General features: G+C 60.9%; 47 protein-coding genes and 1 pseudogene (2 of these 48 cut by a window edge). 25 read left to right on the top strand and 23 right to left on the bottom strand.

Annotated elements, in window-relative coordinates:
- The 4 genes and pseudogenes from AB4N33_RS08295 to gloB all read right to left on the bottom strand — a co-directional run.
- Nucleotides 1-737: pseudogene (locus AB4N33_RS08295) on the bottom strand (extracellular solute-binding protein); it reaches 1,104 nt to the left of the window's first position.
- Nucleotides 734-2,548 carry an extracellular solute-binding protein gene (locus AB4N33_RS08290; RefSeq protein WP_476458796.1) on the bottom strand — a complete coding sequence of 605 codons (1,815 nt, stop codon included), beginning with the start codon at nucleotides 2,546-2,548 and terminating at the stop codon, nucleotides 734-736. The pseudogene AB4N33_RS08295 and the gene AB4N33_RS08290 overlap by 4 nt, the downstream one beginning before the upstream one ends.
- A 214-nt stretch (nucleotides 2,549-2,762) precedes the next feature.
- The gene (locus AB4N33_RS08285) at nucleotides 2,763-4,205 is read right to left on the bottom strand and encodes a transglycosylase SLT domain-containing protein (RefSeq protein ID WP_476456962.1); all 1,443 of its coding nucleotides are present in this window, start codon (nucleotides 4,203-4,205) and stop codon (nucleotides 2,763-2,765) included.
- A 99-nt stretch (nucleotides 4,206-4,304) separates the two neighbouring features.
- Entirely contained in the window at nucleotides 4,305-5,072 is a 768-nt protein-coding gene (gene gloB / locus AB4N33_RS08280) for a hydroxyacylglutathione hydrolase (RefSeq protein WP_476458795.1), read from the bottom strand.
- A 65-nt stretch (nucleotides 5,073-5,137) separates the two neighbouring features.
- Here gloB and AB4N33_RS08275 point away from each other — a divergent pair, with 65 nt between their 5' ends.
- The 5 genes from AB4N33_RS08275 (at nucleotide 5,138) to AB4N33_RS08255 (ending at nucleotide 10,336) form a co-directional block, all read left to right on the top strand.
- Nucleotides 5,138-5,896: a class I SAM-dependent methyltransferase gene (locus tag AB4N33_RS08275; RefSeq protein ID WP_460125531.1), complete on the top strand. Its 759-nt coding sequence runs from the start codon at nucleotides 5,138-5,140 to the stop codon at nucleotides 5,894-5,896.
- A gap of 90 nt (nucleotides 5,897-5,986) precedes the next feature.
- Nucleotides 5,987-6,439: a ribonuclease HI gene (gene rnhA, locus AB4N33_RS08270; protein ID WP_460125529.1), complete on the top strand. Its 453-nt coding sequence runs from the start codon at nucleotides 5,987-5,989 to the stop codon at nucleotides 6,437-6,439.
- A 138-nt stretch (nucleotides 6,440-6,577) separates the two neighbouring features.
- Entirely contained in the window at nucleotides 6,578-7,324 is a 747-nt protein-coding gene (gene dnaQ, locus AB4N33_RS08265; RefSeq protein ID WP_476456961.1) for a DNA polymerase III subunit epsilon, read from the top strand.
- A gap of 127 nt (nucleotides 7,325-7,451) precedes the next feature.
- Entirely contained in the window at nucleotides 7,452-9,707 is a 2,256-nt protein-coding gene (locus AB4N33_RS08260) for an Orn/Lys/Arg family decarboxylase (RefSeq protein ID WP_460125525.1), read from the top strand.
- A gap of 14 nt (nucleotides 9,708-9,721) precedes the next feature.
- Nucleotides 9,722-10,336, top strand: a complete 615-nt coding sequence (locus tag AB4N33_RS08255; protein ID WP_460125523.1) for a GNAT family N-acetyltransferase — start codon at nucleotides 9,722-9,724, stop codon at nucleotides 10,334-10,336.
- Here the strand turns inward: AB4N33_RS08255 and AB4N33_RS08250 are convergent.
- Entirely contained in the window at nucleotides 10,302-11,195 is an 894-nt protein-coding gene (locus AB4N33_RS08250) for a LysR substrate-binding domain-containing protein (protein ID WP_460141899.1), read from the bottom strand. The two genes, AB4N33_RS08255 and AB4N33_RS08250, sit on opposite strands and share 35 nt — an antisense overlap.
- Nucleotides 11,196-11,280: 85 nt before the next feature.
- The gene (locus tag AB4N33_RS08245) at nucleotides 11,281-11,532 is read right to left on the bottom strand and encodes a hypothetical protein (RefSeq protein WP_476456960.1); all 252 of its coding nucleotides are present in this window, start codon (nucleotides 11,530-11,532) and stop codon (nucleotides 11,281-11,283) included.
- 175 nt (nucleotides 11,533-11,707) lie between these two features.
- On the opposite strand from AB4N33_RS08245, the gene AB4N33_RS08240 reads away from it, so the two are divergent.
- Entirely contained in the window at nucleotides 11,708-12,265 is a 558-nt protein-coding gene (locus tag AB4N33_RS08240) for an NADPH-dependent FMN reductase (protein WP_460125517.1), read from the top strand.
- A gap of 69 nt (nucleotides 12,266-12,334) precedes the next feature.
- The gene (locus AB4N33_RS08235; RefSeq protein WP_476456959.1) at nucleotides 12,335-13,618 is read left to right on the top strand and encodes an arsenic transporter; all 1,284 of its coding nucleotides are present in this window, start codon (nucleotides 12,335-12,337) and stop codon (nucleotides 13,616-13,618) included.
- Nucleotides 13,619-13,792: 174 nt separating this feature from the next.
- Here the strand turns inward: AB4N33_RS08235 and AB4N33_RS08230 are convergent, their stop codons facing one another.
- A complete protein-coding gene (locus AB4N33_RS08230; protein ID WP_476456958.1) occupies nucleotides 13,793-14,743 on the bottom strand; it encodes a DUF1853 family protein in 951 nt (316 codons plus the stop codon).
- 137 nt (nucleotides 14,744-14,880) lie between these two features.
- Between AB4N33_RS08230 and AB4N33_RS08225 the strand changes: the two genes are divergently transcribed.
- The 8 genes from AB4N33_RS08225 (at nucleotide 14,881) to AB4N33_RS08190 (ending at nucleotide 25,350) form a co-directional block, all read left to right on the top strand.
- On the top strand, nucleotides 14,881-15,771 hold the full coding sequence (locus tag AB4N33_RS08225; protein WP_460125511.1) for an NAD(+) kinase: 891 nt from the start codon (nucleotides 14,881-14,883) through the stop codon (nucleotides 15,769-15,771).
- A complete protein-coding gene (locus AB4N33_RS08220; RefSeq protein ID WP_460126709.1) occupies nucleotides 15,768-16,748 on the top strand; it encodes a metallophosphoesterase in 981 nt (326 codons plus the stop codon). Before AB4N33_RS08225 ends, AB4N33_RS08220 begins: the two co-directional genes overlap by 4 nt.
- Nucleotides 16,745-17,614 carry a rhomboid family intramembrane serine protease gene (locus AB4N33_RS08215; protein ID WP_460125509.1) on the top strand — a complete coding sequence of 290 codons (870 nt, stop codon included), beginning with the start codon at nucleotides 16,745-16,747 and terminating at the stop codon, nucleotides 17,612-17,614. The genes AB4N33_RS08220 and AB4N33_RS08215 overlap by 4 nt, the downstream gene beginning before the upstream one ends.
- A gap of 35 nt (nucleotides 17,615-17,649) precedes the next feature.
- Nucleotides 17,650-17,910, top strand: coding sequence for a YeaC family protein (locus AB4N33_RS08210; protein WP_460125507.1), 261 nt, complete (start codon nucleotides 17,650-17,652; stop codon nucleotides 17,908-17,910).
- Nucleotides 17,907-18,737, top strand: coding sequence for a DUF2797 domain-containing protein (locus AB4N33_RS08205; protein ID WP_460125505.1), 831 nt, complete (start codon nucleotides 17,907-17,909; stop codon nucleotides 18,735-18,737). The genes AB4N33_RS08210 and AB4N33_RS08205 overlap by 4 nt, the downstream gene beginning before the upstream one ends.
- Before the next feature lie 10 nt (nucleotides 18,738-18,747).
- On the top strand, nucleotides 18,748-21,405 hold the full coding sequence (pepN, locus tag AB4N33_RS08200; protein ID WP_476456957.1) for an aminopeptidase N: 2,658 nt from the start codon (nucleotides 18,748-18,750) through the stop codon (nucleotides 21,403-21,405).
- Between the two features lie 491 nt (nucleotides 21,406-21,896).
- Nucleotides 21,897-22,949: a WD40/YVTN/BNR-like repeat-containing protein gene (locus tag AB4N33_RS08195; RefSeq protein WP_476456956.1), complete on the top strand. Its 1,053-nt coding sequence runs from the start codon at nucleotides 21,897-21,899 to the stop codon at nucleotides 22,947-22,949.
- 25 nt (nucleotides 22,950-22,974) lie between these two features.
- The gene (locus AB4N33_RS08190) at nucleotides 22,975-25,350 is read left to right on the top strand and encodes an efflux RND transporter permease subunit (RefSeq protein ID WP_476456955.1); all 2,376 of its coding nucleotides are present in this window, start codon (nucleotides 22,975-22,977) and stop codon (nucleotides 25,348-25,350) included.
- A gap of 169 nt (nucleotides 25,351-25,519) precedes the next feature.
- Here AB4N33_RS08190 and AB4N33_RS08185 read toward each other — a convergent pair whose 3' ends face one another.
- Nucleotides 25,520-26,239, bottom strand: coding sequence for a FadR/GntR family transcriptional regulator (locus AB4N33_RS08185; RefSeq protein ID WP_460125497.1), 720 nt, complete (start codon nucleotides 26,237-26,239; stop codon nucleotides 25,520-25,522).
- A 149-nt stretch (nucleotides 26,240-26,388) separates the two neighbouring features.
- A complete protein-coding gene (locus tag AB4N33_RS08180; RefSeq protein ID WP_460141892.1) occupies nucleotides 26,389-28,125 on the bottom strand; it encodes an IlvD/Edd family dehydratase in 1,737 nt (578 codons plus the stop codon).
- A 195-nt stretch (nucleotides 28,126-28,320) separates the two neighbouring features.
- On the opposite strand from AB4N33_RS08180, the gene AB4N33_RS08175 reads away from it, so the two are divergent.
- From AB4N33_RS08175 to AB4N33_RS08140, 8 genes are all read left to right on the top strand, one after another.
- Complete coding sequence (locus AB4N33_RS08175) at nucleotides 28,321-29,643, top strand: MFS transporter (RefSeq protein ID WP_476456954.1); 1,323 nt, start codon at nucleotides 28,321-28,323, stop codon at nucleotides 29,641-29,643.
- 146 nt (nucleotides 29,644-29,789) lie between these two features.
- Nucleotides 29,790-30,782 carry an AraD1 family protein gene (gene araD1, locus AB4N33_RS08170; RefSeq protein WP_476456953.1) on the top strand — a complete coding sequence of 331 codons (993 nt, stop codon included), beginning with the start codon at nucleotides 29,790-29,792 and terminating at the stop codon, nucleotides 30,780-30,782.
- Nucleotides 30,783-30,792: 10 nt separating this feature from the next.
- Nucleotides 30,793-32,373 carry an aldehyde dehydrogenase (NADP(+)) gene (locus tag AB4N33_RS08165; protein WP_460141889.1) on the top strand — a complete coding sequence of 527 codons (1,581 nt, stop codon included), beginning with the start codon at nucleotides 30,793-30,795 and terminating at the stop codon, nucleotides 32,371-32,373.
- A 191-nt stretch (nucleotides 32,374-32,564) separates the two neighbouring features.
- Nucleotides 32,565-32,858: a DUF5629 family protein gene (locus AB4N33_RS08160; protein WP_476456952.1), complete on the top strand. Its 294-nt coding sequence runs from the start codon at nucleotides 32,565-32,567 to the stop codon at nucleotides 32,856-32,858.
- The gene (locus tag AB4N33_RS08155; protein ID WP_476458794.1) at nucleotides 32,851-34,020 is read left to right on the top strand and encodes a lactonase family protein; all 1,170 of its coding nucleotides are present in this window, start codon (nucleotides 32,851-32,853) and stop codon (nucleotides 34,018-34,020) included. The genes AB4N33_RS08160 and AB4N33_RS08155 overlap by 8 nt, the downstream gene beginning before the upstream one ends.
- Before the next feature lie 154 nt (nucleotides 34,021-34,174).
- Nucleotides 34,175-34,354, top strand: a complete 180-nt coding sequence (locus AB4N33_RS08150) for a hypothetical protein (RefSeq protein ID WP_460125483.1) — start codon at nucleotides 34,175-34,177, stop codon at nucleotides 34,352-34,354.
- Nucleotides 34,355-34,796: 442 nt separating this feature from the next.
- Nucleotides 34,797-35,009, top strand: a complete 213-nt coding sequence (locus tag AB4N33_RS08145; RefSeq protein WP_460141886.1) for a hypothetical protein — start codon at nucleotides 34,797-34,799, stop codon at nucleotides 35,007-35,009.
- Nucleotides 35,006-35,263: a hypothetical protein gene (locus AB4N33_RS08140; protein WP_476456951.1), complete on the top strand. Its 258-nt coding sequence runs from the start codon at nucleotides 35,006-35,008 to the stop codon at nucleotides 35,261-35,263. Before AB4N33_RS08145 ends, AB4N33_RS08140 begins: the two co-directional genes overlap by 4 nt.
- 149 nt (nucleotides 35,264-35,412) lie before the next feature.
- On the opposite strand, the gene AB4N33_RS08135 is transcribed toward AB4N33_RS08140, so the two are convergent.
- The 10 genes from AB4N33_RS08135 to AB4N33_RS08090 all read right to left on the bottom strand — a co-directional run bounded on the left by AB4N33_RS08135 (nucleotide 35,413) and on the right by AB4N33_RS08090 (nucleotide 48,476).
- Nucleotides 35,413-36,009: a glutathione S-transferase gene (locus tag AB4N33_RS08135; protein WP_476456950.1), complete on the bottom strand. Its 597-nt coding sequence runs from the start codon at nucleotides 36,007-36,009 to the stop codon at nucleotides 35,413-35,415.
- Nucleotides 36,006-39,647 carry an AAA family ATPase gene (locus AB4N33_RS08130; protein ID WP_476456949.1) on the bottom strand — a complete coding sequence of 1,214 codons (3,642 nt, stop codon included), beginning with the start codon at nucleotides 39,645-39,647 and terminating at the stop codon, nucleotides 36,006-36,008. The genes AB4N33_RS08135 and AB4N33_RS08130 overlap by 4 nt, the downstream gene beginning before the upstream one ends.
- Nucleotides 39,644-40,888 carry an exonuclease SbcCD subunit D C-terminal domain-containing protein gene (locus AB4N33_RS08125; protein ID WP_476456948.1) on the bottom strand — a complete coding sequence of 415 codons (1,245 nt, stop codon included), beginning with the start codon at nucleotides 40,886-40,888 and terminating at the stop codon, nucleotides 39,644-39,646. The genes AB4N33_RS08130 and AB4N33_RS08125 overlap by 4 nt, the downstream gene beginning before the upstream one ends.
- A gap of 140 nt (nucleotides 40,889-41,028) precedes the next feature.
- Nucleotides 41,029-42,669: a BatD family protein gene (locus AB4N33_RS08120; protein ID WP_476456947.1), complete on the bottom strand. Its 1,641-nt coding sequence runs from the start codon at nucleotides 42,667-42,669 to the stop codon at nucleotides 41,029-41,031.
- Nucleotides 42,666-44,402, bottom strand: coding sequence for a tetratricopeptide repeat protein (locus AB4N33_RS08115; RefSeq protein WP_476456946.1), 1,737 nt, complete (start codon nucleotides 44,400-44,402; stop codon nucleotides 42,666-42,668). The genes AB4N33_RS08120 and AB4N33_RS08115 overlap by 4 nt, the downstream gene beginning before the upstream one ends.
- Complete coding sequence (locus AB4N33_RS08110; protein WP_460125466.1) at nucleotides 44,399-45,478, bottom strand: vWA domain-containing protein; 1,080 nt, start codon at nucleotides 45,476-45,478, stop codon at nucleotides 44,399-44,401. The genes AB4N33_RS08115 and AB4N33_RS08110 overlap by 4 nt, the downstream gene beginning before the upstream one ends.
- Complete coding sequence (locus tag AB4N33_RS08105; protein ID WP_460125463.1) at nucleotides 45,471-45,965, bottom strand: DUF4381 domain-containing protein; 495 nt, start codon at nucleotides 45,963-45,965, stop codon at nucleotides 45,471-45,473. Before AB4N33_RS08105 ends, AB4N33_RS08110 begins: the two co-directional genes overlap by 8 nt.
- On the bottom strand, nucleotides 45,962-46,846 hold the full coding sequence (locus AB4N33_RS08100) for a DUF58 domain-containing protein (RefSeq protein ID WP_476458793.1): 885 nt from the start codon (nucleotides 46,844-46,846) through the stop codon (nucleotides 45,962-45,964). Before AB4N33_RS08100 ends, AB4N33_RS08105 begins: the two co-directional genes overlap by 4 nt.
- 64 nt (nucleotides 46,847-46,910) lie before the next feature.
- Nucleotides 46,911-47,870, bottom strand: a complete 960-nt coding sequence (locus tag AB4N33_RS08095) for an AAA family ATPase (RefSeq protein ID WP_460125458.1) — start codon at nucleotides 47,868-47,870, stop codon at nucleotides 46,911-46,913.
- A 252-nt stretch (nucleotides 47,871-48,122) separates the two neighbouring features.
- A complete protein-coding gene (locus AB4N33_RS08090; RefSeq protein ID WP_460141879.1) occupies nucleotides 48,123-48,476 on the bottom strand; it encodes a hypothetical protein in 354 nt (117 codons plus the stop codon).
- Nucleotides 48,477-48,993: 517 nt separating this feature from the next.
- On the opposite strand from AB4N33_RS08090, the gene AB4N33_RS08085 reads away from it, so the two are divergent.
- Nucleotides 48,994-53,889, top strand: coding sequence for an NAD-glutamate dehydrogenase (locus AB4N33_RS08085; RefSeq protein ID WP_476456945.1), 4,896 nt, complete (start codon nucleotides 48,994-48,996; stop codon nucleotides 53,887-53,889).
- A gap of 161 nt (nucleotides 53,890-54,050) precedes the next feature.
- Here AB4N33_RS08085 and AB4N33_RS08080 read toward each other — a convergent pair whose 3' ends face one another.
- The 4 genes from AB4N33_RS08080 to pdxR all read right to left on the bottom strand — a co-directional run bounded on the left by AB4N33_RS08080 (nucleotide 54,051) and on the right by pdxR (nucleotide 57,314).
- Complete coding sequence (locus AB4N33_RS08080; RefSeq protein ID WP_476456944.1) at nucleotides 54,051-54,653, bottom strand: hypothetical protein; 603 nt, start codon at nucleotides 54,651-54,653, stop codon at nucleotides 54,051-54,053.
- A 211-nt stretch (nucleotides 54,654-54,864) separates the two neighbouring features.
- Nucleotides 54,865-55,275 carry a cupin domain-containing protein gene (locus tag AB4N33_RS08075; RefSeq protein WP_460125447.1) on the bottom strand — a complete coding sequence of 137 codons (411 nt, stop codon included), beginning with the start codon at nucleotides 55,273-55,275 and terminating at the stop codon, nucleotides 54,865-54,867.
- 194 nt (nucleotides 55,276-55,469) lie between these two features.
- Nucleotides 55,470-55,763: a putative quinol monooxygenase gene (locus AB4N33_RS08070; RefSeq protein ID WP_460125444.1), complete on the bottom strand. Its 294-nt coding sequence runs from the start codon at nucleotides 55,761-55,763 to the stop codon at nucleotides 55,470-55,472.
- A gap of 117 nt (nucleotides 55,764-55,880) precedes the next feature.
- Nucleotides 55,881-57,314: a MocR-like pyridoxine biosynthesis transcription factor PdxR gene (pdxR, locus tag AB4N33_RS08065; protein WP_460125441.1), complete on the bottom strand. Its 1,434-nt coding sequence runs from the start codon at nucleotides 57,312-57,314 to the stop codon at nucleotides 55,881-55,883.
- Between the two features lie 207 nt (nucleotides 57,315-57,521).
- Here pdxR and AB4N33_RS08060 point away from each other — a divergent pair, with 207 nt between their 5' ends.
- On the top strand, nucleotides 57,522-57,671 hold the 5' end (the start) of the coding sequence (locus AB4N33_RS08060; RefSeq protein ID WP_460125438.1) for a carboxymuconolactone decarboxylase family protein. 291 nt of this gene lie beyond the right edge of the window; only the first 150 of its 441 coding nucleotides appear in the window; its start codon is at nucleotides 57,522-57,524; the stop codon falls past the right edge of the window.

The following is a 57,671-nucleotide window of genomic DNA, read 5'->3' as shown; positions in this document are numbered from 1 at the left end:
GAAACCACGGTTGGCCGGCAAGTCCTTGCCCCAGTAATCCTTGACCCGCTCATAGCGCACCGAGCGCCCGGCCTTGACCTGGCTGACCTTGTACGGCCCGCTGCCCAGCGGCATTTCCAGGTTGCCCTTGGTGAAGTCCCGGGTTGCCCACCAGTGCTTGGGCAACACGGGCAACTGGCCAAGAATCAACGGCAGTTCGCGATTGTTGGTGTGCTTGAATTTGAACAGCACGGTCAGCGGGTCTTCGGCTACGGCCTCTTCGACATCGCTGTAGTAGCCGCGATAGAGCGGGGCGCCGTCCTTGATCAGAGTCTGGAAGCTGAACACCACGTCTTCGGCACGTACCGGATGCCCGTCGTGGAAGCGCGCTTCAGGACGCAGGTAGAAACGCACCCAGCTGTTGTCCGGTGCTTTTTCGATCTTGCCGGCGATCAGCCCATATTCGGTGAACGGCTCGTCCAGGCCCTGTTTGGCCAGCGTGTCGTAGACCAGGCCGATATCATCCGCTGGCACCCCTTGCTGATGAACGGGTTGAGACTGTCGAAGCCGCCAAACCCGGCCTGGCGGAAGATGCCGCCCTTGGGCGCGTCGGGATTCACGTAATCGAAATGCTTGAAGTCCGCCGGGTATTTCGGCGGTTCGTTGTACAGCGTGACGGCGTGTTGTGGAGCGGCGCAGGCCAGTCCGGACAACAGCACGCCGCCCGCCTGCAGGAGCAGGGCACGTAAGGGTTTCATCGATCTTTCTCCGAAGACTTCAACCACCACGCGCTCAGGCCCAGGGTGTAGGGCGGCGTAGTGACGAAAGCGAACCGGTTGCGGTACGCCAGGCGGTGATAATTGAGATACCAGTTGGGAATCATGTAGTGCTGCCACAACAGCACCCGATCCAGCGCTTTGCCGGCGGCAACCTGTTCGTCACGGGTCTTGGCCGCGAGCAACTGATCGAGCAGGTGATCGACCACAGGGTTGGCGATGCCTGCATAGTTTTTGCTGCCTTTGATCCCAGCCTGGCTGGAATGGAAGTACTGCCATTGTTCAAGGCCAGGGCTTAACGTCTGGCCCAGGGTCATGAGGATCATGTCGAAATCGAACTGATCGAGGCGCTGTTTGTACTGCGCGCGATCGACCGTACGAAGGCGGGCCTCGATGCCGATGCTGGCGAGGTTCTCGACATAGGGCTGCAGAATGCGTTCCAGGTTCGGGTTGACCAGCAGGATCTCCAGGCGCAGCGGTTGGCCGGTTGCATTCTGTACGCGCTGGCCGTTGAGTTTCCAACCGGCTTCGCCCAGCAGTCCCAGCGCCTTGCGCATGGTCTCGCGAGGAATGCCGCGACCCTGGGTTTGCGCCAGCGTGAAAGGCTCGGTGAACAACCGGTCGGGCAATTGCTCACGATACGGCTTGAGCATCAGCCACTCGTGACCCACCGGCAAGCCGCTGGCGGTGAACTCGCTGTTGGGGTAGTAACTCATGGCGCGCTTGTAGGCGCCGCTGAACAATGTGCGGTTGGTCCACTCGAAATCGAACATCAGCTCCAGTGCTTCGCGCACCCTGGCGTCCGAAAACGTGGCGCGACGGGTGTTCATGAACAGGCCCTGGGTCTGGGTCGGGATCTGATGGGCAATCTGCGCCTTGATCACGTCGCCGCGATTGACCGCCGGGAAGCGGTAGCCGGTGTCCCAGTTTTTCGCCTGGTGCTCGATGTAGATGTCGAATTCGCCGGCCTTGAACGCTTCGAACGCCACGTCGCTGTCGCGGTAGAACTCGACTTCCATGCGGTCGACGTTGTATTTGCCGCTGTTGACCGGCAGGTCTTTGCCCCAGTAATCCTTGACCCGTTCGAAAACAATCTGCCGGCCGGGTGTGACTGAGGTAATGCGATAGGGTCCGCTGCCCAGCGGTGGTTCGAATGTGGTCGCCTTGAAGTCACGACCTTTCCAGTAATGCTGTGGCAGCACCGGCAGTTCGCCGAGGCGCAGAATCAACAGGGGATTACCGGCTCGCTTGAAGACGAAGCGGATCCGGTGTGGGTTGAGCACGTCGACCCGCAACACTTCCTGAAGATTGGTGCGGTATTGCGGGTGGCCTTCCTTGAGCAGCAGTCGGTAGGAAAACGCCACGTCGTAGGCGGTAATTGGCACGCCATCGTGAAAGCGTGCTTCGGGACGCAGGTTGAATACCACCCAGCTGCGGTCCTCGCTGTACTCGACCGACTGCGCGATCAGGCCATAACTGGACGTGGGTTCGTCGCCGGAGGGCGCATACTGGCCAGTGCCGACCATCAGCGGCTCGTTCAGCTCGTTGATGCCGTATTGCAGGAAATTCGGCGTGGCGACCGGGCTTGTGCCCTTGAAAGTATAGGGATTAAGCGTATCGAAAGTGCCAAACGCCATCACCCGCAACGTACCGCCCTTGGGCGCTTGCGGGTTAACCCAGTCGAAGTGGGTGAATCTGGCCGGGTACTTGAGCGTGCCGAACTGCGCATAACCATGGCTTTCGCTGATTGTCGCGCTTGCGGATGAGCTCAAGGCCAGGCTGATCAGTAACAGGAGGAGGGGACGCGTCAAGGGATCCGATCCAGGCGGCTTGGGCTTTTATGGCCAGTACAGTAACAGCTTGTATGGACAGGAAAAAGACGGGGCGTTAATGCGGGGTTAATTGTGGGTTACTGGCGTACGCGCACCCTGTAGGAGCAGCCGGTCGACAGGGGACCGGGTGAGCAATCCCAGATACAAAAAAGCCCCTGATTCCAGGGGCTCTTGTTTAGCGCGGTGAGGCGACCGTGAGCATTTGGCCAGGCTTGAGGGCCTTGCCCACGCGCGGGTTCCAGCGCTTGAGGTGTTGCATCTCGACGTTGAAGCGCTTGGCGACGATGTAAAGCGAATCACCTTGCTGGACCTTGTACTGGGTCTGTTCTTTCTTGCCCTTGGTCCTGGCGTTGGCTGCGACCACGGTGTCGACGCGCCCGGTGCTGCGTTTGCTGGTGTCCTGCATCACCAGGGTCTGACCGACCTTGAGGTTCTTGCCGGTGAGTTTGTTCCAGCGCTGCAGGTCCTTGACGTCGACCTTGTTGGCTTTGGCGATGGTGCCCAGGTTATCCCCACGCTTGACGCGGTAGCTGCGCTTGGCGCTGGCAATGGCGGGGCTGTCGGCACCGTCGAAAACCGGCTTGAGCGGACGCTTGCTGATCAACTCGTCCGGGCGCATGGTCGACAGGCTGGTGGTCAGCAGTTGCGCCTTGGACGTTGGCACCAGCAAGTGTTGGGGGCCGTCGATGGTGGTGCGCTGCTTGAAGGCCGGGTTGAGCTGGAACAGTTCGTCTTCGTCGATATTGGCCACCGCGGCAACCTTGGACAGGTCCATGCGCTGGTTGATCTCGACGACCTGGAAGTACGGTTCGTTGGCGATCGGGTTGAGGTTCACGCCGTAGGCTTCGGGAGCCAGTACTACCTGCGACAGGGCCAGCAACTTGGGCACATAGGCCTGGGTTTCGGACGGCAGCGGCAGGTTCCAGTAATCGGTTGGCAGGCCAAGCTTTTCGTTGCGCTCGATGGCGCGGCTGACCGTGCCTTCACCGGCATTGTAGGCCGCCAGGGCCAGCAACCAGTCGCCGTTGAACATGTCGTGCAAGCGGGTGAGATAATCCATTGCCGCCGTGGTCGAGGCGGTAATATCGCGACGGCCATCGTAGAAGCGGGTCTGGCGAAGGTTGAAGTAGCGCCCGGTGGACGGGATGAACTGCCACAAGCCCACGGCGTCGGCCCGGGAATAGGCCATCGGGTTATACGCGCTTTCAATCACTGGCAGCAGCGCCAGTTCCAGCGGCATGTTGCGTTCTTCGAGGCGCTCGACGATGTAATGAATGTAGAGGCTGCCGCGTTCGCCGGCGTTCTCCAGGAAGGACGGGTTACTGGCGAACCACAGGCGTTGTTGCTCGATGCGCGGGTTTACGCCAATGCCTTCCTGCAATTGGAAGCCTTGACGCATACGCTCCCAGACATCCTGGGGAACCTGCGGGCTCGGCTTTTCGCTGAGCCAGATCGGCTTCTGTTTGGCCCGCGCGGCAATGTTCGGCGTGTGAGTCGCTTCAGTCTGCGGCACATGGCTGGAGCAGCCCGCCAGGGTGGCGGACACAGCCACCGCTATGGCTTGAGCCAGGCGGGTCAGTGCGTCTGAATTGATGGACTTACGAATAGATGACGACATTGGCTGGAAGTAAGTTCCGGGCAAAAATGTCGGGCGATTCTAGAAAGCGCACTCTATTCGGTCAACCATTGCGATCTGCCGCAGTGACGCAGGGGCGCGTCAGAACGTGTCTTTCCACGCCCTGAGGGCCGCAAAAACCGCACTTGGAGCCCGGTCTTGAGGGCCGTTCCGTTCGTCCACTTTATCTTTAACGGATGTTTCGGCGGTCCGCAGAAAGGGGTTCGTACGCTTTTCCAGGGCCAGCGTCGAAGGCAAGGTGATGATCCCGGCCGCCCGTTGTGCCGTGACGTTGGCCAAGCGTTCGACGGTATCAGGGTTGCCAGGCTCGACGGCCACCGCAAAGCGCAGATTGCTTAAGGTGTATTCATGGGTACAGTAGACGCGTGTCTGCTCCGGCAGGGCGGCCAGGCGGTTCAGGGATGCATGCATCTGTCCGGGGGTGCCTTCGAACAGGCGGCCGCATCCGGCAGCGAACAGGGTGTCTCCGCAAAACAGCACGCCTTCATGGTAGAACGCAATGTGTCCCAGGGTGTGGCCGGGAACGGCGTACACCTGGAACTCCAGGCCGAGCACGCTGACGCGGTCGTTGTCCTTGAGGGCGACGTCCCGCCCCGGGATTTTTTCGCTGGCCGGGCCGTAGACTTTCGCGTCCGTCGCTTTTTTCAGTGACTCTACGCCGCCGACGTGGTCGTGGTGGTGATGAGTGATCAGAATGTCGGTGAGCACCCAGCCCGGATTGTCCGCGAGCCAGGCCTGTACCGGCGCGGCGTCGCCCGGATCTACCACGGCGCAGCGGCGGGTGTCGGGGTCTTGTAACAACCAGATGTAGTTGTCGGTGAAGGCGGGCAGGGCTGTGATCTGTATCATCAAGGGATTCGCCAAGCGGTAAACAATGGCGCATCTTAGAACTTCCTGGCGCGTTGGAGAATGCAATGACTGATAAAGCGTTCGCTCAGGCCGATCCTGACTGGCTGGCGTTGATCAGCGCGGCACGTGAATGGCTGTCTGGCCCGATCGGACAGTTTTTGCTGGACGAAGAGCGGCGCATGCTCGAGGACGAGTTGGGGCGCTTCTTCGGCGGCTACCTGGTGCATTACGGTCCCTCGGCCGAGACACCGCCGTCGGCCACGCAGGTGCAGCGCAATGTACGCCTTGGCGCGCCGTTGCCGGGCGTCGAAATCGTTTGTGAAGAGCAGGCCTGGCCACTGAGCGAGCACGCCGCCGATGTGGTGGTGTTGCAGCACGGCCTGGATTTCTGCCTGTCACCACACGGGCTGCTGCGCGAGGCGGCAAGCGCTGTGCGGCCTGGCGGGCATCTGCTGATCATCGGCATCAACCCCTGGAGCTCGTGGGGATTGCGCCATGTGTTCGCCCACGACGCCTTGCGCAAGGCCCGTTGTATTTCCCCGTCACGCGTTGGCGACTGGTTGAACCTGCTGGGCTTCGCGCTGGAGAAACGCCGCTTCGGGTGCTATCGTCCGCCGCTCGCATCTCCCGCCTGGCAAGCCAGGCTGGCCGGCTGGGAGCGCAGGGCCGGTAGCTGGCAACTTTCGGGGGGCGGTTTCTATCTATTGGTGGCGCGCAAAATCGTGGTCGGCCTGCGTCCGCTGCGTCAGGAACGTCGCGAACCAATGGGCAAGCTGATTCCGTTGCCGATGGCCAAGGTCAACCGGCGCAATATCGAACCGTAATCCCTGTTTTCATTCCGGTCGGGCGTGCCCCGGCCTCGGCCATCGTCGAGCGCGGCTCGACGAGCCATTGCATTTTTTGGAAAGACTGGCATGAGCGATAGTGTTGAACTCTTCACCGACGGCGCCTGCAAAGGCAACCCCGGCCCTGGCGGCTGGGGAGCATTGTTGGTGTGCAAGGGCGTTGAAAAAGAACTCTGGGGCGGCGAAGCCAACACCACCAATAACCGCATGGAACTGATGGGCGCGATCCGCGGGCTCGAAGAGCTCAAGCGTTCCTGCGATGTGCTGCTGGTGACCGACTCGCAGTATGTCATGAAGGGCATCAATGAATGGATGGCCAACTGGAAGAAACGCGGTTGGAAAACGGCGGCGAAAGAACCGGTGAAGAATGCGGACCTTTGGCGACAGTTGGACGAACAGGTCAACCGCCACAACGTCACCTGGAAATGGGTGCGCGGCCACATCGGCCACCACGGCAACGAGCGGGCGGACCAGTTGGCCAACCGTGGGGTGGATGAGGTTCGGGGGTTCAAGCAGGGTTAGGTTTTTTCTGTTGTACCGAGTCGCACCCAATCGCGGGCAAGCCCGCGATTGAGACGACACAGTCCCCCTGAAACACCCCAGCAAGCATGCTAATATCCGCGCCTTTCACAAGACTCACCGATTGAGAGCTGAACACTGATGGCCACCAGATCCGTTGTACTCGATACCGAAACCACCGGCATGCCGGTGACCGACGGCCACCGGATTATCGAAATCGGTTGTGTCGAGTTGATCGGTCGGCGCCTGACGGGGCGGCACTTCCACGTTTACCTGCAACCGGACCGCGAGAGCGACGAGGGCGCCATTGGCGTCCACGGCATCACCAACGAATTCCTCGTGGGCAAGCCGCGTTTCCCTGAAGTCGCCGATGAGTTCTTCGAGTTCATCCAGGGCGCACAGCTGATCATCCATAACGCGGCGTTCGACGTTGGCTTCATCAACAACGAATTCGCCCTGATGGGGCAGCACGAGCGCGCGGATATTTCGCAACACTGCTCGATCCTCGACACCTTGTTGATGGCGCGGGAGCGTCACCCTGGCCAACGCAACAGCCTCGATGCCTTGTGCAAACGTTATGGCGTCGACAACTCTGGCCGTGAACTGCACGGCGCTCTGCTCGACTCCGAGATTCTCGCCGACGTCTACCTGACCATGACGGGTGGGCAGACCAGCCTGTCCCTGGCCGGCAATGCTTCCGATGGAGAAGGCGGCGCCAGCCGTGCCACCGAAATCCGCCGCTTGCCGGCTGATCGTCAGCCGGCGCGAATCATCCGCGCCAGCGAAGATGAGCTCGCCCAACACATGGCGCGCCTGGAAGTGATCGCCAAATCTGCCGGTGCCCCATCCCTGTGGCAACAACTCACCGAGGCCAAGGCCCAGGCCTGAGTCGTGGCCAAATGACAGTGCGCCGATCGGCTCGAGACCGGATTTCGCCACTCGCCACATCGGCCTCAACCCTCTACCCTGAGGTGATTGGCAAGCCTTGTCTTGTCGCCTCAGGACTCTGAGCCCCATGTACAAAGATTTGAAATTCCCGGTCTTGATCGTCCATCGCGACATCAAGGCCGATACGGTTGCCGGAGATCGTGTGCGAGGCATCGCCCGGGAGCTGGAGCAGGAAGGTTTCAGTATCGTCTCTGCGGTGGATTACACCGAGGGAAGGCTGGTCGCTTCGACCCATCACGGCCTTTCGTGCATGTTGATTGCCGCCGAAGACCCCAGCACGAATTCCCATTTGCTGCACAACATGGATGAATTGATCGCCTTGGCACGGGTGCGTGCACCGGATTTGCCAATCTTCGCCCTCGGCGAACAGGTGACGCTGGAGAACGCCCCAGCCGACGCCATGGACGAACTCAACCAACTGCGCGGCATTCTTTACCTGTTCGAGGACACCGTGCCGTTTCTGGCTCGGCAGGTGGCGCGTGCCGCACGCAAGTACCTGGACGGGCTGCTGCCGCCGTTTTTCAAGGCGCTTGTGCAACACACCGCCGACTCCAACTATTCCTGGCACACGCCGGGGCATGGTGGTGGCGTGGCCTATCACAAGAGTCCGGTGGGGCAGGCCTTTCACCAGTTCTTCGGGGAAAACACCCTGCGCTCGGATTTGTCCGTATCGGTGCCCGAGCTCGGCTCGTTGCTCGATCATACCGGGCCGCTGGCGGAAGCCGAAGCCCGGGCGGCGCGCAACTTCGGCGCCGACTACACGTTTTTCGTGATCAATGGCACGTCAACCGCCAACAAGATCGTCTGGCATTCGATGGTCGCCCGTGATGACCTGGTGCTGGTGGACCGCAACTGCCACAAGTCGGTACTGCATTCGATCATCATGACCGGGGCGATTCCCTTGTACCTGTGCCCGGAGCGCAACGAACTGGGGATTATCGGCCCGATCCCGCTCAGTGAGTTCAGTCGAGAATCGATCCAGGCCAAGATCGACGCCAGCCCGCTGACCCGGGGGCGTGAGCCCAAAGTGAAGCTGGCGGTGGTGACCAATTCGACCTATGACGGCCTGTGCTACAACGCCGAACTGATCAAGCAGAAGCTGGGCAACAGCGTCGAAGTGCTGCATTTCGACGAGGCCTGGTATGCCTATGCGGCGTTTCACGAATTCTTCGCCGGTCGTTATGGCATGGGCACATCACGCACCGAAGACAGTCCACTGGTGTTCACCACCCATTCCACCCACAAGCTGCTGGCTGCGTTCAGCCAGGCATCGATGATCCACGTGCAGGACGGCGGCGCGCGGCAACTGGATCAGGATCGCTTCAACGAAGCCTTCATGATGCACATCTCCACCTCGCCGCAGTACAGCATCATCGCTTCGCTGGATGTGGCGTCGGCGATGATGGAAGGTCCGGCGGGTCGTTCCCTGTTACAAGAAATGTTCGACGAAGCCTTGAGCTTTCGCCGGGCGCTGGCCAATCTTCGCCAGCACATTGCCGCCGATGACTGGTGGTTTTCCATCTGGCAGCCGGCGTCGGCGGAGGGCATCGACCATGTGGTGACGCAGGATTGGTTGCTGCAACCCGAGGCGGACTGGCATGGCTTCGGTGATGTCACCGACGACTATGTACTGCTCGACCCTATCAAGGTCACCCTGGTGATGCCGGGCCTCACGGCCGGTGGCGCGTTGAGTGAGCGAGGGATTCCGGCTGCGGTGGTCAGCAAGTTCCTGTGGGAACGCGGGCTGGTGGTCGAGAAAACTGGCTTGTATTCGTTCCTGGTGCTGTTCTCCATGGGCATCACCAAGGGTAAATGGAGCACGTTGCTGACCGAATTGCTGGAGTTCAAACGCAGCTACGACGCCAACGTCAGCCTGGCGACGTGCCTGCCTTGCGTGGCCCAGCAGGACACCACGCGCTACAGGGGCATGGGCTTGCGAGACCTGTGCGATCAGTTGCATGCCTGTTATCGCAGCAATGCCACGGCCAAGCACCTCAAACGGATGTACACGGTGTTGCCGGAGGTCGTCATGAAACCGGCCGATGCCTATGACCATCTGGTGCGTGGCGAAGTGGAGGCAGTGTCGATTGACGAACTGCAAGGACGCATCGCGGCCGTGATGCTGGTGCCGTATCCGCCGGGCATTCCGTTGATCATGCCGGGTGAGCGGTTCACCGAATCGACCCGCTCGATCAACGATTACCTGGCGTTTGCGCGTACGTTCGACAGCAGCTTCCCCGGGTTCGTCGCCGACGTGCACGGCTTGCAACACGAAGATGAAGGCAATGGGCGGCGTTATACCGTCGATTGCGTTAAGGAATGAGGGTGTTCTCCAGCATGCGACCAGTCATGAATCCCAAATACCCAGGTTTGTCGGTGCGCGTTGCCGATGAGGGTTTCCCATCTTATGTCTGGGGCAGTGATTTCAGCTTCGAAGTCGCGGCTTATGGGGCGGCGGAAATCGGCAAGCCGGTAGAGCAGTGGCGGGTGACCCCCATCACCCCTTATCGCAAATGCTACGGCATAGATCCCGAAGAGTTCAGCGCTTTTCACGATGCCGCTGACAGTGCGATTTTCATGGCTTATCTGGATGATGAACCGGTGGGGCACCTGGTGATCAGTACCAACTGGAACGGTTTTGCCCATATCGACGAACTGGCGGTGCATGCGCCGGCTCGTCGGCATGGTGTGGCCAAGGCACTGCTGGATGTAGCGCAATTCTGGAGTCGCAAGAAAAAACTGCCAGGCATCATGCTGGAAACCCAGAACAATAACCTGGGGGCTTGCCGGTTGTACGAACGCTGCGGCTACACGATTGGTGGGTTCGACCACCTGCGTTATCGTGGCATTGACCCCAATACCGCCGAGGTGGCGTTGTTCTGGTATCGGTTTTTCGACAACCCCCTTGAAAACCCGATCAGTTCGCCAACATCGCCGCGGCTTGTTCCGTGACGATTTCCAGCAAAGCCTGAACCGCAGGTGAGGGTTCGCCATTTTTCAGCGACAAAGCGTAGACGCTGATGGGGACCGCAGGCGCCAGCGGGCACGTGTCCAAGCCCGCCGATTTGGCGCCGAGCGCGGTGAACGGGTCGACAATCGCCAGGCCTTCGCCGGCTTCGACCATGCTGCGCATCATCTGATGGGTCTGTACGCGGGTGTGGATCACCGGGGCAGGGCGCAGGGCATGGAGTTTGTGGTCCAGCGCCGGGTTCAGCGGATCATGACCTTCAAGACCAACCATCGCTTGCCCGGCCAGATCTTGAAGGGAAATGTACTTTTGCTTGGGTTGTAGCCAGCCATGAGGGGCCAGCAACTGCAATTTGCCCTGAGCGATGACCTGGCAGTCGATGTCAGCGTGTTCGGGGTCGTGAAGGCTCAGGCCCAGGTCGCTTTCGCGCAGTAACAGGTGACGGACGATGTCGCGGGTGGGCTGGCTCAACAGGCTGCAAGGCACATCCGGCAGGCGCCGGCGCAGGGCGGCAATGCTTTGCGGCAACAACGCCTGGGCCAGGGGCGGCGTGCAAATAATGCGAAGCGGTGGGGCGTGATACTGTTTCAGGCTGCTGGCCAGTCGCTGGACCGGTTCGAGCGCCTCGTAGATGTGGGCAATCTCGACCTGTAGTTCACGTGCTTCACGCGTCGCCTGCAAACGCCCCCGAACGCTGGAAAACAGCATGAAGCCCAACTGACTCTCGATGTCGCGCAGCGTGCTTTCGATCTCGGCCACCGGCAGTTGCAGCCATTCGGCGGCGGTGCCCAGGTGACCGGTCTGCAAAAGCGCCTGAATTACTTCGATATGGCGTAAACGCATGCGTGAAGTCCATGTTCAGCGGGTGAAGAGTCAGTGGTTGAATCCTAACTCAAGTCCGCACATGACTTCTGCTCATAACGCACGGTTATGAAGCAATGTTGGTTTCCGCCAGGCTCGTTACGAAGGTTTCGGGTTCGCGCACGAGGGTAATGTCCGACTGCACCAGCAGAAACTGATTGTCATCGAGCTTTTTGACGCGGTCGCCGATGGCCAGTTTGTAGATGGTGACAGGGGTGAGGCCGTCTGCCGAAGGGTTTGATTCCTGGTACTCATGCACTGAATAAACACGGCCTTCCGCGTCTCGTGCATGGAACTGACCGACAAGTACTTCTGCCATCTGCTTAGAACCTCTGGGGATAAATCACTCAATTTGCGGCTCAGTAGACCGTGGTTGGGCGAAGTAAGTTTTCCTACGAGAAAAAAATAGTCAGGGGCGGTTTTTTCAGTCGCTTTCTGTAGGATTCGTCATCTATAACTACTAACTCTTTCAATCGGACAGTCGAGAATCTTCCATGAGCAACGTGTACCAGATTGCTGTTGTGGTCGGCAGCTTGAGAAAGGAATCGATCAATCGCAAGGTCGCATTGGCCTTGGCTGAACTGGCGCCCGCACATCTCAAGCTGAACATCGTCGAAATTGGCGATCTGCCGCTGTACAACGAAGACATCGATGTGTCGCCGCCGGCAGCCTACAGCACTTTCCGCCAGCAAGTGGCGTCATCCGACGCGCTGCTGTTTGTCACCCCGGAATACAACCGTTCAGTTCCAGCGCCGTTGAAGAACGCAATCGACGTGGGTTCCCGCCCGTACGGCCAAAGTGCCTGGAGCGGCAAGCCGGGGGCGATTATCAGTGTTTCGCCGGGGGCGATTGGCGGTTTTGGCGCGAACCACCACCTGCGCCAATCGTTGGTGTTTCTTGACGTGCCGTGCATGCAGCAGCCTGAGGCCTATCTCGGCGGCGCCGGGTCGGCATTCGATGAGGCCGGCAAGCTCTCCGAGTCGGTGAAACCGTTCCTGCAGAACTTCATCAACGCCTATGCCAAGTGGGTCGAACAACACAAGAAGGCCTGACCCCAGCGTTGCTACAAAGGCGCGGGTTGTTACAGAATCTGCGCCTTTGTTCCTCTCAGGCAGTATTCCATGCTCACGGCGTCACTGATTTTCCTGCTGACCATTACCTTGGTGATCTGGCAGCCCAAAGGCCTGGGCGTCGGTTGGAGCGCGATGCTGGGCGCTGTGCTGGCCCTGATTTTCGGCGTGGTGCACCTCAGTGACATCCCGTTGGTGTGGCAGATCATCTGGAATGCCACCGGGACTTTCGTTGCCCTGATCATCATCAGTCTGTTGCTGGATGAGGCCGGGTTCTTCGCCTGGGCGGCGCTGCATGTCGCGCGGTGGGGGCATGGCAATGGCCGCAAGCTGTTTGCCTGGATGGTGCTGTTGGGGGCGCTGGTCTCGGCGCTGTTCGCCAATGACGGCGCGGCGCTGATTCTTACGCCGATCGTCATCTCCATGCTGTTGGCCTTGCGCTTTTCCCCGGCGGCCACCCTGGCCTTTGTGATGGGCGCAGGGTTCATCGCTGATACCGCGAGCCTGCCGCTGGTGGTGTCGAACCTGGTCAATATCGTGTCCGCCGACTACTTCAACATCGGTTTCAATCGTTATGCGGCGGTCATGATCCCGGTCAACCTGGTCAGTGTCGCTGCAACGCTGGTGGTGCTGATGTGGTTTTTCCGACGTGACATCCCAAGCAGTTACGACCCCGAGCAACTGGAACATCCAGCCACCGCGATTCACGACAAGGCGACGTTTTTTGCCGGATGGGCCGTGTTGGTAATCTTGCTGGCGGGCTGTTTTGCCCTGGAACCCCTGGGCATTCCCATCAGCGCCATCTCGGCGGTCTGTGCGGCGTTGCTGCTGGCCATCGCGGCCAGGGGACACAAGATCTCCACGCGCAAGGTCATAAAAGAAGCACCGTGGCAGATCGTGATTTTTTCCCTGGGCATGTACCTGGTGGTCTACGGTCTGCGTAACGCGGGGCTCACCGGGTACCTGGCGGGTTGGCTGGACGAGTTTGCCACCTATGGCGTCTGGGGCGCGGCGTTGGGCACCGGCCTGCTGACGGCGTTGTTGTCGTCGATCATGAACAATCTTCCCACGGTGTTGATTGGCCTGCTGTCGATCGATGCCAGCCAGGCGACGGGGGTGGTCAAGGAAGCGATGATCTACGCCAACGTGATTGGTAGCGACCTGGGGCCAAAAATCACCCCGATTGGTAGTCTGGCGACCTTGCTGTGGCTGCATGTGTTGCAGCGCAAGAACATTCGCATCGGCTGGGGTTATTACTTCAAGGTCGGGATCGTGTTGACGCTGCCGGTGTTGCTGGTGACGTTGGTGGCGCTGGCTGTGCGCTTGAGCTTTTGAATCGGGTTGGCCCTATCGCGAGCAGGCTCGCTCCCACAGTAAATCCGGTGAAAACAACTCCTTGTGGGAGCGAGCCTGCTCCCGATGGTCGTCAACGATGACGCGGGACGCCTGAATGCCCGCGGTGGCTGGGCTACCATCGCGAGCAAGCTCGCTCCTACAGGGGGGCGCAGGCTAGCTGATTCCAGGCACATTCGGCCAAAGATCCGCCACCAGGAACAAACGCTCCGCTTCTTCCCAGTCACCCTCCTGATTCTCGACCAGCCGCACCAGCAACTGCGCCGGAGCCAACGGTTCCAGTTCGCTGAGCCACGCTTGGAGTTGTTCGGCATTCCACGTCTGCTCCGCCGGATAATGTGCCGGCGCCAGCCAGGCGTGGCGGGGCAGGGGCTGCCATCGACCGATCGGGCGCCGGGCGGAAAACTCGGGCCAGTCTTTCTGATGCAACCAGCGGCCACGCAAGTGTTGAGAATGGGCGCCAACCGGTGAGTGGGACTGCCCCGGCCACGGATACAGCAGGTAACCCCCGAGCCACAAATGGGAGCTGAACTCACCAATACCCAGCGCCGCCAGCACTTCTCGGCTCTCGGGGCGGTTTGCAATAGGCAGTTGATGCTGGCTCAGGTGCGTCAGCTTGCGGTCCAGTCGGTCATGACAGCCGGGGCCGAGCCAGCGCGCCGGGTCGTGTCCGTTGCCATCCTGGGGGCCGAGGTAAAGCTTGATTGCCAGTTCCAGGTGATGCACACCGTCGCCGTCACGCAGCAGCATGTCCAGCTCGCCCAGTGTGTGACCTTCGCGGCGGATCGGCAGGTTGGCGGCAATCAGTTCGATGCCGGGCGCGTGGCGCACCGCGTACTGCCACAGGCGTTCGTAGTACAAACCCAGGCGTCGGGTGCGGGCCTGGGCGAGCCAATGCAGCAAGTCATAGCTGTCGCGATCCAGTTGCCGCAGCCAGGCCTCCAGGCGTTCCGGTGCCTGCACCCAGTCACTGCCGGCCAGCGGATGGCGTTGCGGCCATGGCGTGACTTCGAGCATCGGCGGCGTGAGGATGACCCAGGCCAGGTCACGCACCTCGGGGTGGCGCAACTGATGGGGCAACGACAACAGGTCGGGAAATAGGATCATCTTGCGAGCATAGCCTTAAACATGAGTACACCCTTGTCGCTGAAAGGATTTTGTCTATCCCGCGCTTTCGCCCATAATCGTGTTTTTAGTCGTCGCAGGCCCCCGCGTCCCTGCCCCCGTGTCGCTATAGGAGCCCCATGGAGCAATTTCGTAATATCGGCATCATCGGTCGCCTGGGCAGTTCCCAGGTGCTGGATACCGTCCGCCGACTGAAACGGTTTCTGCTCGATCGTCACCTGCATGTGATTCTCGAAGACACCATTGCCGAAGTGCTGCCGGGTCATGGCCTGCAAACCTCATCACGCAAGATGCTCGGTGAAGTGTGTGACATGGTGATTGTGGTTGGCGGTGATGGCAGCTTGCTCGGCGCCGCGCGCGCACTGGCCAAGCACAATATCCCGGTGCTGGGCATCAACCGCGGCAGCCTCGGTTTTCTCACCGATATCCGCCCCGACGAGCTCGAAGTGAAAGTCGCCGAGGTGCTCGACGGCCATTATCTGGTGGAAAACCGCTTCCTGCTGCAAGCCGAAGTCCGGCGTCACGCCGAGGCCATCGGCCAGGGCGATGCCTTGAACGACGTGGTGCTGCACCCCGGCAAATCGACACGCATGATCGAGTTCGAGCTGTACATCGACGGCCAGTTCGTGTGCAGCCAGAAGGCCGACGGCCTGATCGTCTCGACGCCAACCGGTTCGACCGCTTACGCGCTGTCGGCAGGTGGACCGATCATGCATCCCAAGCTCGACGCTATTGTGATTGTGCCCATGTACCCCCATACCTTGTCGGGTAGGCCGATCGTGGTCGATGGCAACAGTGAGCTGAAAATCGTCGTGTCCAAGGATATGCAAATCTACCCGCAGGTTTCCTGCGATGGGCAGAACCACTTCACCTGCGCACCGGGTGACACCATCACCGTGAGCAAGAAAGCACAGAAGCTGCGGCTGATTCACCCGCTCGACCACAACTACTATGAAGTCTGCCGGACCAAGCTCGGCTGGGGCAGCAAGTTGGGTGGTGGAGGCGACTGATGCTCGATCCCGCGCGAAGTTATGACCTGATCGGTGATGTACATGGTTGCGCGTTGACCCTTGAACATCTGCTCGATCAGTTGGGTTATCACAAACAGGGTGGCGTCTGGCGGCACGCCTCGCGCATGGCGGTGTTCGTCGGCGACATCATCGACCGCGGTCCACGGATTCGCGAGGCGCTGCATATCGTCCACGACATGGTGGAGGCCGGCCAGGCGCTGTGCATCATGGGCAACCATGAGTTCAACGCCCTGGGCTGGAGCACGCCGGCGCCGCCGGGCAGCGGCAAGCAATTCGTACGCGAACATACGCCGCGCCACGCGCGCCTGCTGGGCGAGACCTTGACGCAGTTCGAAAACCACCCGGCGGACTGGCATGACTTCCAGCAATGGTTCTATGAGTTGCCACTGTTCGTCGACGCCGGGCGTTTTCGTGTGGTGCACGCTTGCTGGGACGCGGGCCTGATCGAACCGCTGCGCGCGCTGTTTCCCGATGGTCGTGTCGATGAACACTTTCTCCAGGCATCCGGCATGCCCGGCAGCTTCGCCTGCACCGTATTCGACCGCCTGTTGCGCGGCACCGATATGCGCCTGCCTGGCGGCCAGACCATGACCAGCGGTGACGGCCTGACCCGTTCGTTCTTCCGCACCAAATTCTGGGAAGAGGAAAACGACCCGCAAACCTATGGCGACATCGTCTTCCAGCCTGATGCCTTGCCGGAACCGGTGGCCCGTACGCCGCTGACCTCCAGCGAAAAGAACACGTTGCTGCGTTATGGTGCCGACGAGCCATTGTTGTTCGTGGGCCATTATTGGCGCAGCGGCAAGCCGGCACCGATTCGGCCCAACCTGGCGTGCCTGGACTACAGCGCGGTGCTCTACGGCAAACTGGTGGCCTATCGCTTGGATCAGGAAACCCGCCTGGACCCGCACAAGTTCGTCTGGGTCGATGTCGAAAGACCCGAGGCCTTGCGATGAGCGCCGTGGCCGTATTACGCCTGCCGCTGGCGGTGGACCTGAGCGGGTTCGTCAAATTGCTCGAGCGCATGCAGGTGCCACACCGGGTCAGCGAAGAGCAGGGCGAGCAGGTGCTGTGGGTGCCGGCCAGCCTCAGCGACGACGTGCGTGTGCTGTACGAGCGCTACCCGGGCGGTGATCCCGAACAGAAACTCGATATCCCAGAGGCCAAAACCCAACACCGACCAGGGTTTGTCGAGCAACTGCGCCATGCCAGGGCCACGGCGCTGGTGTTGTTGCTGACGCTGGTCGTCGGCGCGGTGACATTGCTGGGGGAAAACCTCGAGTCTATGCGCTGGCTGACGTTCCTTGATTTCCGCGTTGTCGGCGAGTACATCCATTTCACCCCGTTGGCCGATAGCCTGGAAGCGGGGCAGTGGTGGCGCCTGGTGACGCCGATGCTGATCCACTTTGGCTTCCTGCACCTGGCGATGAACGGCATGTGGTACTGGGAGTTGGGGCGGCGCATTGAGTCGCGCCAGGGCAGCATCAACCTGATCGGCCTGACGCTGCTGTTCGCCGTGGTGTCCAACTATGCCCAGTTCGTTTTCAGCGGCCCGACCCTGTTCGGTGGGTTGTCGGGTGTGCTCTATGGCCTGCTCGGGCATTGCTGGATTTTCCAGCTGCTGTCGCCGAACCGCGCCTACCGCCTGCCTCGCGGCGTATTGGTCATGATGCTGGTGTGGCTGCTGTTGTGCCTTTCGGGGCTGGTCTCGTTGATCGGCTTCGGTGAAATCGCCAATGCCGCCCACGTCGGTGGGCTGCTCGTCGGATGTTTGACCGGTTTGTTGGGCGGTTTGTACAACCGCCGTAAACTGGCTGCCTAGAACCTTTTATGTGAATCATGGAGTGCGCAGAACCAATGTCCTCTTTCAATGAAATGATCAACAACATCACCCCGGACATTTACCAGAGCCTGAAAACGGCAGTTGAAATCGGTAAGTGGTCCGACGGTGGCAAGCTCACCGCCGAACAGCGCGAACTGTCGCTGCAGGCGATGATCGCCTGGGAAATCCAGAACCTGCCCGAAGACCAGCACACGGGTTACATGGGCACTCAGGAATGTGGTTCCAAGTCGATTGAAGTGCCCAACATCCTGTTCAAGTCGGATGCTGTCCATTGATCGAGATTGGCCGCGGTGCAATCAGCAAGATGTCGGCACGCCTCGAAGGTGCCGACGTGCAATACGCGTTTCGCCTGGGTGAGATCGAGGTGCCGGTCAATCCGTTGATCGGCAGCACGGTTCGCCTGGAGTACCTGGGGGCGATCTTCTGCTCCCATTGCGGGCGCAAGACCAAAACCAGTTTCAGCCAGGGTTACTGCTATCCGTGCATGACCAAGCTGGCGCAGTGCGACCTGTGCATCATGAGCCCGGAGCGCTGCCATTACGACGCCGGTACTTGTCGTGAACCGGAGTGGGGCGAGAAGTTCTGCATGACCGATCACATTGTGTATCTGTCCAACTCGTCCGGGGTGAAAGTCGGGATCACCCGCGCCACCCAACTGCCGACCCGCTGGATTGACCAGGGCGCCCGACAGGCGTTGCCGATCATGCGCGTCGCGACCCGTCAGCAATCGGGTTTCGTCGAAGACCTGCTGCGCGGTCAGGTGGCGGACAAGACCAACTGGCGTGCTTTACTCAAGGGCGAGGCGGCGCCAGTAGACCTGGCCGCGATCCGCGACCAACTCTTTGAAAGCTGCGCCGACGGTTTGCAGGCCTTGCAGGAACGATTCGGTCTGCAGGCGATCCAGACCATTGCCGATGTGGAGCCGCTGGAGATCCGTTTTCCGGTCGAGCAGTATCCGGCGAAGATCGTCAGCTTCAACCTGGACAAGCACCCGATTGCCGAAGGCACGCTGCTGGGGATCAAGGGCCAATACCTGATTTTCGACACTGGCGTGATCAATATTCGTAAGTACACGGCTTATCAGCTCGCCGTGCATCAGTAAGGACTCCAGCATGCGCACCGAACAACCGAAGATGATCTACCTGAAGGACTATCAGGCACCCGAGTACCTGATCGACGAGACGCACCTGACCTTCGAGTTGTTCGAGGACCACAGCCTGGTCCACGCGCAACTGGTGATGCGCCGCAACCCCGAGCGGGGCCCGGGCCTGCCGCCGCTGGTGCTCGATGGCCAACAGCTTGAACTGCTGTCGGTGAGCCTGGCCGACAAGGCGTTGAGCGCCGCCGACTACCAGTTGACGGAAAACCACCTGACTCTGCAGCCGACCAGCGCGACGTTCACCGTCGACACCAGCGTCAAGATTCATCCGGAAACCAACACCGCACTGGAAGGCCTGTACAAGTCCGGGACGATGTTCTGCACCCAGTGCGAAGCCGAAGGTTTCCGCAAGATCACCTACTACCTCGACCGCCCGGATGTGATGAGCAAATTCACCACCACCGTGGTCGCCGAGCAGCACAGCTATCCGGTATTGCTGTCCAACGGCAACCCGATTGCCAGCGGTCCGGGGGAAGACGGTCGCCACTGGGCGACCTGGGAAGACCCGTTCATGAAGCCCGCGTACCTGTTTGCGCTGGTGGCCGGTGACTTGTGGTGTGTCGAAGACACTTTCACCACCATGACAGAGCGCACCGTGGCGCTGCGCATCTACGTCGAGCCAGAAAACATCGACAAGTGCCAGCACGCGATGAACAGCCTGAAGAAGTCCATGCGCTGGGACGAAGAGGTGTACGGTCGCGAGTACGACCTGGACATCTTCATGATCGTGGCGGTCAACGACTTCAACATGGGCGCGATGGAGAACAAGGGGCTCAACATCTTCAACTCCAGCGCGGTGCTGGCCCGCGCCGAAACGGCGACCGACGCTGCGCACCAGCGTGTCGAAGCGATCGTCGCCCACGAGTACTTCCACAACTGGTCGGGCAACCGCGTGACCTGCCGCGACTGGTTCCAGCTGTCGCTCAAGGAAGGCTTTACCGTATTCCGCGATTCCGGCTTCTCCGCCGACATGAACTCGGCCACGGTCAAACGAATCCAGGACGTGGCGTACCTGCGTACCCACCAGTTCGCCGAGGATGCCGGTCCCATGGCTCATGCGGTGCGCCCGGACAGCTTCATCGAAATCTCCAACTTCTACACCCTGACCGTGTACGAAAAGGGTTCGGAAGTGGTCGGCATGATCCGCACCCTGTTGGGCGCTGAAGGTTTCCGCAAGGGCAGCGACCTGTACTTCGAACGTCATGACGGCCAGGCCGTGACCTGCGACGACTTCATCAAGGCCATGGAAGATGCCAACGGTGTCGACCTGACCCAATTCAAGCGCTGGTACAGCCAGGCCGGTACGCCACGACTAGCGGTCAGCGAGTCCTATGACGCCGCGGCTAAAACCTACAGCCTGACGTTCCGCCAAAGCTGCCCGGCCACCCCGGACAAGGTTGAAAAACTGCCTTTCGTGATTCCGGTGGAACTGGGCCTGCTGGATTCCAAAGGCTCGGCGATTGCCTTGCGCCTGGCCGGCGAGGCCAGCGCCCAGGGGACCTCCAGGGTGATTTCGGTGACCGAAGCCGAGCAGACTTTCACCTTCGTGGACATTGCCGAACAACCGCTGCCTTCGTTGCTGCGCGGTTTTTCCGCGCCGGTAAAACTGAGCTTCCCGTACAACCGCGATCAGTTGATGTTCCTGATGCAGCACGACAGCGACGGCTTCAATCGCTGGGATGCCGGCCAGCAACTGGCGGTCCAGGTGCTGCAGGAACTGATTGCGCAGCAGCAGAAGGGGGAGAAACTGGTGCTCGACCAGCGTCTGGTGTCGGCGCTGCGCACGGTGCTATCGGATGAGACGCTGGATCAGGCCATGGTCGCCGAGATGCTCGCGTTGCCGGGTGAGGCCTACCTGACCGAAATCAGCGAAGTGGCCGACGTCGACGCCATCCACATCGCCCGCGAATTTGCCCGCAAGCAATTGGCCGACGGCCTGTTCGAAGCCTTGTGGCTGCGTTACCAGGCCAATCGTGACCTGTCCAAACAGACGCCGTACATCGCCGAGGCCGAGCACTTTGCCCGTCGTGCGTTGCAAAACATCGCGCTGTCGTACCTGATGCTCAGCGGCAAACCCGAAGTGCTGGCCGCCACGCTTGAGCAATTCGAAAGCAGCGACAACATGACCGAGCGCCTGACGGCCCTGGCCGTGCTGGTCAACTCGCCGTATGAAGAAGACAAGGCCAAGGCACTGGCGGCGTTCGCCGATCACTTCAAGGACAACCCGCTGGTCATGGACCAGTGGTTCAGTGTCCAGGCCGGCAGCACGTTGCCGGGCGGGCTGGCGCGGGTCAAGGCGTTGATGCAGCATCCGGCGTTCAACCTCAAGAACCCAAACAAGGTGCGGGCCCTGATCGGTGCGTTCGCCGGGCAGAACCTGATCAACTTCCATGCGGCCGATGGTTCGGGTTATCGCTTCCTGGCCGATCTGGTGATCGAACTGAACGGCTTCAACCCGCAGATCGCTTCGCGCCAACTGGCGCCGTTGACGCGCTGGCGCAAGTACGACGACGCGCGCCAGGCCTTGATGAAAGGCGAACTGGAACGCATCCGCACGTCTGGGCAGTTGTCCAGCGATGTATATGAAGTGGTGAGCAAGAGCCTGGCGTAAGCCAGGCTCTCACTGCCCTGCGCCCCCTGTAGGAGCGAGCTTGCTCGCGATGGTCGTTAACGATGACGCTGGGCTGTCTGGAGGCCCGCGGTGTCTGGGCTACCATCGCGAGCGTGCTCGCTCCTACAGGTTGATCGCCGTCTCCTGTGGGAGCGGGCTTGCTCGCGATGGTCGTTAACGATGACGCTGGGCTGTCTGGAGACCCGCGGTGTCTGGGCTACCATCGCGAGCAAGCTCGCTCCTACAGGGGACGGTGTCTCAGCGTAACTGTCCAATCACCCCACCTGATACCCCATCATTCACCCTCCCTCCCAATACCGCCGGGTTAACAAAAGATAACGTGGCGTCGATTGTCAGACCTTTCCAAACCCCGATAGGATAAGCCAGCTTCCGAAGGGGCTCTGGATTGCGGGTTTCAGGACTATGCTCCTGTTTATCCGAGCGCTGTGAGTACCCTTGCGCGACCTAACAATAATAATGGGGGAAGGTCTATGAGTGAGCCTGTCATGGGTGTGGGTACCTGCCGCCCGCTGGCGCTGCGCAAAGTCGCGCAGTTGGCCACAGCGCTCTCGCTGCTGGGTTGTGCCGTGTGGTCGGCACCGTCGCTGGCTGCCGCGACGCCGGCGTCCGAAGCTGTCTATTCCGTTGAGTCGGCCAAGGCCAGCAAAAACCTGATGCTCGATGTCGTGCACGCCGGCAAACGTCTGGTTGCCGTCGGCGATCGCGGGCACATCCTGTATTCCGATGACCAGGGTGCGACCTGGACCCAGGCCAAGGTGCCAACCCGGCAACTGCTCACTTCTGTCTATTTCGTCGACGATCAGCACGGCTGGGCCGTCGGCCATGACGCGCAGATCCTCGCCAGTGAGGACGGTGGCGTCACCTGGACCAAACAATTCGAAGACCTCACCCGTGAATCGCCATTGCTCGACGTCTGGTTCCAGGACGCCAACAGCGGCTTTGCCGTAGGCGCCTACGGTAATCTGATGGCCACCACCGACGGCGGCAAACACTGGGAAGACGCCAGCGACCGCCTGGACAACGAAGACCAGTACCACCTCAACGCCATCGCCGCCGTCAAGGACGCCGGGCTGTTCATCGTTGGCGAGCAGGGCAGCATGTTCCGCTCCGCCGACTGGGGCCAGACCTGGGAAAAGCTTGAAGGCCCGTACGAAGGCTCGCTGTTCGGTGTCATTGGCACCGCTCAGGCCAACACGCTGCTGGCCTACGGCCTGCGGGGCAACCTGTTCCGTTCCACCGACTTTGGCAGCACCTGGGAGCCGGTCGAGCTCAAGGCCGCACGCGGCGCGCTGGAGTTTGGCCTGTCTGGCGCTACGCTGCTCGATGACGGTTCCATCGTGATCGTGGGCAACGGTGGCAGCGTGGTGCGCAGCAATGACGACGGCGAAACCTTCAGCGTATTCAACCGCCCTGACCGTATTTCGGTGTCGGCGGTGACCGCAGCAGGCAACGGCAATCTGATTCTGGCAGGACAGGGCGGCGTTCGCGCTACTTCGCCAACCGGCGCAGAGCTGGGCAAATAATAAGAAGGGCGGAGCTATGACATCCATGACAAGTCATCACCAGGACAAGGCGACGTTTCTTGAACGCCTGATTTTCAACAACCGCCCGGCAGTGATCACCATCTGCCTGCTGGTCAGTATTTTCCTGTTCTGGCAGGCGACGCTGATCCGACCTTCCACCAGTTTCGAAAAGATGATCCCGCTGGAGCATCCCTTCATCCAGAAGATGATGGAGCACCGCAACGACCTGGCGAACCTGGGCAACACCGTGCGCATTTCGGTGGAAGCCACCGACGGTGACATCTTCTCCAAGGAATACATGGAGACCCTGCGCCAGATCAATGACGAGGTGTTCTACATCTCCGGCGTCGATCGCGCCGGCCTCAAGTCGCTGTGGAGCCCGAGCGTACGCTGGACCGAGGTTACGGAGGAGGGCTTCGCCGGGGGTGAAGTGATCCCGCAGAGCTACAACGGCTCCCAGCAAAGCCTCGACCTGCTGCGCAACAACGTGCTCAAGTCCGGGCAGATCGGGCGTCTGGTGGCCAACGACTTCAAGTCGAGCATCGTCGACATTCCGTTGCTGGAGTCCTATCCGGACCCGCAGGACCAAGGCAAGTTGCTGGCGCTGGACTACCGCAAGTTCTCCCATGACCTTGAGGAAAAGATCCGCGACAAGTTCGAAAAGCAGAACCCCAACGTCAAGATCCACATCGTCGGTTTCGCCAAGAAGGTCGGCGACCTGATTGATGGCCTGGTGATGGTGGTGTTGTTCTTCGGTATCGCCTTTGTCATCACCCTGATCCTGTTGCTGTGGTTCACCAACTGCCTGCGCAGTACGGTGGCGGTACTCAGCACGACGCTGGTGGCGGTGATCTGGCAACTGGGCCTGATGCACTTCTTCGGGTTTGGTCTCGATCCGTATTCGATGCTGGTGCCGTTCCTGATCTTTGCCATCGGTATTTCCCACGGCGTACAGAAGATCAACGGTATTGCCCTGCAATCCAGCGAGGCCGATAACGCGCTGACCGCCGCACGACGCACGTTCCGCCAGTTGTTCCTGCCTGGGATGATTGCGATCCTCGCGGATGCCGTGGGCTTTATCACGCTGCTGATCATCGATATTGGCGTGATCCGGGAACTGGCCATCGGCGCGTCGATTGGTGTGGCGGTGATCGTGTTCACCAACCTGATCCTGCTGCCGGTGGCGATTTCCTATGTCGGCATCAGCAAGCGTGCGGTCGAGCGCAGCAAGAAAGACGCGCACCGTGAACACCCGTTCTGGCGCCTGCTGTCGAGTTTTGCCAGCCCGAAAGTCGCACCGGTGTCGATCGTCCTGGCGTTGCTGGCCTTCGGTGGCGGCCTCTGGTACAGCCAGAACCTGAAAATCGGTGACCTCGACCAGGGTGCCCCGGAACTGCGTCCGGACTCACGCTACAACAAGGACAACAACTTCATCATCAGCAACTACTCCACCAGTTCCGACGTGCTGGTGGTGATGGTCAAGACCAAGTCCGAAGGCTGCTCGCGTTATGAAGCCATGGCGCCGATCGACGAATTGATGTGGAAGATGCAGAACACCGAGGGCGTGCAGTCGGCGATTTCCCTGGTGACCGTGTCCAAGCAGATGATCAAGGGCATGAACGAGGGCAACCTGAAATGGGAAACCCTGTCGCGCAACCCCGACGTGCTGAACAACTCCATCGCGCGTGCCGACGGCCTGTACAACAACAGTTGCTCCCTGGCGCCAGTGCTGGTGTTCCTCAACGACCACAAGGCAGAGACCCTCGACCGTGCAGTCCATGCAGTGCAGGCGTTCGCCAAGGAAAACAATAAGGATGGCCTGGAGTTCATCCTCGCTGCCGGTAATGCCGGGATCGAGGCCGCCACCAACGAGGTGATCAAGAAGTCCGAGCTGACCATCCTGATCCTGGTGTACATCTGCGTGGCGGTGATGTGCATGATCACGTTCCGCTCCTGGGCGGCGACCCTGTGCATTGTGCTGCCGCTGGTGCTGACCTCGGTACTGGGTAACGCGCTGATGGCGTTCATGGGGATTGGCGTGAAGGTGGCGACGTTGCCGGTGGTGGCGCTGGGGGTGGGGATTGGCGTGGACTACGGCATCTACATCTACAGTCGTCTGGAAAGTTTCCTGCGTGCAGGTCTGCCGTTGCAAGAGGCCTACTACCAAACGCTGAAGTCCACCGGTAAGGCGGTATTGTTCACCGGCCTGTGCCTGGCCATCGGCGTGTGCACCTGGATTTTCTCGGCCATCAAGTTCCAGGCCGACATGGGGCTGATGCTGACCTTCATGCTGCTGTGGAACATGTTCGGTGCGCTCTGGCTGCTGCCAGCATTGGCGCGGTTCCTGATCAAGCCGGAGAAGCTGGCGGGGCAGAAGGGCAATTCGTTGTTTGCTCACTGAGTCTTGGCCGCAATGAAAAAGCCGCAACCTGAGGTTGCGGTTTTTTTATGCCTGAAACTCGCACCGTTTCCCCTGTAGGAGCGGGCTTGCCCGCGATGGTGGCGTGTCAGCCAATGCATGTGCCGACTGACACACCGCATCGCGAGCAAGCTCGCTCCTACAGGGAAATTCAGGTTGGCTCTGCGCCCAACACCACACTCAACGCGCTTCTCGCATCATCAAGCTGCACCAGCGTCGCATGCCGTGCGCCCAGGGCATCGCGGTTCTCGATGGCGGTAAGGATCGCCTTGTGCCGTGGCAGCGCCAGTTCATGCAGGTTCGGTCGTTGGTTCGAGTGCTTCAAGGCTTCGGCAATTGCCACGGCCAGCATGTTGCACAAGTTGGCCAGCAGGTCGTTGTGGGTGGCGTCGGCGATGCGGCTGTGGAAGTCCAGGTCCGGTTGCAGCAGCGCTTCCGGGGTCGGTGCGGTTTCCATGCGTTGGTACGCTTCGCCAATGGCGGCGATGTCGGCATCCGTCGCGAATTGTGCGGCGAGGGCGGCGGCGGCCGGCTCGATGATGCTGCGCACGCTGGTCAGGAGATCGAAGAATTCATTTTGCGGACTGCTTTGCATCAGCCAGTGCAGCACGTCCGGATCGAGCATGTGCCATTCCTTGCGCTGCTTGACCACGGTGCCCACCCGTGGGCGCGAATACACCAGGCCCTTGGCAACCAAGACGCGAGTGGCCTCGCGCAGCACCGGTCGGCTGACCGCGTACTCTTCGCACAAAAGCGCTTCGGCGGGCAGTTTGTCGTCCGGCAGGAAACGCCCGGAAACGATCTGCATGCCCAGTTCCTGGACGATGCGCGAATGCATGCTCTTGCGGTCGGAAGGTTTGCGGTAATCCATGGGGAACGGCGCGATCCTGAGTGCGTGGGGGTGTGGAGCATGATAACAGGCAAGACACGAACTTGAGGTAGATGCAGTATCAAATGTGGGAGCGGGCTTGCCCGCTCCCACAGGGAAAAGCATCCCCTCGGGGAGAGGGGATGGTGGGCTTAGTGCGAGTGCCGCGGCACCTCGGCGCCCCGGCAGCCGACCAGGAAGTCGAAGTCGCAGCCCTGGTCCGCTTGCAGCACATGGTCGATGTACAGCTGGCGATAACCGCCCACCAGTAATTGCTGCGGCGGTTGCAGGTCGGCCATGCGTGAGGCCAGTTCGGCGTCCGGGATGTCCAGGTGCAGGCGGCCGGTAGCGCAATCGAGTTCGATCCAATCGCCTTCCTTCACCGCGGCCAGAGGCCCGCCAGCCGCAGCTTCCGGCGCCACGTGCAGGACAACGGTGCCGTAGGCGGTGCCGCTCATGCGGGCGTCGGAAATGCGCACCATGTCGGTCACGCCCTGGGCCAGCAGTTTGGCCGGCAGGCCCATGTTGCCGACTTCGGCCATGCCTGGGTAACCCTTGGGACCGCAGTTTTTCATGACCAGGATCGAGTTCGCATCGACGTCCAGCTCCGGATCGTTGATACGCGCCTTGTACATGTCGAAGTTCTCGAACACCACCGCACGCCCGCGATGCTGCATCAGCTCCGGGGTGGCAGCCGAAGGCTTGAGCACGGCGCCGAGGGGGGCCAGGTTACCGCGCAGCACGCAGATCCCGCCGTCGGCGCGGATCGGGTTGTCGAGGGTGCGGATCACTTCGTCCTCGCCATAGATCGGCGCGTCCTTGGTGTTTTCGCCCAGGGACTTGCCGTTGACGGTCAGGGCGTTCGGGTTAGGAATCAGGTTGGCTTCACCCAGGCGGCGCAACACCGCAGGCAGGCCGCCAGCGTAGTAGAACTCTTCCATCAGGAAGCGCCCGGACGGTTGCAGGTCGACAATGGTCGGCATGCCGCGACCGATGCGGGTCCAGTCGTCCAGATCCAGCTCGACGCCGATGCGGCCGGCGATGGCCTTGAGGTGAATCACCGCGTTGGTCGAACCGCCAATGGCAGCATTGACACGAATGGCGTTCTCAAAGGCTTCCTTGGTCAGGATCTTCGACAGGCGCAGGTCTTCCTTGACCATCTCCACGGCACGCATGCCGGACATGTGCGCCAGTACATAGCGACGTGCATCCACCGCCGGAATCGCCGCGTTATGGGGCAGGGAAGTGCCAAGCGCTTCGGCCATGCAGGCCATGGTCGAGGCCGTGCCCATGGTATTGCAGGTGCCTGCCGAGCGGGACATGCCGCCCTCGGCCGCGAGGAAATCATCGATGGTGATGGTGCCGGCCTTGACCTGTTCGCTGAGCTGCCAGACCACGGTGCCCGAGCCGATATCCTTGCCCTTGTGCTTGCCGTTAAGCATCGGCCCGCCAGTGACCACGATGGCGGGTACGTCGCAACTGGCGGCGCCCATCAGCAGGGCCGGGGTGGTCTTGTCACAACCGGTGAGCAAGACCACGCCATCGATCGGGTTGCCGCGAATGGCTTCTTCCACGTCCATGCTCGCCAGGTTGCGGGTGAGCATGGCGGTCGGGCGCAGGTTCGATTCACCGTTGGAGAACACCGGAAATTCCACGGGGAAACCACCGGCCTCGATCACGCCGCGTTTGACGTGCTCGGCAATCTGGCGGAAATGCGCGTTGCACGGGGTCAGCTCCGACCAGGTGTTGCAGATGCCGATGATTGGCTTGCCCTGGAACTGGTGGTCGGCAATGCCCTGATTCTTCATCCAGCTGCGGTACATGAAGCCGTTTTTGTCGGCCGTGCCGAACCATTGGGCGGAGCGCAGGGTGGGTTTCTTATCAGACATGATCGATTCTCTTATTGTATGACTATATTGTTCGGGCTGAAGCGTACATTAAGCGCAATTTCGTCTTATTGGAAGTGTTGCTCGATTAAATAGTATTACTATATAGTCGCCTCCACTGGAGGGATTGCCCTGGCGTTTTTAGTGCGAGAGGCGTCCCCCAAGGTTCCATAACAACAACAATCGGAGACCGATCTCATGAGCCAGGAATTGCGGCTTATTCGTCGCATCACACTCAAACTGATTCCCTTCCTGATCCTGCTGTACCTGATCGCCTATGTGGATCGCTCCGCCGTAGGCTTTGCCAAGCTGCACATGGGCGCTGACATCGGGATCGGCGATGCCGCCTACGGTCTGGGTGCCGGGCTGTTCTTTATTGGTTACTTCCTCCTGGAAATCCCCAGCAACCTGATGCTCGAACGCTTTGGTGCGCGGCGCTGGTTTGCGCGGATCATGATTACCTGGGGCGCCATCACCATCGGCATGGCCTTTGTACAAGGGCCGCACAGCTTCTATGTGATGCGCTTTTTGCTGGGTGCCGCTGAAGCCGGGTTCTTCCCGGGCGTCCTGTACTACATCACCCAGTGGTTCCCGGTGCGTCACCGCGGCAAGATCCTTGGACTGTTCATCCTCTCTCAACCGATTGCCATGTTGATTACCGGGCCCGTGTCCGGCGGCCTGCTGGGCATGGATGGCATCCTGGGCCTGCACGGCTGGCAGTGGCTGTTCATCGTAATCGGTGCCCCGGCGATCCTGCTGACCTGGCCGGTACTGCGCTGGTTGCCGGACGGTCCGCAACAGGTGAAGTGGATGGACCAGGCCGAGAAGGACTGGCTTGCCGGCGAGCTGAAAAAGGACTTGGCGGAGTACGGCCAGACCCGCCATGGCAACCCGTTGCATGCGCTCAAGGACAAACGCGTGTTGCTGCTGGCGCTGTTCTACCTGCCAGTGACCTTGAGCATTTACGGCCTGGGCCTGTGGCTGCCAACACTGATCAAGCAGTTCGGCGGCAGCGACCTGGTGACCGGTTTCGTGTCGTCGGTGCCTTACATCTTCGGGATTATCGGCCTGCTGATCATTCCGCGCAGTTCCGACCGCTTGAACGATCGCTACGGTCACTTGGCGGTGCTCTATGTGCTGGGCGCGCTTGGCCTGTTCCTCAGTGCCTGGCTGACCTTGCCGGTGGCGCAACTGGCGGCGTTGTGCCTGGTGGCGTTCGCGCTGTTTTCCTGCACGGCGGTGTTCTGGACGTTGCCCGGTCGATTCTTTGCCGGTGCCAGTGCGGCAGCGGGGATCGCGTTGATCAACTCGGTGGGCAACCTCGGCGGCTACATCGGCCCGTTCGTGATCGGCGCGCTGAAGGAATACACCGGAAACCTGGCGTCGGGCTTGTACTTCCTGTCCTGCGTGATGGTGTTCGGATTGATCTTGACTGGCGTGGTTTATCGCCAGTTGGAGCGCAAGCATGTGTTGCCGGCTGACCAGTTCGCCGCAAGTGCGCGGGGGGCGAGTCGTATTTAAATGTGCTTCGGCCCCTGTGGGAGCGGGCTTGCCCGCGATGGCGGAGTGTCAGGCGCTGATGAGGCTGGATATGCCGGCCGCATCGCGGGCAAGCCCGCTCCCACAAGGTGTTGTGTGGTTCTGAAGAATTATTGAAGGAGATTTCCATGCGTCTGGTTCAATTCGAATTGTTAAACGGCGAGCGCCGGGTAGGTGTGGTGCAAGAAGGTCAGGTTCGCGAAGTGCAGGATGCGCGCACCGTGCGCGATCTGGCCCTGGCGGCGATCGAGGCGGGCGTCAACCTTGAACAGCAAGTCACGGCGCTGGGCCTGGGCATCAGCCATGATTACGCCGAACTGCTGGCCACGTTGCGCATCCTGCCACCGCTGGACCACCCGGACCCGGCACACATGCTGGTCACCGGCACCGGCCTGACGCACCTGGGCAGTGCCTCGGCGCGGGACAAAATGCACCAGCAGTCCGCCGACGAAACGGCAATGACCGACACCATGCGCATCTTCAAATGGGGCGTGGAGGGCGGCAAGCCGCCAGCGGGTCAGGCGGGTGTGCAGCCGGAATGGTTCTATAAGGGTGACGGCAGTATCGTCGTGCGCCCGGGTCAGGCGTTCCCGTTGCCACCGTTCGCCGAAGACGCGGGTGAAGAGCCGGAGATCAGCGGCCTGTATGTCATCGGCCACGATGGCAAGCCGTATCGCATGGGTTACGCCATCGGCAACGAGTTCTCCGATCACGTCATGGAGCGCAAGAATTACCTGTACCTGGCGCACTCCAAATTGCGCAGTTGCAGTTACGGTCCGGAACTTCGAGTGGGTCAATTGCCTCAACATCTGGCAGGCACCAGCCGTATCGTGCGCAACGGCGAAGTGTTGTGGCAGAACGAGTTCCTCAGTGGCGAAGCCAACATGTGCCACAGCCTGGAAAACCTCGAATACCACCATTTCAAGTACAGTCAGTTCCTGCGCCCGGGTGATGTGCACATTCACTTCTTCGGGACGGCGACGTTGTCGTTTGCCGACGGCATTCGTACGCAGCCGGGTGATGTCTTCGAAATCAGTCAGGCCGAGTTCGGCGCACCGCTGATCAACGGTATTGCACCGGTTACAGCGGTGTTCGAACCCGGCACCATCGGTACTCTTTAAGGAATCCCCAATGAGTCAGACACTGGGTCACAACTACATCGGCGGCCAGCGTAGCGCGGCCGGCACCGTCCAACTGCAAAGCGTCGACGCCACTACTGGCGAGGCATTGCCGGGCTATTTCGTCCAGGCCACGCCCGAAGAAGTGGATGCCGCCGCCAAGGCCGCCGCTGCCGCCTACCCGGCGTATCGCCGCCTCAGCGCCGAACGTCGTGCACAGTTTCTCGATGCGATTGCCGATGAGCTGGACGCCCTGGGCGACGATTTCGTGGCGGTGGTCTGCCGCGAAACCGCGTTGCCTGCCGGCCGTATCCAGGGTGAGCGCGGTCGCACCAGCGGACAGATGCGCTTGTTCGCCAAGGTCCTGCGCCGTGGCGATTTTTATGGCGCGCGAATCGACAAGGCACTGCCGGATCGCCAGCCCCTGCCACGCCCGGATTTGCGCCAGTACCGCATTGGTCTAGGTCCGGTGGCCGTGTTTGGCGCGAGCAACTTCCCCCTGGCTTTTTCCACGGCGGGCGGCGATACCGCATCGGCTCTCGCCGCCGGTTGCCCGGTGGTGTTCAAGGCCCACAGCGGCCATATGGCCACGGCCGAGCGGGTCGCTGATGCCATCATCCGCGCTGCGGAGAAAACCGGCATGCCGGCAGGCGTGTTCAACATGATCTACGGCGGTGGCGTAGGTGAGGCGCTGGTCAAGCATGCGGCGATTCAGGCCGTTGGCTTCACCGGTTCGCTGCGCGGCGGGCGCGCCTTGTGTGACATGGCGGCGGCACGTGCGCAGCCGATCCCGGTATTCGCCGAGATGTCGAGCATCAACCCGGTGATCGTTCTGCCCCAGGCTCTGGCGGCACGCAGTGAAACGGTCGCCCGTGACCTTACCGCTTCGGTGGTCCAGGGTTGCGGTCAGTTCTGCACCAATCCAGGCCTGGTGATCGGTATCCGCTCGCCACAGTTCAGTGCCTTCGTGGAACAGGTGGCGGGGCTGATCAACGACCAGCCGGCGCAAACCATGCTCAATGCCGGAACCTTGAGCAGCTATGGCAAGGGCCTGCAAAAATTGCTGGCGCATCCGGGCATCACTCATCTGGCCGGCAGCACACAGCAGGGCAATCAGGCGCAGCCGCAATTGTTCAAGGCCGATGTCGGTTTGCTGATCGATGGCGATGAAGTATTGCAGGAAGAAATCTTTGGTCCGACCACGGTGTTTGTCGAAGTGGCGGATCAGGCGCAACTGACGGCTGCGCTGCACGGTCTGCACGGACAGCTGACGGCCACGATCATTGGTGAACCGGCTGATTTTGAACAGTTCGGCGAGCTGACGCCGTTGCTGGAACAAAAGGTCGGCCGCATCCTGCTCAACGGTTACCCGACCGGTGTAGAAGTGTGCGACTCCATGGTCCACGGCGGGCCGTACCCGGCCACTTCCGACGCCCGTGGCACCTCGGTGGGCACCCTGGCCATCGACCGCTTCCTGCGTCCGGTGTGCTTCCAGAACTACCCCGACAGCTTGCTGCCGGATGCGCTGAAGAATGCCAACCCGTTGCGCATCCAGCGCCTGGTGGATGGACAGCCGTCGCGTGAGGCGATCTGAGGATCAACTGAAGGAACCCTTTTCCTGTGGGAGCGAGCTTGCTCGCGATGGCGGTGTGTCAGCCAAGATTGTATTGACTGGCACACCGCCATCGCGAGCAAGCTCGCTCCCACAGGGGGCGTGTGGTGTTTGTGAAAGGGGCTTGGCTCAATAAGCTATCATTGCGTCTTTGAACTCAAAGACTGACTGCCATGACTGCCGTAACCAACACCTTGCTCGCCGCCCTCGAAACCTGCGACATGCTGGAAATCGATGGGCTGCACGCTTTCGATTTTTCACTCGATGAACAAGACAACCTGCACATTGAATGCATGGACGGCCGCGCGCTCAAACGTTGGATATTCAGCATGGCGCAGATCGAAGCCGCGACTTTCGATACCGCCCTGCAAAGCTGGATCATCACCGGTGAGTCTGGCGAACACCGGCTGGTCTGCCTGGACGCCACTGGCGGTGACAACGAGGATGACGAGCATGACGATGCGTAAGTTCTGGCCGCTGTTGATGGCCGGCAGCGTCGGTGCCATGGGCGTGCAAGCGGCGTTCGCCGAGCAATATCAAGTGCTGGTGGGTACGTACACGGCGGGGCAGAGTGAGGGCATCTATCGCCTGAACTTCGACAGCAACCGTGGCCAGCTCGATGCCAAGCCGCTGCAAGTGATCAAGAGCGAAAACCCTTCGTGGCTGACCCTGTCCAGGGATCAGCGGCAATTGTTCGTGGTCAACGAAAACGGTCCGGGTCAGCAGGATCCAGTCGGTCGTGTCAGCAGCTTCGCCATCGACCCCAAGAGCCATGAGCTGAGCCTGATCAGTCAGGTGCAGAGCCTGGGCAATGAGCCCACCCATTCAAGCCTCAGCGCCGACGCGAGCCACCTGTTCGTCAGCAATTACTCGGTGGCTGAAGACCCGGGCGGCACCCTGGCGGTGTTGCCGGTGGGCGCCGATGGCAAGCTGGGGCCGGTGGTGCAGATGAGCAGTCATCCCTCTAGCCTGGTCAATCCCGAGCGGCAGATGTCGGCGCACGTGCATTCGACCGTGTCTTCCCCGGATGGTCGGTTCGTGTTCTCCAATGATCTGGGCGCAGACAAGGTCTTTGTCTATCGCTTCGATCCCAAGGCCAACAAGGACTTGCCATTGGTAGCGGCTGATCCTGCGTTCGTGCAGTTGCCTGCGGGCAGCGGTCCTCGGCACCTGCTGTTCAGCGCTGACGGCAAACATGCCTGGCTGACCATGGAAATGAGCGCCCAGGTTGCGGTGTTCGACTACAGCAACGGCACACTCAAACAAACACAGATGGTTGACCTCGCTGCTGGGCAACCGGTCTCGGACAAGGCCGCCGCTGCGCTGCATGCCTCGGCTGATGGCAGGTTTCTCTACGTCAGCAACCGTGGCACCGCCAACCAGGTGCTGGTGTTTTCGATCGACCCGGCGACCGGGCATCTCAAGGAACTGCAACGCCGCTCCGTAGAGGGCGATCATCCGCGCGAGTTCACCCTGGACCCCAGTGGCAAATTCCTGCTGATCGCCAATCAAAAGAGCAACCAGATTGTCGTGGTCGAGCGGGATGCCAAGAGCGGGCTGCTGGGTAAAACCGTGCAGAAACTGCCGATGGATGCGCCAAGCGACTTGAAATTCCTGGTGCGTCAATAGACCGCAGGCCCCGAATGATGGGGCCTGTAGCTTTCTATCAATCACGATGATATGCGTTAGTGCTACAAAAGATTTCAAACGCATGCACCTCGAACGTTAAGTTTGCTCCACGGCCTTAACCGGCAAGTAAGCCCACTACTTCGAGGAACATCCCATGAACTTCAATCTCTTCTCCATCATCGCCGCTTCCGCTATCTCCGCTACCGTTGCATTGCCAGCCAGCGCCAACGCGGAAATCAGCGATAAAAAAGCCCACACCCAGAGCTACACCCAGAAATACCTGCAACAAAGTGCCAACTTCTACGCCGCACTGGACCACAAAACTCAAGCCTGAAAGCTCAACCCCGACTTTATGCAGGAGCGAAGTCACTTGTGTTGATCGAGTCGAACGTCTCGAACCCCACGAGTGATGTCGCTCCTGCATAACGCGTTCACGACAATGTCATAGTGCTACTGGCGCAATGCTTGATATCACATGGCCATACGTTTAGATTTATCGCCGAAGTCTCCTTGTCCAATAAAAAGGATCGACAATATGGCGATGCGTTTGGCTGTAGTACTTCTGTGCCTCTATTCAACTCCCATCCTTTCCGCTCACACGCCCGTTTCCGGCGAGCCTGAGGCTGCACGAGAGCGCCTGATGAGTTTTATTGAAGGCTGAAATAGACTGGCTCAATGATCAATAAAGCTGATGGTCACTATGGATAACCCTGAGTGGTTATCACGGCTTTTTTGATCGATTCTGTGGACATCGAAACATGTCCACGGAGAACATCATGGCCAGCTCACTGCTTACCTCTGCCAAATACGGCGCCTACCTGGCCATCGGTCTGTACGTGGCGCTGGTGTTGGTCGTCAGCCTCTCGGCGCAATCACAACGCGACATCGACGCACCGATCCAGGTGGCTCATCCCGGTATCCAGTTCGACCATCGCGTGCAGAACGCTGCAGTCGATCATGTTGATGCGGCGGGAGTGGCAGGCATATGAAAGGGGGCAAACTCTGGGTCATCGCCTCGTTGGCGGTCATGACCAACGGCTCGTCCCTGTTGGGTTTCAACCAGGGCTCGGCGGGGGGCGTTGCGCGGTCGATAGAGGCCAATCACAACCTCGCTCACAACATTGAAACGGCGAAAGCCATGGGTCTGTTGGCCGGCAATCCACCGGTGAAACGCCAAGGCGACTTTTTCGGCCCGTTCCAGATCGATTGCTCGCTATTGCAGATGTGCGAGGTGTTTGCGTGAACGACGTCTGTCGTCCACAAATCCGATGAACACTGAACCCCGTGGGAGCGGGCTTGCCCGCGAATGCGGTGGATCAGTTAAAGTGATGTCGACTGACCTGACGCTATCGCGGGCGAGCCCGCTCCCACAGGTTTTTCAGTGGTCCAGGGTCATTTCTGCATTATTGATGTGAACAAATCCGAATCGATAAACCCCTGCAACCAGCGCTGCAACCTCGGGTAGGACGCCTGCCCGAACCACTCGCGATCCACATGGGCGAACTGGCGCATGAACGGCATCAACGCCACGTCCGCCAGGCTCGGATGGTCTGTCAGCAAATATTCGTGCTGCTCCAGCAACCGTTCGAGCTTGCCCAGGAACAGCTCACCTTCGCTGCGATAGACCGTCATCGGCTGTTCGGGGTAACGCTCGGCATATTTGTAGCGATTCAGGTGCACCTTGAACACCTGATCGTTTTCCTCGACCAATGCCGCGATGGCCGCAGGCCCGGCGGGGTCATTCAACAGTTGCCAATCCTGCGGGTCATGCTGCGCCAGGGCCCAGTGCATGATCGCCAGGCTTTCATCGATCACCTTTCCATCGACGTTCAACACCGGCACCGTGCCTTTACTCGACAGCGCCAGCATCTCGGCCGGCTTGGCCTTGAGGCTGACTTCGACGATCTCCAGCGCCACGCCGCTGTAGCGCAAGGCCATGCGGGCTCGCATGGCGTAGGGGCAGCGGCGGAAGGAGTACAGCGTGATCATTTCACCTCCAGGGTGCTGAGGCCGTTGCCCTGGCGCTGCACCTGGATCTGCACCGGAATCCGCTCGTGCATTTCCTGAACGTGGGAGATCACCGCGACCTTGCGCCCCTGGGCCTGCAAGCCGTCGAGTGCGTCCATGGCCAGTTGCAGCGATTCCGGGTCGAGGCTGCCGAAGCCTTCGTCGATGAACAGCGATTCGATCTTCAGCGTGCTCGAAGCCATGGACGCCAGGCCCAGCGCCAGCGCCAACGACACCAGGAAGGTTTCGCCGCCGGACAGCGAGTGCACCGAACGCAGTTCGTCGCCCATCTCGGTGTCCATTACCAGCAAACCGAGCATGCTGCCGCCGCGCTTGAGGCGGTAGCGCCGCACCAGTTGGCGCAATTGCACGTTGGCGTGATGCACCAGCAGGTCGAGGTTGTAGGCCTGGGCGATCTTGCGGAAGGTGTCGCCGGTGGCGGAGCCGATCAATGCATTGAGGCGTGCCCAGCGCTGATATTCGGCGTACGCCTCGGCGATTTGCCGGGCAAGCGCCTGATTGGCGTTCTGCCGGCGCTGATCTTCGGCCTGTTCGGCGCGCAGTTCGGCACACAGTTGTTCGCTGACAGCACATTGCTGTTGCAGCTCGGCGAGGGCGCTCGCCAATTGCTCGGCATCAAGGTTGCCGTTGTGCTGGGCCTGGTGACTGGCTAGGCGTTTGTCACGCTCGTGCAGCAACACCCTGGCCTGTTCGATAGCCTTTTCGTTTTGCTGCAAGCGCTGGCGCAGTTCGCTGACCTGTTGCTCGTCCACACCGAGCAACTGCTCAAGGCCACCATCATCCAGTTCCGGATGCAAGGCGCGCCAATCGCCGATCTTCGCCGTGAGCTCGCGATCCTCGGCTTCAAGCGCGGTGAGTCGCTCCTGCTGCGCGTGGAGTTCAGCGGCCAGTTGCACTTGTTGCGTGCGTATCGATTGCAGTTCCTGATTGGCTGAGGTCTCGGCGGCGCGGGCCTGTTCGACCGCCTCATCCAATTGTTGCTGCCACTGCTCGGCGCTTTCGTGGCTGCCAAGCCACTGCGCCAGTTGTTGTTGGCAAGCCTGTTGCTGCTCGGCCAAGGCGCTGAACTGCTGTTGCGCCGCTTCCAACTGCTGGGCGCGGATCTGCTGTCGATCCTGTTCCTTTTCCAGCGTTTGCTGGCGTTGCTGCTGCTCGCCGAGTTCGTCGCGCTGCTGATCGAGTTGTTCCAGGCGTTGCGCGATCTGCCGGTCGAGTTGCATGAAGGTCGCCGCCGGCTCCACGCGCAAGGCTTCCAGCGTGTCGGCGGGCAGCAGGCTGCTGAACGCATGCAGCTCTTCGTCCAGGCGCTGGCGATCGCCGGCCAGCTCACGTTGCTGGTTGAGCAGGTGCTGGGTGGCTTGCTGGCTGGCGGTTTCAGCGTTGCGCAGTTGCTGTTGCAAGCGCGCGGCGTCCTGTTGCAGGGTCAGCAGGGCAGTTTGCCGTTGTTCGTCCTGGCTGATGCTCTGGTTCAACTGGCTGTTTTGTTGGGTCAGCCAGGCATCGCGTTTGTCCGCATCATGATTGAGCAACTGCGCCGACAGCGGGTGTGCATCGAGGCTCGGCGCGAGGATTTGTTGCTGGGCCAGCAGGTGTTCCTGCTGCTGTAGCAGTTCCTTCTGCTGGGCGATCACGCCGCCGACTTCGGTGCGCAGGTCAGTCAGTTTTTCCTTGAGCGCATCCACCGCTTGCTGGGCATTGGCCTGTTCGCTTTCGTCATGACGGCCGAGGCTTTGCAGCAGTGCTTCTGGCTGATGGTAGGGGTGATCCGGGCTGCCACAAACCGGGCAGGGTTGATCGTCTTGCAGCTGCGCGCGCAGCTCTTCCACACTCGCGCTGCGAGCCACGCGCTGGCGCTCGAGCAATTGGCGGGTGACGGTCAGGGTTTGTTCGGCGACTGCCAGTTCGTTCCGGGTCTTCACCCCGGCCTCAGTCAAACGGTCGCGCTGGAGTTGAGCCTCGGCCTGGCGTTGTTGCAATTGGGCCAGACGCTGTTCCAAGTCCCGCTGGCTGCTCCACAGGCGTGCCAGTTCCTCGAAGGCGCGTAGCTGCTTGCGGTTATCTTGCAACAGGTTGCCCAGCAACTGGATCTGTTCGGCCACCGCTTCAGGTTCGGCACCGGCCTCTTTGTAGAGCACTTCCAGGTGCTGTTTTTGCGCGCTCCATTCTGCGCTGGCAACGCTGGCATTGTGTTCCAGCGTCGCCAGCTCGGCTTGCCCCTTGTTGAGGCGGTTACCGATCAACATCAATTGCTGCAAGCGATCGCGGTAGGCATTCCAGGCATCACTGAGCGGCGCCAGAGCAACGCTCTGCTCCAGCTCGGCGGCAATCTGTTGCAGGCGCCCGGCCACGCGTTGTTGCTGATCGAGCAAGCCCTGGATCGTCGTTTGCCCTTCAGTGCAGGCCTGTTCGGCTAGCTGCTTGCGGTCCGCGCTTTGGTCGGCATCCTTGATCAGGCGAGCCAGGGTTCCCTGGGCCTCAAAGGCCTGGCGCAGCAGCGGGGTGCTCGCAGCGTGTTCAGCCTGTGCGGCCGCCAGCGTGGTTTTCGCTATGGCCAAACGCTGTTCGAGTTGGGCCTGGCATGTTTGCAAATCCTCTTGTTGGCGGGTGTGCTGCTGGATCTGCGCGGCCAGTGGCGTCAGCCGGGACCTGAGTTCGCTCTGGCGGGCAAACTGGTGCCGTTGTGGGGCCAGTTGCTCAAGGCGGGTCAGTGTCAGGCGTTCGCCGGCCAGCCGTTGCCCTTCCTGCTCGGCGCTGGTCAGCTGTTCGCTGGCGCTGAGCTGTTCGTCCTGCAACTGTCCCAGCTCCTTGAGCCAGGTATGTTGAAGCTCCAGTTGCTTGAGCTGCGCCTGCCGGGTCTTGAGTTGCTGCTGCGCCTGATCGAAGCGCTCGTCCAGTGCAGCGCGTGCTTCAGGGGCCAGCGGGGTCACACCCGTGGCCTGATCCTGCAACAACTTGTGCGCCTCACGCGCGTCCTTGGTCTTGTCGAAGGCACGCCGGCCCAAGCGCGTGTAGAGCGCGGTGTCGGTGAGTTTTTCCAGCAGTTCGCTGCGTTCGTTATCGTTGGCCTTGAGGAAGGCGCTGAATTCGCTTTGCGCCAACAGCACGGCGCGGGTGAACTGCTCGAAGTTCAGGCCCAGCACGGCTTCGAGCTGAGTCTTGAACTCGACTTTCTGGCTGGCCAGCAATTGATCCAGATCGATATCGCGAAGGCTCTGGCGGCTGGCTTGCAGCTTGCCGGCAGCCTTTTCCCGAGCGCGGTTGGCTTCCCAGCGTGCGCGGTAGCGCCGGCCATCGATGCCGACGAAATCCACCTCGGCATAACCTTCACCGGTGCCGCGACGCAGCAGGGTGCGCGGGTCCCCGGTACTGATCTCGCCGTCCGCATCCGGCGCCTTGGCCGACACCTGGGCATTGCTCAGTCGTGGCACGGCACCAAAGAGCGCCAGGCACAACGCGTCGAGCAAGGTGCTTTTACCGGCACCGGTCGGGCCGGTGATGGCGAACAGGCCAGCACTGGCCAGCGGCTCGGCGGTGAAGTCGATTTCAAACGGCCCGGCCAGCGAAGCCAGGTTTTTCAGGCGGATGGCGAGGATTTTCATGGCTGTTCGCCCTCCATCTGTACGTCTTGCAGCAACTCGGCAAAGTCTTTGAGGGTTTGCTCATCGACCTCGCTGCCGTAGTTGTCGTGCCAGGCGCGGCTGAACAGTTCCTGCGGCGTCAGTTGGTCGAGCTCGATCAGGGCTGCGCCGTCATCGACGCCTTCGCGGCCGCCGTTGCCGGCGTACTCGGCGGCGATACGCACCAGGCGCACGGCTTTGCCTTGCAGAGCGGTTTCCACCTGATTGCGCAGGTCGGGTTGTGGCTCGTCCAGGCGTACGCGCACTTCCAGCCACGGTTGACGCTGGATATCGGCCAGCAGATCGACGTTGGGCAGCTCGTCCAGTTGCAGCAGGATGTCCGCCAGTGGCGCTGGGCCGAGGCGTTGCAGGTTGACGGCGCGGGGAATCAGCTTGGGTTCGACGCTGACCAGGGTTTCGCCGTCGAGCTGAATGTCGAGGATCTGGTGCTGATAGGCGATTTCGGAAAAGGACAACGGGATCGGGGAGCCGCTGTAACGGATGCGCGTTTCGCCGTTGACCTTCTGCGGCTTGTGCAAATGGCCGAGGGCGACGTAGCTGATGCTGGGGCCGAACAGGCTGGCGGGCAGGGCTTCGGCGTTGCCGATGATCAGGCTGCGCTCGGAGTCTTCGGATACCGAACCGCCCGCCATGTGCGCGTGACTGATGGCGATCAGGGCCTGGCCACGCTTGCGCTTGGCGTTGGCCGCTTCGATCAGCCACTCGTGAACCTGGCCGATGCCACGCAGGTAGTCATCGCCCAAGTGGGCGCCAGTGACTTCGGCCGGGCGCAGGAACGGCAGCGCCAGGCACCAGGCTACCGTCTTGCCCTTGGCGTCTGGCAGCGGCAACAGCAGGCGTTCGGCGTCGAGCTGGCCGTCGTCCAGCCACAACACGCGTCCTAGCGCATGGGTACGCAAACGGCGCATCAGTGGCGCTGGCAACTCGATGCGGGAGCCGGAATCGTGGTTGCCGGCGATCATCACGATGGTGAGTTTCGGCTGTTGTTCGTGGGCACTGACGATGAAATCGTACAGGCGCTCCTGGGCTTTGACCGGCGGATTGACCGTGTCGAAGATGTCACCGGCGATCAGCAGAACATCCGGCTGGTCCAGTTTGAGCTGACGCAACAGCCATTCCAGAAAGCAGGCGTGCTCGAAATCGCGATCCTGGCCGTGCAGGTTTTGTCCCAGGTGCCAGTCGGAGGTGTGAAACAGACGCAAGGCGAGCTCCGTAGGAAATAAGGTCGTGGCCGCGAGGAAATTGATGGCGGCGAAAAGGGTGGGAGTTTACGGGGAAAGCGGTTGGCAGGGGTAATCGAGGTGATCTTGGGGCCTTATCGCGACGGTGGTTCAGGCGGCCACTATTTCGGATAAAGCGGCGGCAATCCGCTGTCACCCAACGGATCCTGTTTGCGCTCGGCCATCGGTATGGTCCTGATCGCCCGCCACAGTTCCTCACCTTGCCAATGCTGGCCACTTTCGCTGTACAGCGCGCCGTTCAGGCCGTCCAGGGCATCGGACAGCGGGACGAAGCGCGCGGCCATGTCGGCCAGGGTTTCCGGTTGCTGGCGGGCCCAGGCGTCCAGCGCCTGGCGGGTGGCGTGGGTGTCGTTGGCCTGACAGGCACGCTTGAGGTCGTCGAGTACAGTGCGCGGGCTGGGGCCGGCTTGCGCGGCCCGCAGGATCGCCGGTTGCCAGCGGGCGCGCCACCACAGGCCAAAACCGAGGAGGGTGGTGCACGCCAGCGTCAGGGTGCTGAGCTTCCACCACCAGAGTGCTTCGTTATCGGCGGCAGTGATAACCGGCGTCACGCCGGCGGGGGTATCGACCATCAAGCCGGGGTTGTTCGCCACGCTGAGGGTGCGCGCGGGCAGGCTGGTGTGCTCGAGGTGATCTTCGAAGGTGTTCCACCAGACCACGTCCACGGCTGGCAACTCGATGTCGCCACTGCGCACCGGCACCAGGGCTTCGCGGTCCTCGCGGCTGCCGATCAGGCCGCGTTCGCTGTTCTGATTGCCCAGCACCGGCTGGTCGGGATAGCGCCGCAAGCCGTTGACGTCGGTGGCCGGTAGCGGTGGCAGTTGAGTGCTGGCCAGGCCTTCGGCTTTCAGCGTCAGACTGCGGGTGAGCGAGTCACCGACCTGTGTCTGCTCAGGCTCCGGGTTCCAGCTTTCGCTCAGGCTCAAGCTTCGGGCCGGCAACCAGGGCGCGTCTGCCGGGTAGGTCGCCGGCTTGGCCTTGACCGTCAACGTCAGTTTGCCTGAGCTTACGCGCATCAGCTTGCCGGATTTTGGCACCTGCGCTTCAACTTCCTGGGCGGGCTGAGGGTCCACCAGGGTCGCACTGAAGATCTGTGCCGGCAGGGTCACATGGCCACTGTGCTGTGGGTAGATCGCATAGCGCAGTTCGATCACGCCGTGACGCACGCCCTCGATATCCTTTTCGTAGGTGCGTGATTCCCCCAATTGCTCGATGCGCGCATCGGGGATCTGCAAGGGCGTCAGGCTGCTGTCGTCGTACAGCGAGACGGAATGATAGATGCGCACGGTGAGGATCGCCTGGGCCTGCACGTATACGCTGTCCTGGTCGAGGCTGGCCTCGATGAACACCGGTCCGCGTTTGCCGACGCGGTCCTGGGTTTCGCTTTCGACCACTTGCAGGGTGATCGGCTGGCTCTGCGCGTCGCCCAGTTTCAACGGGGCAATGACCACGCTGCCATTCTGACGGGGCAGCAGGGTAATGATCCAGCGGGTGGTCGCACGGCTATCGCCGTCGATGGTAGTCAACTGGTTGACCTGGCGGGTGCCACGCACCTCGAACAGGGGTTCAAGTGCCGTCAGGTCCGGCTTGCCGAACTGCGTCACATCTTTGGATTCCAGGGTCAATTCGACCGTTTCACCGGAACTCAGGCGGGTACGGTCGACACTGGCGGCCAGCTCCGCGCCCTGGGCTTGTAAGGTCCAGAGCAGCATGGCAGCCAGCAGGGCGGTGAAGCGTGTCATCGGGTTTTTTCCTGATCCTGATGTTGTTGCTGTTCGTACCAGAATTTACGCCTGAGCAGTTCCCCCGGGTCATCCGGGATCTTGCGCAGCCATTGCTCCAGGGCCTGGCGCTGTTCGCCATCGATGGCATCGCTGGCCGGGCGCAAGGGCGGGGTGGTGCTTTGTTCATCGCCCAGTTCGCTGCCGGGCACTTCGTTGCTGCCCGGTCGTGGCGGCGTGGGTTCGGCGTCTTGTGTGTCTGGTGTGGGTGTCTGTGCCTCGGCATTGGCTTGCCCGGTGTCAGCCGGTTGGGTCGCGGCGCCGGGCGGTTGCTCCTGCGGAGCACCGGGTTTTTCGTCCTCGGGTTTTGGCGATTCGACCGGTTTCGGCGCGGTTTTCTGCTTTAGCAGGTTCTCCACCAAAGCCTTGTTGGTCAGTGCCGGGCGCAGATCCGGTTGCAGCTCCAGTGCCTGCTCGTAGGCATCCAGCGCAGCTTCCAGCTCACCGCTTTTGGCCAAGGCGTTACCTCGATTGTAGTGGGCATGGGCGTCGTTGCCTTCGGCGAAACGCTGGGCGGCAGCGCTGTAATCGCCGGCCTCATAGAGTGCCACGCCCTGCCATTGGTGGTTATCGAAATGCTGCGCTGCCTCGGCTGGGCGCTTTTGCTTGAGCAAGTGCAGCCCCTGTTGGTCGGGACGCAGCCACAGGTCTTTGAAGTCGAACGCGTAGCTGGGTTGCGGCAATAAAAACAGCAGTGGCAGGCAGAACAACCAGCCGCGCCGACCGGCACAGGCCGCCAGTAGCAGGAGAGGCAACAACAACCAGTAACCCTGATCGGCCCAGGTGTCGAGACGTAAGGTCTGGCCATCGTTACGCAGGCTGCGTGGCCCGGCGAGCAGACCGAGACCGCGCAGGTCGGCATCCTCGAGGCGGGCATGGCGATAACGACCATCGAGGCTGTTGACGAAGGCTTTCAACCCCGGCTCGTCCAGGTGTGGCACCAGAATTGCGCCTTGTTCATCCTTGAGGAAGCTACCGTCTTCCTGGGTGATCGGCGAGCCCTCGGCGGTGCCGACTCCGAGCATCAGAAATTGCGTGGATTTGCCGTCCAGCGCCTGTTGAATGCCTTCGCGCTCCAGATCGCTTAGAGAGGAGCCGATCAGCAGGATGCGGCCATCGCCCAACGCTCCCTGTTTGAGTAATGTCAGGGCCTTGGTCACCGCCAGGTCCGCGCGATGACCAGGCTGGGGCATTAACGACGGTTTGAGCGAATCCAGCAAATTGCGGCTGGTGGCGAGGTCGTCCGATAACGGCACCAGCGTGTGTGCACTGCCGGCGTACACGATGATGGCGGTCTGCGCGTCGCTGCGATTTTGCAACAGGTCGAACAGTTTGCGTCGGGCCTGTTCGAGTCGGTTGGGTGGCACGTCGGTGGCGAGCATTTGCGGAGTCAGTTCCAGGATCACCACCAGTGGGTCCGCTGGCTTCTGGCTGTTTTGTTCGACACGCTCCCAGCTCGGCCCGAGCAACGCCACAATGGTCAGCAGCCACGCGATACCGAGTGCGACCCACGGCAATTTGCTTTCGCGGCCGTTGCCGCCACTGAGCAACGCGGCGTGGAAGGCTGGCGGCAGGATCATTTGCCAGCGCCCGGCGCGTTTCTGCCTGTGCCAGAGTTGCCAGAGCAACCAGCCCAGCAACGGCACCAGCAACAACCAGCCGGGGCGGAACCAGTACGGCCACAGATCGCTCATCGGCGCCTCCGCAGACGCAGACGCCTGAGGCGATCGCGCCAGTCGGGCAGGGCACTCTGGGACAACAGATCCTTGGTAAACAGGCGATGCAACGGGTTATGCGGCCAGCGTTCGCGCACCACCAGCAGCATGCTCAGCAACAACGCCATTGCCAGCGGCCAGTGGTACAAGGCCAAAGCCGGGCGGGCCTGGGTCGGTTGTTGCGCCACCGGCTCCAGTTGATCGAGGGTCTCCTTGATCGCCTGCAACTGTTCGCCATCACGAGCGCGGAAATACTGGCCATGGGTGGCCGCGGCAATGGCTTGCAGCGATGGTTCATCGAGGTCCAGGCTTGGGTTGACGCCGAGAAATCCCGGCGTGCCGGACTGCTCAGGGTCGGCGCCGATGCCGATGGTGTAGATTTTCACGCCTTCCCGAGCCGCCAGCCGCGCGGCGGTCAGTGGGCCAATTTCACCACCGTTGTTGGCACCATCGGTCACCAGGATCAGCACGCGACTTTGTGCCGGACGCATGCGCAGGCGCTTGAGGGCCAGGCCAATGGCGTCGCCGATGGCGGTGTTCTTGCCGGCGATGCCAACCCGCGCTTCGTCGAGCCAGGTCCGTACGGTGCGCCGGTCGAAGGTCAGCGGCGCCTGCAAATAGGCGCGGCTGCCAAACAGAATCAGGCCGACCCGGTCGCCCTCACGGCTCTCGAGAAAATCTCCGAGCAAATGTTGCACCAGCGCCAGGCGACTGACTTCATCGTCCTGCCATTGCATGTCAGGGAAATCCATGGAACCGGACACGTCCACAGCCACGAGCAAGTCGCGGCCGCTGGCGGCAATCGGCAGCGGTTCGCCCAGCCACTGCGGTCGCGCTGCAGCAATCAGCAGAAACAGCCACAGCAACATGAAGGGCGCCTGTTGGCGCCAGGCTGGAAGATTGGCCCGTGCGCGGCGGCGAGCCAGGCCTTCCAGGTCGCCGAGAAAGCTGACCTTGAGCGCCGGCTCGCCGCTGTCAGCCACCGGCAATACGAGGCGCATCAGCCACGGTAGCGGCATCAGGGCGAAGATCCACGGCCAGGCGAACTCAAACATGTTTGCGAATCCAGGTTTCGACGGCCTGGGTGAGGCCGGCGATGGCCTTGTCGTCAAGTTTGCATTCGGGCTTGTAGGCGCCTTCGACCAGCACCATCCAGCGCGTGAGGCCGGCGGCGGGGCAGCGGTTGTCGAGGAACGCCAGCCATTTGCGACCGTTGAGGGTGTGGCTCTGGCTGTAGGGGTAATGATTGCGGCACAGGCGCTTGAGCAGGCCGTTGAGTTGCTGCAGCCACGCACCGGCGGGGGCGCCATCATAAGGTTTGGGCAGCAGGGCCAGTTCCGCCAGCGCGGCGAGGCGTACCGGGTCCAGGGGTTGTTCGGCACGTACGATCAGGCGCTTGGTGGGCAGCAAGCTGCGTGCTTTCCACAGGCCGAACGCGATCAGTACCAATGCCAGCAATAACAGCCACCAGCCCGGCGCGGGCGGCCAAACGCTGATGGGCGGCGGGGAAATCAGCGGCTGCAACTGTTCCAGACTGCTCATCGACCTTTCCCCGGACTCTGCGGGTTCAGGTACTCGCGCAGTTGTTCGACCATTTCGCTTTGGGTGCTCAACGGCATCAGCAAGACCCGAAGCTTCTGCGCCAGCAGTTCCCAGCGCGCGATCCGTGCTTCGGCCTGGGCGCGGTAGCTCTGGCGCAGGTCGAAATTCAGGGTGTCGATTTCCAGTTGCGCGCCGCGCTCGGCAAAACGCAGCAAGCCGGCAGCGGGCAGGGCGTGGTCCAGCGGGTCGGATACCGGCAACAGCAACAGGTCGCAATGGCGCGACAACAGGCTCAGTTGTTGTTCGGTGCCTTCGGTCAGCGCGCGCTCATCACAGATCACGATCACCAGGCTGCCGGGGCGCAGCACTTCCCGGGCGCGGCGCAGGGCGAGGTTGAGGCTGTCGCGGTTCTGTTCGGTTTCGGTGTGCAGCGATTGATTGACCCGCACCAGCCGGTTAAGCAGTTGCAGCAGGCTTTGTTTGCTCCGCCGGGGTTTGATTTCGTAATGCTCGTTGTCGCCGAACACCAGCCCGCCAACCCGATCGTTATGACCGAGCGCTGCCCAGCCAATCAGACTGGCGGCCTGGGCCGCGAGCACCGATTTGAACATCAGCCCGGAACCGAAGAACAGCCGACGGCTTTGCTCTACGATGATGAAAATCGGGCGCTCGCGTTCTTCGTGGAACAGCTTGGTGTGGGGCTCCTGGGTGCGGGCCGTGACGCGCCAGTCGATGGTGCGTACGTCGTCGCCCGCCTGATAGACCCGCACCTGGTCAAAATCCACGCCGCGACCGCGCAGTTTGGAATGGTGCAGCCCGATCAGCGGGCTGCGCTGGCTCGGCGTGGAGAACAGCTGCACTTCGCGCACGCGGTGACGCATCTCGATCAGTTCGGCGAGACTGATGCGGATGCCCGGCTCGGGCGGCAAAGGGCGCTCATCGGGGTCAAGCGACGGCTACGACGTCGAGAATCCGCTGGACCACCCGGTCCTGGTCAATGCCGGCGGCTTCCGCTTCGAAGGACAGGATGATGCGGTGGCGCAACACGTCGAACAGCACCGCCTGGATGTCTTCCGGACTGACGAAGTCGCGACCGGCAAGCCAGGCGTGGGCGCGGGCGCAGCGGTCCAAAGCGATGGATCCCCGGGGGCTGGCGCCATAGGCAATCCATTCAGCCATTTCCGGGTCGAACTTGGCCGGGTTGCGGGTGGCCATGACCAACTGCACCAGGTATTCCTCCACGGCGTCCGCCATGTAAAGGCCCAGGATTTCCTTGCGCGCGGCAAAGATCGCCTGCTGGCTGACTCGGCGTTCCGGCTTGGTTTCGCCGTTCAGCGCTTCGCCACGGGCCTGCTGCAGGATGCGGCGCTCGACGGCGGCGTCCGGAAAACCCATTTTCACGTGCATCAGGAAGCGGTCGAGCTGGGCTTCAGGCAGTGGGTAGGTGCCTTCCTGTTCAATGGGGTTCTGGGTGGCCATTACCAAAAACAGCGGCGACAGCTCATAAGTGCTGCGCCCGACACTGACCTGGCGCTCTGCCATGGCCTCGAGCAGGGCCGACTGAACCTTGGCCGGCGCACGGTTGATTTCGTCTGCCAGCACGAGGTTGTGGAAGATCGGGCCTTGCTGGAAGACGAAGCTGCCGGTTTCCGGTCGATAGATTTCTGTGCCGGTAATGTCGGCAGGCAGCAGGTCGGGGGTGAACTGGATTCGATGGAACTGGGCCTCGATGCCTTCGGCAAGCTCCTTGATGGCCTTGGTCTTCGCCAGGCCTGGCGCACCCTCGACCAGCATATGGCCATCGGCGAGCAAGGCGATGAGCAACCGCTCGATGAGTTTTTCCTGGCCGAGAATCTGCGTGGAAAGAAAGGTTCGCAGCGCGATGAGCGCCTCACGATGTTCCATCGATGACTGTTCCTGGAAAGGGTGACCTGAGCGTTCGACTATCGCCAAGGCTGGGGGCGTTACTTTAATCCATCGCGGGGGGCGGCGACTAACGGCATTTTGTGCAAAGTGTGGGAAATGGATGGTGGAGTGGGATCCCTGTAGGAGCGAGCATGCTCGCGATGGTCGTCAACGATGACGCGGGATGCCTGACACCCAGCGGTGTTATCGGGGCCATCGCGAGCATGCTCGCTCCTACAGGAGAGGCGTTCCTCAGATCTCGCTGATGTAGGTCCCGGTCCCATCCAGAATATTCTTGAGGGTCAGCTCGACCTCCGCCAGATCGCTGGCATCGGTGTTGTGCGTGATCTCCAGCACATCATCGCCATTGAGCGCATCGGCATCCGCCGCCGCGATTTCGATGAGCAGGCGGGTCGGGCTGAGGGTGACCTTGACGCCGTCGAGGGTCGAAGGCTCGCCGTCCAGGGTGATTTCCAGCTCGTCCTCGTCCGGGTAACGGCTCATCAGGAACATGTCCCCCTTGTCGCTGTGGCAGGCGAGCATGGCCATGTTGTCTTCTTCGTCGTCGCACGGGTTGACGATCAACAGGGAGGTGGTCATTTGCATGGGAATTCCTGGCTCGAGGAGCGATGTGAAAGCGGTAAAAACGCAATTCTGCCAGCCTTCGGCCATTTCTGCTCGTCTCACCGCCAGCGAACGTGTCGTGACTGCACGGTAGGTTACTGGTCATTTTCGATACGAGCCTGCCGCAAATCCGGGGATTAGACGCCCGTTTTTCCCGATGGCTGCTAGTGTTATTCGATGCCTGTCGCAACAGCAGCATTCCGATGACCGAATATGTCGCAGCACCGCAAGCACCGGCCTTGCCGCACTGGTTAAGCTGCGCAACGGATGGATACCTGTAAAGACCTGCCTGTAAAGACAATGTGCAATTGATCGCACAGTCGTTTTTGCACATGGCCGTTCACCGAAGATGAATGTGACCCAAGTGTCCCGTCCAGCTTCACCCACCTGTCACCCTGTTTCCTCTGCCCGAGAATCAGGAACAGGGTGACGGATCGCCCCGAAAGGGGTGTTGCACGCGACGCTTCAATCAATAACAAGCCCAAGCGGAGTACCACAGATGGCGTTCTTCACCGCAGCCAGCAAAGCCGACTTCCAGCACCAACTGCAAGCGGCACTGGCGCAGCACATCAGTGAACAGGCACTGCCACAAGTGGCGCTGTTCGCTGAACAATTCTTCGGCATCATTTCTCTGGACGAGCTGACCCAGCGTCGGCTGTCCGACCTCGCTGGCTGTACCCTTTCTGCGTGGCGCCTGCTTGAGCGCTTCGATCACGCGCAACCGCAAGTGCGCGTCTACAACCCGGATTACGAACGCCATGGCTGGCAGTCGACCCACACGGCGGTCGAAGTGCTGCACCACGACCTGCCATTTTTGGTGGACTCGGTGCGGACCGAGCTGAACCGTCGCGGCTACAGCATTCATACCCTGCAAACCACCGTGCTGAGCGTGCGTCGCGGCAGCAAGGGCGAATTGCTGGAAATCCTGCCGAAAGGCACCCAGGGCGACGACGTGCTGCAAGAGTCGTTGATGTACCTGGAAATTGACCGTTGCTCCAACACCGCCGAATTGAACGTCCTGGCAAAGGAACTCGAACAGGTCCTGGGTGAAGTGCGCGTCGCGGTCAGCGATTTCGAACCCATGAAGGCCAAGGTCCAGGAAATCCTCACCAACCTGGACAACAGCCGTTTCGCGGTTGATGCCGACGAGAAGAACGAAATCAAAAGCTTCCTGGAATGGCTGGTGGGCAACCACTTCACCTTCCTGGGCTACGAAGAGTTCGTGGTCACCGATCAGGCCGATGGCGGCCACATCGAGTACGACCGGGACTCCTTCCTTGGCCTGACCAAACTGCTGCGCACCGGCCTGACCTACGATGACCTGCGCATCGAAGACTACGCCGTGAACTACCTGCGCGAACCGACCCTGCTGTCGTTCGCCAAGGCCGCGCACCCAAGCCGTGTACACCGTCCGGCTTACCCTGACTACGTGTCGATTCGTGAAATCGACGCCGATGGCAAGGTCATCAAGGAATGCCGCTTCATGGGCCTGTACACCTCGTCGGTGTATGGCGAAAGTGTGCGCAACATTCCGTACATTCGCCGCAAGGTCGCGGAAATCGAACGCCGCTCCGGCTTCCAGGCCAAGGCTCACCTGGGCAAGGAACTGGCACAGGTCCTGGAAGTACTGCCACGGGACGATCTGTTCCAGACCCCGGTGGACGAGCTGTTCAGCACCGTGATGTCGATCGTGCAGATCCAGGAACGCAACAAGATCCGCGTATTCCTGCGCAAGGACCCGTACGGTCGTTTCTGCTACTGCCTGGCCTACGTGCCGCGTGACATCTACTCCACCGAAGTGCGCCAGAAGATCCAGCAAGTGCTGATGGATCGCCTCAAGGCTTCGGACTGCGAGTTCTGGACATTCTTCTCCGAGTCCGTGCTGGCCCGCGTGCAACTGATCCTGCGTGTGGACCCGAAAAACCGCATCGACATCGACCCGCAACAACTGGAAAACGAAGTGATCCAGGCCTGCCGCAGCTGGCAGGACGATTACTCGGCGCTGACCGTCGAGAGCTTCGGCGAAGCCCAGGGCACCAACGTGCTGGCGGACTTCCCCAAAGGCTTCCCGGCGGGTTACCGCGAGCGTTTCGCCGCGCACTCGGCCGTGGTCGACATGCAGCACCTGCTGAGCCTGAACGAGAAAAACCCGCTGGTGATGAGTTTCTACCAGCCGCTGGGTCAGGTGTCCGGTCAGCGCGAACTGCATTGCAAGCTGTATCACGCTGATACCCCGCTGGCACTGTCCGACGTGTTGCCGATCCTGGAAAACCTCGGGCTGCGTGTGCTGGGTGAGTTCCCTTACCGCTTGCGTCACACCAATGGTCGCGAGTTCTGGATCCACGATTTCGCGTTCACCGCCGCCGAAGGCCTGGACCTGGACATCCAGCAGCTCAACGACACCTTGCAGGATGCCTTCGTCCACATCGTCAGCGGCGATGCCGAGAACGATGCGTTCAACCGCCTGGTGCTGACCGCCGGCCTGCCATGGCGCGACGTGGCGCTGCTACGTGCTTATGCCCGCTACATGAAACAGATCCGCCTGGGCTTTGACCTGGGCTACATCGCCAGCACCCTGAACAACCACACCGACATCGCCCGCGAGTTGACCCGGTTGTTCAAGACTCGCTTCTACCTGGCGCGAAAGCTCAGCGGCGACGACCTGGAAGACATGCAGCAACGCCTGGAGCACGCGATCCTCAGCGCCCTGGACGAGGTTCAGGTGCTCAACGAAGACCGCATCCTGCGTCGCTACCTGGACCTGATCAAGGCGACCCTGCGCACCAACTTCTACCAGGCAGACGCCAAGGGTCATAACAAGTCGTACTTCAGCTTCAAGTTCAATCCGCACCTGATTCCTGAACTGCCGAAACCGGTGCCGAAGTTCGAAATCTTCGTTTACTCGCCGCGTGTCGAAGGCGTGCACCTGCGCTTTGGCAACGTGGCTCGCGGTGGTCTGCGCTGGTCCGACCGTGAGGAAGACTACCGCACCGAAGTGCTGGGCCTGGTAAAAGCCCAGCAGGTGAAGAACTCCGTCATCGTGCCGGTGGGCGCCAAGGGTGGCTTCCTGCCACGTCGCCTGCCACTGGGCGGCGGTCGGGACGAAATCGCAGCAGAAGGTATCGCCTGCTATCGCATCTTCATTTCCGGCCTGCTGGACATCACCGACAACCTGAAGGATGGCGCGCTGGTGCCGCCGGCCAACGTCGTGCGGCATGACGACGATGACCCGTACCTGGTGGTGGCAGCGGACAAGGGCACTGCAACCTTCTCCGACATCGCCAACGGCATCGCCATCGACTACGGCTTCTGGCTCGGCGATGCGTTTGCCTCCGGTGGCTCGGCCGGTTACGACCACAAGAAGATGGGCATTACCGCCAAGGGCGCGTGGGTGGGCGTACAACGCCATTTCCGCGAGCGCGGCATCAATGTCCAGGAAGACAGCATCACCGTGGTGGGCGTCGGCGACATGGCCGGTGACGTGTTCGGTAACGGCTTGCTGATGTCCGACAAGCTGCAGCTGGTCGCGGCATTCAACCACCTGCACATCTTCATCGACCCGAACCCGAACCCGGCGACCAGCTTCGCCGAGCGTCAACGCCTGTTCGACCTGCCGCGTTCGGCCTGGTCGGATTACGACACCAGCATCATGTCCGAAGGCGGCGGGATTTTCTCTCGCAGTGCGAAGAGCATCGCGATTTCCGCGCAGATGAAAGAGCGCTTCGACATCCAGGCTGACAAACTGACCCCGACCGAACTGCTGAACGCCTTGCTGAAGGCGCCAGTGGACCTGTTGTGGAACGGTGGCATCGGCACCTACGTCAAGGCCAGCACCGAAAGCCACGCCGACGTGGGCGACAAGGCCAACGATGCACTGCGCGTGAACGGTAACGAGCTGCGCTGCAAGGTCGTGGGTGAGGGCGGTAACCTGGGCATGACCCAACTGGGTCGCGTCGAGTTCGGTCTCAATGGCGGCGGTTCCAACACCGACTTCATCGACAACGCCGGTGGCGTGGACTGCTCCGACCACGAAGTGAACATCAAGATCCTGCTGAACGAAGTGGTTCAGGCCGGCGACATGACCGACAAGCAACGCAATGTGTTGCTGTCGAGCATGACCGACGAGGTCGGTGGGCTGGTGCTGGGCAACAACTACAAGCAGACTCAGGCCTTGTCTCTGGCGGCTCGTCGTGCATTGCCACGCATCGCTGAATACAAGCGTCTGATGAACGACCTTGAAGGCCGTGGCAAGCTGGATCGCGCCATCGAGTTCCTGCCGTCGGAAGAGCAGATCAACGAACGCGTCGCGGCGGGCCATGGCCTGACCCGTCCGGAGTTGTCGGTGCTCATTTCCTACAGCAAGATCGACCTCAAGGCCGCGTTGCTCGAATCCCTTGTGCCGGATGACGACTACCTGACCCGCGACATGGAAACCGCTTTTCCACCGACGCTGGTGAGCAAGTTCTCCGAGGCGATGCGCCGTCACCGTCTGAAGCGCGAGATCGTCAGCACCCAGATCGCCAACGATCTGGTGAACCACATGGGCATTACCTTCGTTCAGCGACTCAAGGAGTCGACCGGCATGAGCCCGGCGAACGTGGCGGGGGCCTATGTGATCGTTCGGGATATCTTCCACCTCCCGCACTGGTTCCGTCAGATCGAAGCCCTGGACTACAAGGTGTCGGCTGATGTGCAACTGGAAATGATGGACGAGCTGATGCGCCTGGGCCGTCGTGCCACCCGCTGGTTCCTGCGTACCCGTCGCAACGAGCAGAATGCGGCTCGTGACGTCGCGCATTTCGGTCCACACCTGAAGGAACTGGGCCTGAAACTCGACGAACTCCTGGAAGGTCCGACCCGCGAAGGCTGGCAGAAGCGTTACCAGGCTTATGTCGAAGCGGGTGTGCCCGAGTTGCTGGCGCGCATGGTCGCAGGTACCTCGCACCTGTATACCTTGCTCCCGGTCATCGAGGCGTCCGACGTCACCGGCCAGGATCCGGCGGAAGTGGCCAAGGCTTACTTCGCGGTGGGTGAAAAGCTGGACATCACCTGGTACCTGCAACAGATCAGTGCCTTGCCGGTTGAGAACAACTGGCAGGCTCTGGCCCGTGAAGCGTTCCGCGACGACGTCGACTGGCAGCAACGGGCGATCACCATTTCTGTCCTGCAGCTGTGCGACAGTTCGGTGGAAGCACGCCTGGACGCCTGGTTGGCGCAACACGCCAGCATGATCGAACGCTGGCGTGCCATGTTGGTGGAAATCCGTGCCGCCAGCGGCACGGACTACGCCATGTACGCAGTGGCCAACCGCGAGCTGCTCGACCTGGCGTTGAGTGGGCAAGTCGTTGTGCCAGCCCAGGCAGCCCCGGCCAGCGCCGAGCCGCAACCGGCCTGATCCGGCGTTGAATGAAAAAGCCCCGCATCGAAAGATGCGGGGCTTTTTTTGCGTGTTCTTGAGGGCGCTGGCTTGGCCGCGACGGCGGCCGTCCAGCCAACAATGACGTTGTCTTGCAGTCACATCGCAAGCCGGCTCGCTACCACAGGGCACTCAGCGCATCAATCGTCGTCCGATTGCGGGCGTGGTTCAATGAATAGCGGGTAAGGTTCGCCACTGGTTGGGTACGGTACGTTGCGTTCGAGAATCGTCAGGTTGAACGCCAATGAGTCACCGGACTGATCACCGTAGCTATACAGTTTTGGTTGTTGTATGAGTTGCCTTTTTATAACGCCAGCATTGCGTGCTTTCAGATACACCGTGGCCTGGTTGTTTGTCAGGTTGTCCAGTGTAATGATCTGCTTTTCGTTATTTAGCAAGTTGAAGGAAGTTGTCTTGCCTCCAGCAGCGGGAAATGCTCCCAGTAAACCATTGTTGTCCTTGCTGAGGTATTTTCCCAGATACGCTTCACTGCGGATCTGAATGTTGTAGTAGTCGTCATAGCAGCGAAAATATACGATCATTTCCTCAGAGCGGGTACGAACCGTTTCGTCTCGCCCGCGGTGCACTTGTACCATGGCCTGCGTGGTCGCAGAGTACCGGTGAGCAGTTGTCAGCAAGTTGCCCTGGTCAGCGGGCACCTTCAGCATTTGATCGAAAAACTTCATCATGACGTTATTGCACCGGATGGATGCAATAAAGGATCTTTCTTGTTCGGTACTCATAAAGTCTCCATTAACTTGAGTTGTTCGCATCGTGCGAGCCGCCAGAATAATGGAGTTGAAGTTCAACAACAGATTTGAACAATTGCCTGATGTTACCCCGAACCCGTAGGGGCGAGCTTGTTCGCGATGCGTTGTTGCAGGCAACTTACAGGGTGAGCATATAACGCATTGCGAGCAAGCTCGCTCCATGTATGTTCAGGTTCAGCGGGAATTAATTCTCCAGCGGAATCAACACTTTCTCATCCGGAGATAACACCATGAACACCAGCAACTTGGCCGGTTTGGTCTTGCTCGCGTTTTTCGAAACCAGATGTTCCGATCCCGCAGGCTCATACCAGTATTCACCGGCCTTGTAGGTTTTCGCCGGTTCGCCCTTGACCTGGGAGGTGATCGCTCCCGACAACACGTAGGCCATCGCCGTGCCCTCGTGTTTGTGCGCGATTGAGGACTGGCCAGGCAGGTAGTCGACTTCGAGCATCAGAGCTTTTTTGTCGGGGACGTTCTTCAGGACTTCGTCCTGCAGGATCGTGACCTTTTCCGAAGGGTCATGGGCGAATGCTGGAACCGGCAGCGTCAGGGCCAGGGCAGCGAGTGGGGCGGCACACAAGCGCAACATTTTCATGGGTTATTACCTGCGGTGGTTGGTCGTCAGGGACCAGATTAGCCCCCGATGTCAGAGGGGCAAACGGCCAATTCTCACGAAGGCAAGGGGACCAATGTCACCGGTGCATAAAAAAGACCGCAGCCTGCGGCGGTGCTTACAGAGGCACTGAGTGCCCTGTAGGCGCCGTCGTTGGCTGCGGCCTATTAACCGTTTCAGCGAATCGGAAAGCTGTTGAAATCCACGGCATTGGCCAACTGGTTGTCGATCAGGCCGATGAATCCCTGGACTTCAGGGCAGTTGAAATGTTGGTGCATGGCCGCTTCCGATTGCCAGCGGGCGCTGACGTTCCAGCGGTTGCTGTCCTCGGGGCAGCGGTCGACCATATAGGATTCACAGCCCGGTAATTCGCGCAGCGTTTCGACAATCTTCTGCAGTTGCTTGCCCAGCTCTTCCGAGCGACCGGAGACGGCCTGTACCTTTACGGTGTTGATCACTTCGTTGGACATTACTCACACTCCTGAATCAGGCTGTCCTGCTCATTGAGGGATAACGCCTATGCAGGATAGGCCTGCACCCCTGGACCGCCAATAGCCAATCGCGGGATAAAAACCCAGGCCAATGGCTCAGGCAATCTGCTGAAAAATGTCCCGCAGGCGATCCAGAGCGGGGTCGATGTCCAGCATTTCAATGGCGCCAAAGCCCATGAGCAGGCCGTCCTGGGGCGTTCGCTGATAGTAGAAGGGAGCGATGGGATACAGCCCGACTTCGACCTTTCTTGCCAGTTCGACCAGCAATGGCATATCGATAGGCACTTTGCATCTAAGGGACATGTGGAAACCGGCGACGCTGGGGATCGCTTCGAGCCAGGGCGAAAGATCGCTCGCCACTCGCGTGAGAATGCGCTCGCGCCGAGCCGCGTAGATCGCGTGGCAGCGCCGGATATGCTTGAGCAGGCAGCCTTCGGCGATGAACTTGGCCAGCGCCCATTGGGGCAGGGTGGAGGTGTGCAGGTCGGTCAGTTGCTTGGCGCGGATCACCGCTTCGAGGATGGCCGGCGGCAGGATCATATAGCCCAGGCGCAACTCCGGCAGCAGCGTTTTCGAAAAGGTGCCCACGTAAGCGACGATTCCGTATTCATCCATGCTTTGCAGGGAATCGGTAGGCCGGCCTTCGTAGCGGAACTCACTGTCGTAGTCGTCTTCGATAATGATTGCGCCCAGCTCCCGGGCCCGTTCCAGCAACGCCACCCGACGCGCCTGGCTCATGGCGATGCCGAGTGGAAACTGGTGTGACGGCGTCACGTAGATCAGTCGGGTCCCCTCGGGGATCCTGTCGACCTGAATGCCCTCTGCGTCAACCGGCACGCCGACCACCGTGGCCCCGTGGCTGCCGAACAGCAGGCGCGCTGGCGGGTAACCGGGGTCCTCCATGGCAACGAGGCTGCCGGGACGGGTCAACACCCGGGAAATCAGGTCCAGCGCCTGCTGAGCACCGTTGCACACCACCACATCTTCATCCTGGCAATTCACCCCACGCGAGAACGCGATGTGCCGAGCGATGGCGTTACGCAGCGCCGGCAGGCCTTCAGGAAAGCTGTAGAAGCCCTTGGAGCCCGCTATTTGGCGCAGGGCGTGAGACGTGCAGCGCCGCCAGTCGTCCTGGGGAAACTGGCCCTTGCTGGTGGCGCCACCGATGAAGTCATAGCGCAGCGAGCCTTCCAGGGTCGGGTGGCGCAGGAACACCGGCAAGTTACGCCAGGACTCGATGACCTCGGCACTGGCCAGTTGGGAATGGCCCTGCCTGGGCTGTGCCTTGGCCGGCCGGGTATTGACGTAGGTGCCTTTGCCGATCACGCCGGTCAGGTAGTTCTCGTAGGTCAGTTGCGCGTAGGTGTCGGAAATGGTTTTGCGCGAGATGCCCAGTTGTTCAGCGAGCAGCCGGCTGGGCGGCAGTTGCGTGCCGGCGGCCAGGCGTCCGGACTCGATGGCGCTGCGCAACTGGTTGTACAACTGGCCTGCCAGGTCCTTGCGGCCGTTGATGACAACATGAAGTTCCATACCGACGAGGCTCCTGGGCAATTGACCGACGCGCGTTCGCGTCGCGAAAGATTAACCTCAAGCATTGCCTTGCAGAAGTTGAGTGGTGCAAAAATCGTGGATTGGTCTACCCCGTAATGGTCCGCCGTTATTTCGTCGAATTGGCACTGTCACGCCGGAGCAACAACGCCTAACTTGAAACATCCCAACGATGTCCGAGGTTTTGTCATGACGTTGCGCCTGGATTACTACAGCGCGTCACCCAAAGCGATGAAAGCCATGATGGCCATGGAGGCGCTCACGAGCAACCTGAGCATTGAACCTGCGCTGTTGCACTTGATCAAAATCCGCGCGTCGCAACTCAACGGCTGCGCTTTT

This window comes from Pseudomonas sp. S1_E05 (genome assembly GCF_056337105.1).
This window is presented reverse-complemented; position numbering and strand designations above follow the sequence as displayed.

Excerpts from the sequence above, each read along its gene's own strand:
- AB4N33_RS08210 (WP_460125507.1), top strand. The coding sequence starts at position 17,650 with ATGTCCTCTTTCAATGAAATGATCAACAACATCACCCCGGACATTTAC.
- gloB (WP_476458795.1), bottom strand. The coding sequence starts at position 5,072 with ATGATACAGATCACAGCCCTGCCCGCCTTCACCGACAACTACATCTGG.
- AB4N33_RS08075 (WP_460125447.1), bottom strand. The coding sequence starts at position 55,275 with ATGAAAATGTTGCGCTTGTGTGCCGCCCCACTCGCTGCCCTGGCCCTG.
- AB4N33_RS08260 (WP_460125525.1), top strand. The coding sequence starts at position 7,452 with ATGTACAAAGATTTGAAATTCCCGGTCTTGATCGTCCATCGCGACATC.
- AB4N33_RS08095 (WP_460125458.1), bottom strand. The coding sequence starts at position 47,870 with ATGGAACATCGTGAGGCGCTCATCGCGCTGCGAACCTTTCTTTCCACG.
- pdxR (WP_460125441.1), bottom strand. The coding sequence starts at position 57,314 with ATGGAACTTCATGTTGTCATCAACGGCCGCAAGGACCTGGCAGGCCAG.
- AB4N33_RS08285 (WP_476456962.1), bottom strand. The coding sequence starts at position 4,205 with ATGTCGTCATCTATTCGTAAGTCCATCAATTCAGACGCACTGACCCGC.
- pepN (WP_476456957.1), top strand. The coding sequence starts at position 18,748 with ATGCGCACCGAACAACCGAAGATGATCTACCTGAAGGACTATCAGGCA.
- AB4N33_RS08110 (WP_460125466.1), bottom strand. The coding sequence starts at position 45,478 with ATGTTTGAGTTCGCCTGGCCGTGGATCTTCGCCCTGATGCCGCTACCG.
- AB4N33_RS08160 (WP_476456952.1), top strand. The coding sequence starts at position 32,565 with ATGACTGCCGTAACCAACACCTTGCTCGCCGCCCTCGAAACCTGCGAC.
- dnaQ (WP_476456961.1), top strand. The coding sequence starts at position 6,578 with ATGGCCACCAGATCCGTTGTACTCGATACCGAAACCACCGGCATGCCG.
- araD1 (WP_476456953.1), top strand. The coding sequence starts at position 29,790 with ATGCGTCTGGTTCAATTCGAATTGTTAAACGGCGAGCGCCGGGTAGGT.
- AB4N33_RS08105 (WP_460125463.1), bottom strand. The coding sequence starts at position 45,965 with ATGAGCAGTCTGGAACAGTTGCAGCCGCTGATTTCCCCGCCGCCCATC.
- AB4N33_RS08275 (WP_460125531.1), top strand. The coding sequence starts at position 5,138 with ATGACTGATAAAGCGTTCGCTCAGGCCGATCCTGACTGGCTGGCGTTG.
- AB4N33_RS08225 (WP_460125511.1), top strand. The coding sequence starts at position 14,881 with ATGGAGCAATTTCGTAATATCGGCATCATCGGTCGCCTGGGCAGTTCC.
- AB4N33_RS08130 (WP_476456949.1), bottom strand. The coding sequence starts at position 39,647 with ATGAAAATCCTCGCCATCCGCCTGAAAAACCTGGCTTCGCTGGCCGGG.
- AB4N33_RS08140 (WP_476456951.1), top strand. The coding sequence starts at position 35,006 with ATGAAAGGGGGCAAACTCTGGGTCATCGCCTCGTTGGCGGTCATGACC.
- AB4N33_RS08090 (WP_460141879.1), bottom strand. The coding sequence starts at position 48,476 with ATGCAAATGACCACCTCCCTGTTGATCGTCAACCCGTGCGACGACGAA.
- AB4N33_RS08180 (WP_460141892.1), bottom strand. The coding sequence starts at position 28,125 with ATGTCTGATAAGAAACCCACCCTGCGCTCCGCCCAATGGTTCGGCACG.
- AB4N33_RS08100 (WP_476458793.1), bottom strand. The coding sequence starts at position 46,846 with ATGCGTCACCGCGTGCGCGAAGTGCAGCTGTTCTCCACGCCGAGCCAG.
- AB4N33_RS08185 (WP_460125497.1), bottom strand. The coding sequence starts at position 26,239 with ATGGATTACCGCAAACCTTCCGACCGCAAGAGCATGCATTCGCGCATC.
- AB4N33_RS08235 (WP_476456959.1), top strand. The coding sequence starts at position 12,335 with ATGCTCACGGCGTCACTGATTTTCCTGCTGACCATTACCTTGGTGATC.
- AB4N33_RS08115 (WP_476456946.1), bottom strand. The coding sequence starts at position 44,402 with ATGAGCGATCTGTGGCCGTACTGGTTCCGCCCCGGCTGGTTGTTGCTG.
- AB4N33_RS08165 (WP_460141889.1), top strand. The coding sequence starts at position 30,793 with ATGAGTCAGACACTGGGTCACAACTACATCGGCGGCCAGCGTAGCGCG.
- AB4N33_RS08070 (WP_460125444.1), bottom strand. The coding sequence starts at position 55,763 with ATGTCCAACGAAGTGATCAACACCGTAAAGGTACAGGCCGTCTCCGGT.
- rnhA (WP_460125529.1), top strand. The coding sequence starts at position 5,987 with ATGAGCGATAGTGTTGAACTCTTCACCGACGGCGCCTGCAAAGGCAAC.
- AB4N33_RS08080 (WP_476456944.1), bottom strand. The coding sequence starts at position 54,653 with ATGAGTACCGAACAAGAAAGATCCTTTATTGCATCCATCCGGTGCAAT.
- AB4N33_RS08120 (WP_476456947.1), bottom strand. The coding sequence starts at position 42,669 with ATGACACGCTTCACCGCCCTGCTGGCTGCCATGCTGCTCTGGACCTTA.
- AB4N33_RS08255 (WP_460125523.1), top strand. The coding sequence starts at position 9,722 with ATGCGACCAGTCATGAATCCCAAATACCCAGGTTTGTCGGTGCGCGTT.
- AB4N33_RS08195 (WP_476456956.1), top strand. The coding sequence starts at position 21,897 with ATGAGTGAGCCTGTCATGGGTGTGGGTACCTGCCGCCCGCTGGCGCTG.
- AB4N33_RS08240 (WP_460125517.1), top strand. The coding sequence starts at position 11,708 with ATGAGCAACGTGTACCAGATTGCTGTTGTGGTCGGCAGCTTGAGAAAG.
- AB4N33_RS08150 (WP_460125483.1), top strand. The coding sequence starts at position 34,175 with ATGAACTTCAATCTCTTCTCCATCATCGCCGCTTCCGCTATCTCCGCT.
- AB4N33_RS08135 (WP_476456950.1), bottom strand. The coding sequence starts at position 36,009 with ATGATCACGCTGTACTCCTTCCGCCGCTGCCCCTACGCCATGCGAGCC.
- AB4N33_RS08085 (WP_476456945.1), top strand. The coding sequence starts at position 48,994 with ATGGCGTTCTTCACCGCAGCCAGCAAAGCCGACTTCCAGCACCAACTG.
- AB4N33_RS08175 (WP_476456954.1), top strand. The coding sequence starts at position 28,321 with ATGAGCCAGGAATTGCGGCTTATTCGTCGCATCACACTCAAACTGATT.
- AB4N33_RS08145 (WP_460141886.1), top strand. The coding sequence starts at position 34,797 with ATGGCCAGCTCACTGCTTACCTCTGCCAAATACGGCGCCTACCTGGCC.
- AB4N33_RS08215 (WP_460125509.1), top strand. The coding sequence starts at position 16,745 with ATGAGCGCCGTGGCCGTATTACGCCTGCCGCTGGCGGTGGACCTGAGC.
- AB4N33_RS08230 (WP_476456958.1), bottom strand. The coding sequence starts at position 14,743 with ATGATCCTATTTCCCGACCTGTTGTCGTTGCCCCATCAGTTGCGCCAC.
- AB4N33_RS08250 (WP_460141899.1), bottom strand. The coding sequence starts at position 11,195 with ATGCGTTTACGCCATATCGAAGTAATTCAGGCGCTTTTGCAGACCGGT.
- AB4N33_RS08155 (WP_476458794.1), top strand. The coding sequence starts at position 32,851 with ATGCGTAAGTTCTGGCCGCTGTTGATGGCCGGCAGCGTCGGTGCCATG.
- AB4N33_RS08245 (WP_476456960.1), bottom strand. The coding sequence starts at position 11,532 with ATGGCAGAAGTACTTGTCGGTCAGTTCCATGCACGAGACGCGGAAGGC.
- AB4N33_RS08190 (WP_476456955.1), top strand. The coding sequence starts at position 22,975 with ATGACAAGTCATCACCAGGACAAGGCGACGTTTCTTGAACGCCTGATT.